The organism is Paenibacillus sp. FW101-FHT12H11 (assembly GCF_058790355.1).
The window spans coordinates 595485-651487 of sequence record NZ_JBYTCO010000005.1; the positions used below are offsets into that span (position 1 = coordinate 595485).

Genomic DNA, 56003 nt, shown 5'->3' on the forward strand with positions numbered 1-56003 from the left:
ATGAAAATCACTCAAACCGCTTACGACCGACTCAAATAATCTGTTATTAAAACCGGGAAACAAAGAACGCCTTACCGGGAGCTGCCGCTTCCCAGTATGGCGTTCTGTTTAATCAGAGATAAGGAGAATGACAAATGAATTCACCCTTAAGTTTGACGCAAGAATTCACATCCGACGGGGCATGGTGCTTTTTCGCCGACCCTCGCGCGCTCTACTATCAGGGGCAGCACCATAGAACGTATGTCGGCTGGTTGAATAGCATCGGAGATGTATGGATTGGCTATTACGATCACCTGCTGGGTGCTTATGAGACTTTCTTGATCCGTTCTGCTCTTCAGCAGGATGACCACGCCAACCCATCCCTGTACATTGACGATTCGGGACATATCACGATCTTTTATTCCGCTCATAATGGATCCAAGATGTACTATCGGACAACACGGAAGCCGGAAGATCTCTCCTCCTTCGGAGCTGAGATGCAGCTTCCTGCGAATACGGATGGGCATTTCGGCTACACCTACCCTACTCCAATCTATCTATCGGCGGAAAAAAGGCTCTATTTGTTCTGGCGTGGAGGCAATTTCAAGCCTAATTTTAGCGTGTCCACTGATTTGGTACACAGTGAATGGTCCCCTGCGCGCACGCTGATCATGGATAGCGGTCAACGACCATATATCCGGTATGCGTCCAATGGAAAAGACACGATACATTTCTCTTGTACCGATGGGCATCCAAACATTGAACCTTCTAACAGTATTTATTATGCCCGTTATCGAGAAGGAGCTATTTATCGCGCAGACGGCTCGTTAATCAAACAAACGGCAGAATTACCGCTTGAACTAACCGAAATAGACATGGTCTTCGACGGCATAAGTGCACAACGCAATGCTTGGATTTGGGATATAGCCGAAGATGAGCAAGGATATCCAGTCATCGTCTATGCCGTATTTGAATCCTTGGAGGATCATCGTTACTACTACAGCCGCTGGAATGGCGCACAATGGGTGACGAATGAGATCACATCGGCTGGCCGCTGGTTCCCTCAAACCCCTGAAGGAGCTCATGAGACCGAGCCTTATTATTCAGGCGGAATTATTTTGGATCACTCCGATCCATCCATCGTGTATGTATCCCGGGAAGTACAGGGGACGTTTGAGATCGAACGGTGGTCATCTTCGGATCTTGGAGTCACGTGGTCATCTGCACCTATTACGGCAAATTCTTCCTCCCACCAGGTACGGCCATTCCTGACTCGTGGCAGCCAGGATGGCCAAGCCCTCCTCTTCTGGATGAGTGGAGAATACATACACTATACGAATTACAAGACTTCTATACAGTTCGACATTCAGAAAAAATGAAATATTTAAAAAAGAGTTAAGCACGCTGTAAGTGCTTAACTCTTTTTCTTTGGCTATTTGTTTATAAGCCATTCCTTCAAATGCTTTGTAACAAACTCATCATCGTTTAAATGCGGATAATCCGCATACATCCGGTCAATCTCCTCATCTTGGCCTGGAGACAATACCTCATTAGGGTTCAAGCACCATGTCCCTTTTAGCAATCCTTGACGGCGCAGAACTTCATGAATGCCCGGTATGCAGCCTTCAAAATGGTTCGCCGGGTCAAAAAACGCCGCATTCGTCTCCGTTACCTCGATATTGCGAGTTAACCACGCCTTGTCAATCTGACCGGCATTTCTCGCTTGCTTGATTTCCTCCAGCAGCTCAACTGCCTTTCGCGTCCAAACCGCCCAATGTCCCAGAAGCCCACCGACAATGCTTTTTTCCACAGGAGTACCATCGACTTGAAAACGGTAGGTTGTCAACAAATCGTTAACAATGTTATCATCATTGCCCGTATACAGAGCAATCTCATCACGACGGCTTGAATAACAGACGGCCCGAGCAACATCAATCGTTTGGTAACGATTAAACGGCGCCATTTTGATTGCGACAATCCCCGGAATTTCAGCAAACTGCCGCCAAAAATCAAAGCTGAATGTACGCCCGCCTACCGACGGCTGCAGATAAAAGCCGATGACCGGCATTTGACCGGCCACCGCTCTCGTTCGCTCCAGAATATCCGCTTCCGTCCAATCCTGCAGACCGCCCATGCTAAGAAGCCCTGCATCATACCCTAGCTTAAGCGCCAACTCCGATTCTGCCAGCGCCTGCTTCGTAGGACCGCAAATCCCTGCTACTTTAATAAAAGGACGCTCTAAACCCGCTCTGTCTACCTCCTCTGAAGCCATTCGGAGCACCGGCTCCAGTAAGTTGACGTCTTTATTTCGAATTTCAAATTGGGTTGAATGTACGCCAACTGCAATCCCTCCTGCGCCCGCCGCTATATAATAACGCGTTAACGCGCGCTGATGCTGTTCATCCAGCTGACGGTTTTCATCCAATGCCAGAGGATGAGCAGGAATCACAAGCCCTTCATGCAGCGCTTGCAGCTTGATCTTAGACAAGCTTCCGCTTAAATTGGAAGGCATTAGAATTTCCCCTCTCTTTCTTGGAAATGGGTGTCCTTATTCCAGGTTGCGCCGTCGTTTGCCACCCATTCGGCAGTCCAATCCAACATTTCGAGAAGTGTCACCCGCGGATACCCGAATCGTTGAAAAGCTTTAGAGGCATTATTTAACAAAGCATCCTCCGCTTCCTGCCCAACAATGACAGGTTGAGTACCCAGCCGCTTACCAAATTCCTGAGCGATCCAGCGCATGGACATCGTTTCCGGACCTGTTATATTTACAACATTCGGAGGACTTGAACAAATGTTCAAACTCCTCAGAGCCATTTCGTTGGCGTCTCCCTGCCAAATGCAATTCGCATGCCCCATGGTCACATCGATTGGCTTACCTGTTTTTACGGCTTTGGCAACCTCCAGCAGTACACCATATCGAAGATCAATCGCATAATTCAGCCGATAGATGACCATTGGAATCTCATATTTCCGAGAAAAATACTCAAATATACGTTCACGACCAAGCGTTGATTGGCCATATTCTCCAAGCGGAGAGGGAGTTTGTGATTCTGTTGCACCACCTTGGAACACAGGGGTAAACGGATAAATATTCCCGGATGAAAAGACCACGATGCGGGAATTTTTAAACTTTTCCGCTACACGTCCCGGCAAGTACGCATTCATTGCCCATGTGAAGTGCTCGCGTCCCGTTGTCCCGAACTTATTGCCGGCCATGTAGATGATATTTTTCACATCAGGAAGTTTCTGCAGCTGCTCATCATCCAGCAGATCGCACGCAATCGTATGGATACCCTCCTGTTCCAGCTGCTCTTTCAAGCCAGGCTCCGAAAACCGGGAAACACCCCAAATTGTTTTTTCAACACCTGCTTTCTTCAACGCATTCCTAGCAAGTCTTGCTAAGCTTGGCCCCATCTTCCCGCCAATACCTAGCAGCATGATATCCCCCTCCACCGCAGCGAGATCCTGAATTAAGGATTCTGACGGCTCTGCAAGTTTGGCTTCCAATTCTTCGATTGATCGAATCATGCCTGACCTCCTCGGGTTGCTGTTTGAGGTACTTGTATCATTCCATATGAATCCCGATCCACATACAAGGTGCAATCCGGATGCGTGCGCAGGATGGATGCCGGGCAGGAGGTACTTATCGGTCCGCGAAGTGTTTGTTCAACAGCAGCACGTTTGGTTAATCCTGGAACGATGCAGAATAAGTGCGCGCCAGCCATCATCGTCGGTATGGTCAAAGTTAATGCATGGGTAGGCACGGCATCAAAGTCCGGGAAACAGCCATCATTGACCTGCTGTTGGCGGCAAGGAGTATCGAGTTCTACCGGCTTAATGATGAAGCTGTCTTCAAAATCGGCAACCGGAGGATCATTAAAAGCAATATGACCGTTTTCCCCGATACCCAAGCATATGATATCAATGGGCGCAGCCGCAATCAGATCGCTATAACGCTGACATTCCTGCTCAATTGTCGTAGAGCTCTGAATCAAATGAAGCTCCCCGGGCTTAACCAACTCGAATAGTCTGTCTCTTAAAAATTTTCCGAATTTTTGAGGTGCACCCTCGGGAAGTCCGATGTATTCATCCATATGGAATGCGGTGATCCGTGACCAATCTATACCTTGCTGATTCACGAGTTCCGCCAAAAATTCATTTTGAGAAGGGGCCGCCGCAAAAATCATCCTTACTTTGTCTTTTCGAGACAGCAGCTCTTTGATCTTCGTTGCTGCTTCTACGGCAGCTGCTGCTCCCATGATCTGACGATTCTCAAAAACTTTCACTTTAAGGTGCTCTGCCCTCTCTTCTTTCAGCGTCGGATTGCTAAACAGCTTTCTCAATCCCTCTAAGGATTGCTTGGTGCCCTCCATTTTGCTGCCGCCAGGAGGAATGAAATGAGTCTCTATGACATATAGCCCCGTGTATCCCTCTTTCTCCAAATCTTGAATTTGTTGCACGTAAGGAACTCTACCCGAACCGATCGGCACGCAGGATGGCTTACCGCCGCTTTCAATCAAGGCATCCTTCAGATGCACGTGGGCTAACAGGTCCTTCACTTCGTTATAAACTTCGGGATACGACCAATGCTCTCCTAAAGCTTCATTGCCGGGATCCCATAATGCTTTTAAGCTTGGAGAATTGACTAACCGAATTAGCTTAGCTACTTCGAATGCATAACCTCCGTTGCAGGAGCCTTCGTTCTCTAACAACAAAGTGATGTTGTGTCTTGCAGCAATTTCAGCTGCTTTTTTCAAATGGCCTGCGACTTCATCTACGAACTGATCAGGCTCTTTCTCTCTCCAAAAGGAGAATATCCGAATAAAGCTCGTGCCAAGCTTCTCTGCAATCTCAATTGTCCGAACTAGCTTTTCAAAATGAGCTTCAACGCTCTCCTCCTCCTGCCCGAACCTGTCGCCGGCTTCAACAGGACGAGATGGATCAAGTGCGCATTTAAATAAAGGTGAAGCCAATGCAGAGATGTGCAGGCTTCGCTTCTCAACCTCTTTACGAACCTGCTCTACCTGCTCATCCGTCAGGTTGGCAACATTTATTCCGTCCACCATGCGAATTTCCACGTATTTTAAGCCTTCAGCTTGTATCCAATCCAGAGCTTCCAAGAAATCATGGCTTACTTCATCGCTAATGACGCCAAGACGGTCCCAAATCATAAAATTTACACTCCTTCAATGATGCAGATTGTATGTTTAGTAAGAGATATGCTAGAGCTTAACCGTTTTTCCAGTAGCTCGGCTCTCGTTCGCAGCTTCCAGGAAGCGAATGATTTCGACCGTTTCTTGAGCATCGATAGACGGCGTTCCTGATTGGAACATGGCAACCGCCGCCTCGACTAGACCGGCATATTTCGGTTTCGGATGCTTCTCGCCATCTACGAATTCCGTTTTGTTCACGCGGTGGATGACAGCCCCGAACGTCTTATTTCCCTGCCGGTTGCCGCGAATTGTCCCGATTCGGCCATCCTCCCAAACACCGACGGCCAGTTCATGGAACTCGCTCGTGCTTGCGGTCACCTGAACACACCCTTTGCCCATTATGCGATACAACATTTCGGCAGCGTGAATCCCGTACCAGAACAGGCCGGGCTGTGTTGGCTGGAGTTCTGCAGGTCCGTAACAATCAGCGCCAATAATATCAGCTGTATTCTCTGAAAGAGCATCAACCAGCCCTTGTTCATAACGCAGCGAGGATGCACTCATCAGCGGTATGTTATACTCCGCTGCTAACCGTACGATTTCCTTGGCATCAGAGGTCGAAACGGCAAACGGTTTATCGATGAAGACGGGCCTCCTAAAGGGAGCAATTTTCCGAAACTGTTCCAAATGAACGCGTCCGTCCACAGAAGTTAGTAAGATTGCATCAGAACGTTCCGCTACTGCCTCCGGAGAATCAAGCAGCTGCACACCGTACTCGTCGCGAATCGAACTGGTGAACCGCTCCAGCCTCGAATAGCTCATTTCGAAATCAGGCGATCCGCCGGGATAAGCATAAGTGACTTTTCCCCCGGGAACGTGAAACTCATGATCTTGCTCGTTTAGCAGCTTAGTGAAAGCCGTGCAATGGGAGGTGTCAAGTCCGATCATCCCGATGATCAACGATTTTGGGGTAGTCATAACAATCAGCCCTTTCTATGCTTTTCAGCTATTTTTATGCGCGTGATACGAGATTTCCCTCTTTATATGTGCTCATAATATGTAACAAACCATCGTCCTTAAACGCAAACAACACGAGATCCGCCGGAGCATGCTGTTGAAGTCCTTTAGCTGTCTGCAGGTGCATTAACTCCGATGGCCGGATTGAGCCCATATCCCAAGCATCAGCCAAGCTGCATAAGCCTTTTTTCACCAAATGCTGAATGCCCCACACCAGCATTTGGGCGGAGCCTGCCAGCACCTTGGCATTTTCAGCCAAATGCAGCTTGCCATCCGGAGCCAGCACGACCTCGCCGCCAATATGCGTTGTGTAACGTCCTGGTTCAAGTCCGCTTAAATAGACAGCGTCACTGACGATAATCGCTTTGTCGCCTTTTACCCTCATGAATACTTTCAGCACCGACTCAGGTAAATGGAAACCATCGGCAATCATACATGCCCAGAGCTCGTCTGCTGCCAACTGCTCCCAAATATAATTCGGATGCCTTGGCAGCATCTGATGGGCTGCGTTCCCGAGATGCGTGGACACCTTTGCCCCGGCGGCTACCGCTGAACGAATTTGTTCAGGCGAAGCGTTGGTATGCCCAATTGACACTGTAACTCCACTTTCGGTACAGCGCCTGATAAACTCGTCGGATTCCGGCCATTCCGGTGACATCGTCACGAAGGTAATACGACCTCCCGCAGCTTCCTGCCACTGCTGGAACAACTCCCAATTCGGAGCTGTAACATACGGTTTCCCATGCGCTCCACGCGGTCCATCTTCGGGCGAGATAAACGGACCCTCCAGATGTATGCCGCGAATGCAGCTATCGGATAAGGGATCCGTGCGACAGGCTTCGGAAATGGAACGTAATATCTGACTAATCTTGTCAGCACTGTTCGTAATTACTGTTGGATAGTAGGTGGTGACACCCTTGTTCCAAAGATCACGCGTCAGCTCCATGACTGTTTCCTTCGCTAACGGAGCTTGATTGAAATCTCTACCTGCGTAGCCGTTGATTTGCAAATCAACCAGACCGGGTCCAATCCACGGCAGCTGGTCCTGAAGCTCAGTTTCCAACAAGCAAATATTCTCAATATGTCCATTAGCGATAGTTACTTCTATCGGCAATCCTGTACGGTAATGTCTCCCTTTAACAACGGTCTTACCCTCACGTTTTGTCTCTTCCGGCAAACCTATCCCCCCTACGTTTTCCTACGTCATGTCATCTGCAGAGGACTATTTCAACATAATTTCTTTCCCGCTCCGTGACGATTCATAGATAGCAAGAATTAAATCCACAGCTTTCCTGCCTTCTTCTCCTGATACCAAGGGATCCCTGTTTTCACGAATAGCTTGGATTAAATCATCAACGAATATAAAATGCCCGTCATTGGCGATATGGGAAGGATCATTTTTGGCGCTAACTCTTGGCTCCACCTTAGGCGCTTCTTCTTCACTATCAGCAATTTTCCACTGCTTGAACCCCGTATCGTCAAAAATGATCGTGCCTTTCTCCCCGTGAAGTTCGAAGCGCGTCTCCTGCCCCGGATACACAGAGGTAGTTCCTTGTATCACGCCGAATGCTCCGTTCTTGTATTTCACAACGGCAACTGCCGTATCTTCCACTTCAATCTCGCGAACCAGCGCGGACGAATAGGCAAAGACAGATTGAACATCGCCCATCAGCCATTGAATCAAGTCGATGCCATGCACACCTTGGTTCATCAGGGCACCGCCGCCATCGATGGACCAAGTGCCGCGCCAGCCGGCGCTTTTGTAATACTGTGGGCTGCGATAGCTTTTCTGGTAAGCATCGCCAAGCACCAGTTTACCCAGCTTGCCAGCCTCTATGGCTTTTTTCGCAACAATAGACGCCTCAGTCACACGGCGTTGAAATACGCAGCCGAGCTTCACATTTGCTTTACGGCAAGCATCGATCATAAGCGTCATGTTTTCCGAAGTGATATCAAGCGGCTTTTCACACAACACATGTTTGCCTGCCTGTGCTGCCGCAATGACGACTTCCGCATGATAGCCGCTTGGTACCGCTACCGTAACAGCATCAATATCATCACGCTTCAGCAACTGCTGGTAGTCCTGATACACATGCGGAATTGAAAAATCCGCTGCTAATTTTTCAGCCTTTTCAACCTCAACATCGGCGATGCCAACCAACTCTGCTTGCGAGTTACCCTGAATGGCCTTCGCATGAGAGGGAGCAATCACTCCGGCTCCTATGACAGCAAATCTCATTTTTTCACTCATCTCATCACTCCTCTTATATCGTTATTTCACGATCTGCTCCGTTCCTGTCTCACTTGAAGCATATATACTCTCGATGACAGAAACGACCGTTTTGGAATACGCTCCGGAACAATCCAGCCAAGTATCATTTGTAATCGCATCCATAAAATCTAATAATTGCTGGACTAAAGGCTGCTCAGCCGGTTTCAGCAAGACTGGCCCGTACAAACCGTCACGGCTTATGGACAGGCCCTTCCCCGTCTCCAGCTTGAGCATACCTTTTGTAAACATAAACTCTGTTTCATTACGTGAAACTCCTGGATACCCGGATTGCGTAATCACAGCGGAAACACCGGAGGAGGTTTCCATAAAAACAATCCCGCTGCCTTCAACGTCACCCCGTTCTTCATGGAAGCTTACGGATGCCTTCACCTTGGTGACCCTGCTTTGTGTCATCCATTGAATTTTATCAATCGAATGCGCCCCCAGATTCATCATGATGCCTCCACCTGCTTTACTCTTCTCAAAGAACCACCCGGGTCGATCTGCTCTATAGTAGTTTACGTTCCGCGTATCATTAATCATGACAAGCTTTCCAAGCTCGCCGCTCTCAATAATTCGTCTAACTTCAATATTCTCTGGAAAATAGTGTTGCGTATGACCAACCATTAGCTTAACTTCATTTCGCTCAGCTGCAGCAATAATCTCATCGCATTCCACTGTATCTAAAGCCATCGGCTTTTCAAGTAAAATATGAGATCCTTGCTCGGCACAGCGGATAGACACTTCTTTATGTAAAAAATGTGGCAGCGCAATCACAGCTATATCCGGTTTTTCTTTCTGCAGCATTTCTTGATAATCTGTATAAGCCTTAATTCCATACTTCTTAGCCGTCTCCAAGGCCAGAGATTCATTAATCTCAACAATGGCGACAGGCTTCAACCCGTCAATCTCACTTGCTGCCTCTAAATGTTTGACACCTATAGCTCCTGCGCCCAATACGGCCAGCTTCATATCTGCTATCCCTCCCTCTTGTGCTGTCTATTGTTACTGTCCACCTTAATTCTAATAATAGTTGTAATAATGAGAAAAATAAATCTGCAGTACTACGAATTATGCACATAATTACGAATCATTCGAATATTAGTGAATCTTCCGAAAAATCGACTATTCTGCGAAACGCTCCAAAAACAAAAATAGACCCACAGCAGTACGCTGAGGATCTACCTGTCATATATCGAATTAACTTTTACAGTTCCAAGCAAAACTCCTTCAAAACATCGTTTACTTTCACGGGGTTGCCGCTTTCCATGCTTCTTTCCATCGCTGTCAGAATCGAAAGAGTGTGAATCCCCTCCGCCAAATCCGGCTTCGGCGTTTCGCCTTGTTCCAGACAATCGGCAAAATATTCAATGTAATTTTGATACTCACCCGCATGATGGCTTGTTCCCTCGAAACGAAAATAGTACGGAAATTTCTCGTCGAACGTATGGGTCACAGGCTGCTCCGGCGGAAAATGCGTATGATACAACAGATTGGAGTAAACAGCTCTACTCGTCCCTTTCGTCCCCCTGAGTGTACAGCTTATACCTGGATCAACATGCTGCAGCGATGGTTTGGTGTAGGAACCGGCTACTTGGGCGATTCGCCCTTCCTTATCTTTCATCACAAATCTCATCGAATCCGGCGCCGTTAACCCGTACTCCTTGTTCGTACTGCTCGAGTGCCCGTAACCGAACACTTCTTCGATCTCAGGCAAATACCATTTGGCCAGATCAACGGCGTGAATCATAAAATTATACAACCAACTGAACCCATGCTGCCTGCTCCAATCTTTCTGCAAAAACCAGCGAGAGTCCGATATGTAAAAGGTTTCTACGGTATCCACTTCACCATGGCGGCCGGCTAAGAAATCATTGCGTTGATGAATCATCGGCTCAAAAAATCTGGAGCTCTGTCCCACAAAAACATGTTTGCCCGAGCTTTTCCATACACCAAGCAATCCGCTGGCTTCTTCCAGAGAATGAAGCATCGGTTTGGTTACAATAACATGTTTGCCTGCTTCCAACGCCATTTGGATATGCCGGCCGTGCAATTGATCCGGTGTATAGATAGCTATGACATCTATCTCAGGATCATTGAGCAGATCCGCGTAGTTAAGCGTATATCGCTCAAACCCGAATTCATCCCTACGCAGCTTGCACATCTCTTCATTAATGTCGCAAACATTGACTAGATCCCAACGTTCGCTTTGCAGCGCTGCAGAGATAATACTGCGTCCTTCCCCAAGCCCGATAACGCCTAGTTTGTATGTGGGCTTATTCATGGTGTGTCCAACTCCTTTTTATTAAAAAGTAGCTATCCTTTGACGGACCCGGATGTCATCCCGGAAATGATATATTTTTGGCCAATGAGATAGATGACGATGACCGGCAGTGTTGTAAGCACAATATCCGCCGAAACTAAGTTCCAATTCACCTGAAAACGTCCATAAAAGTTGTAAACGGCTAACGTCATCGGCCACTTCGTCGAAGAGTTCAAATAATATAAGGGAAGCACGAAATCGTTCCAAGCACCCATAAAGTTCAAAATAGCGACTGTCACGATGACTGGTACCAAAAGTGGAAGTACAATCGCGTAAAACAGCTTGAATGGAGGGCATCCGTCCACAATCCCTGCCTCGTCTAACTCTTTTGGTACAGAGGCTACGAATCCGTAGATGAGAAATACACTGAACGGGATCGAGCCGACGGCCAGCAAAATAATGATGCCAAGCTGTGTATTAATGAGATGCGTCATTTGCATGACTTTGGTTAAGGTAACAAAGTTGACTGGCATCGCGATGCCCATGATGACGAATAAATAAAGAATCCGATTCATGCGCGTTCGGTTTCTGGAAAACACATAAGCCGCAATGGAAGCAAGTGCAATACCTAACACGGTTGATACACTGGCGTAGAGCAGACTGTTAAAAAACGACTGAATTAGTTTACCTTGTTCAATAACAACGGCATAATTGCTCCACGCCAAGCTTTTCGGCAGGTTCATACTCATTGTGTTTGCTTCGAGCTGTGTTTTCAGTGAATTGATGACGATCAGCAGCAGAGGAATGAACATGAGCAGGCTAAGAACCCAAGCAAACACGTTTCGAAGCAAGGAGATAACGGGGTTCATTTTCATGCGCTAATCTCCTCTTCTTTGGCCATCAACCGAATCACGAAGTAGCCGACAATGGTCATGAACAAGAACAGAACGGTTGACAAGGCTGTCCCTACGCCATACCTTCCTTGCGAAAATTCCTTGAAAATCGTCGTATACAGCACATCCGTCGCATAGCCCGGACCCCCATTCGTCAGAACGTACACAACCTCAAAGACCTTAAGGCCATGCAATAAATTGAGCACGGTGGTAACGACGAGAGCAGGCATCAGAAGTGGGACCGTAACATATTTGAACTTTTGCCAGCTATTTGCACCATCGATCTGTGCCGCTTCATAGTAGGTTTTCGAGATCGATTGCAAGCCGGCGAGCAGGATGATCATGATGTACCCTACACCCTTCCACGTATCGACGGCGATTATTGATTTGAACGCCCAATTCACGTCAACGAGCCACTTTTGCGTCAGGACATCTAAGCCGATTGCTCGCAGTGATTCATTCAGAAGGCCTGTAGCAGGATTAAGAACGGATTTGAAAATAAGGCCGACCACGAGCATCGGAACGATCGAAGGCATGAAAATCATCACTCGGTGAAATCCTTTCATTCGAATACCCTCATTAAGAGCGATGGCAAATGCAAGTCCGAGCAACGTCTTCAGAATCACCGTCGATACCGTAAAATTGAGCGTGTTCATAATAAACTTCATGTATTTCTCATCGGCTGAGAACAGCGAGCTGAAATTATCAAAACCGATGAACTGAATGTCATTGGAATACATGTTCCAATCGGTGAATGAATAGTAGAAGCCCATCAATCCCGGTATGATAAAAAAAATCAGATATAACCCGAGTGTCGCCCAACTGAAATAAGAAGGATAAATCTTATTGTTCATAGCGGTAAACTCCCCACTCCGAATAGAATGCTAATCTCTTTTATTTGGCCCAGGCTGGGTCTTTGGCCACCCCTGCCATGTCTGCTCTTCGCTTATCAATGCTTTTCAGCACATCGATTGGCTCCATGGCCTTGCTGAACATCGCAACCATATCTTTCCCCATATCCATCCATTGCGGATTGACATAGTTGACATAATCCTGGAGGTCAGTACCTCTCTTTGGATAAGCCGCAAACAGCTTTTTCTGCTCGTCGGTATATTTATCCTTAAGTCCTGTGAAGTTCAGATTCGAGACCGTTTTGTCGTTATCGACCATATATTGCAGATTTTCCGGTTTGGCTAAAAAGGCTAGATACTGCTTCGCCTCTTCGATATGTTTCGACCCGGAATAAACGAACTTACTCGGACCACCCGGATTGATGTAATAAAATTGATTATCGGCAAGCGGAATCGGGATGAATCCGAAGTCTTCGGTTTTCAGCTCGGGATTAATTTTGGTGACATCACCTGGGGTGCTTTGTGTCGACAGGGACATGGCAAATTTACCGCTAGCCAGTTTGTTCGATGTATCCGAACCGGTGTCAGAGAACGTGTTATCACCAAAAAATCCGAGATCATACATTTCCTTCATCTGAGTCAAGGAGGTTTTCATGCTTGCATCATCAACAAATTTCTTTTTGTTTGCGTTCAGATCGTTGTACAGATTAGGCGTAACTTCGTCATACCGAGGTCCCGGTTCTGCGAACCAAAGCACATGGTGCCAACCGTCTGCAATAGGTTCATAAATCGGCGTTATGCCGGATTGCTTAATTTTCAAGGAAGCTTGCTTGAACTCTTCATACGTTTTTGGCACGCTGATCCCGAGCTTCTCATAAATCTTTTTGTTGTATACAACGACAAAACTATTGCCGGTATCCCAAATCGTAAGCGCATACACTTTTCCGTTTAGTGAAAGCTGCTCCAGTGAAAGCTTATCCTCCCGCTTGGTCCACTCTTGATCGCTCAGATCAACGGCATTTTTTTCTACGTTGTAATTTAAACTTATCTCACTTTTACCGCTTTGGCCGCCGAATAGATCCGGACCTTCCTTGGCATTCAGCTTCGTCTTCAGCACATTAAAGTATTGATCGGCTGGAATAATTTGATAGTCAATACGGATGCCGGTTTCGCTCTCGAACTTTTTGGCCAGCTGCATCTCCGTATCCTTAATCCAACCTTGGCTTGCAATATACGTTAGCGTCACGTCTTTCTTAGCGGGGGTTTTGCTCTCAGTTGCAGATGTTTCGCTTTTTCCTGCGGGCGTTGCAGCACTACTAGTCGCATTTGGCGCAGATCCACTGCTGCATCCTCCAACCAATGCCACGGTAACTACAGATACGGCCAACATCCATAACGGCTTTTTCACAACACCACTCCCCTTGGTTTATGACCCTCATAAATCCGCTTACATTTCGGATATGCCCTCATTATAGATGCCTTGCCCGTTATCTAACATGGAGAAATCCGACTCCTTTTATGCACAAATTTGACTTGCATGCGCTTACAAGAAAAGCTTTGACAAAACGGTCGACCCGATGGAAAATGAAAACAACTAAGGCACACCGACCGTTTGGAGGCAGCTTATGTGGACTAAACACCGCAACATACGCTCGATTCTTTTCTCCACCTACTCGTTCATTATCGTTATCGTGTTCACCGTTCTGGTTGCCTGGTTCTATCTATGGGCCTCCGATCTGCTGCGGAAGAATGCGACGGATACCTTGGAAAGCATGGGACAGTCCATGCAGGACAACATTGATTCCGAGTTCCATAAATTAAACGATGTTTCGTTGAATGTGATGTACTCCAACCTCGTGAAAAATCATTTTCAAAGCTATCTTTCCCTCACAACCAACTCGGAAGCGAAGCAGCAACCAGAGAACGTTAATGTCATCAGCGGCGAGAAATCTGTGCAAAATGCCAAAGAATTGACTGACATCCTCACGGCTGCAATCGGTCCATCTCGGCCTGTTGAACAGCTGTATTTGTATGATTTCAAAAGCAAAGTATACGGTAACGGCTTTGATAATGGAGAACGAAGCTATGTCCCCCAAGATAAGCCTTGGTTTAACACAGTGATGAATAACGCAGCTGGAAAATACATTGCTCTTCCTGTCCCCGACGAGGAAATGTCACGTTTCATCTCCTCCCAAGAGAAGCAATTTTCGATTTCTTTATTCCGTCTTTTCTACGATAACTACAATACGCCAATGGGGATTATCGAAGTGAAGCAGTACTTTAATCGCATTTTCAAAAGCGCTATCGATTTTACTGAACGCAATCCCTACCAAGCTAAAGTCCTCGTTTACAATGATGCTAACGAAATCATCTATCCCACGAATGCAGATAAAGAACGATACTTGCCCTATATGCAGTATAAGGGAACGGATGGTACAACCGGAGACCAATCCTTTTACAATCAGGATACGGGGGAGAAGGCGCTGTTATCGCTGCATTACTCCGACTTTACCGGGCTCAGTACGGTCATTATTGTGTCTGAAAACAAGTTGCTGTCGCCTCTTTTCACCTTTGCGAAGCGCACGGTGCTAGTAGCCCTGGTTATTTTGCTGTTGGCTATTTTACTATCCTTTCTTGCAGCAAAGCGAATTACAATGCCAATTCAAAAAATTCATCGTTCCATGCGAACCATGCGGCTGGAAGACCTCGGCACTGAACGTGTTGCCGCACCTCAGTTAAATAGCGGATTAAACGAACTGGACCAGTTGTATTGGTCGTTCATGAAGATGAGTACGCGGCTAAAGCAATCCATGGATGATTTGCTAATGTCTCAGCATCAAGAACTGCAAGCGAAACTGATTGCTCTGCAGACGCAAATGAATCCGCATTTTCTGTATAATACATTAACGACAATCCAGGTTATGGCGCAGGAAAATATGAACGCGGAAATCGTTGCCATGACCGAAAATATGTCCGACTTTCTTCGTTATTTCTCAGCAGACGGTTCCCTGGTCGCTCTCAAGGAGGAAGTTCTGCATACCCGAAAATATTTGGAAATCAATCAAATCCGTTTCGGGCGTAAGCTTCATTTCGAATTTGACATCGATGAGCAGCTCTCAGAACTGCGAATACCAAAGCTTATTATCCAACCATTAGTGGAAAATGCGCTCAAATTTGCAACCAAACATCAGCCGCCATGGACGATTCGCGTGAGAGGAACAATCTCAGGTAATCTTTGGCAAGTTGAAGTTGCCGATACGGGAGAAGGTTTCAGTGAGGAAAGTTTAGCGGTTCTTCATCGGAAAATAAGGGAAATTGACAAAACGAACGTACTTCCTTTACTCCAATTAAACGGGATGGGACTGTTAAATATTTATATCCGCATGAAACTTATGTACGGTAACGATACTATTTTCAGGATTGTAAACGACGGGCAAGGCGCGACCGTCATGATCGGCGGAACACTTTCGCAAGGAGGTATCAACGAACACCATGGTCACGGAGGAACGGCTGTTAGTTAAGATCATCGTCGTCGAAGATGAGGATTTGATTCGTAATAATCTGGTTAAGCGAATTGAGAACCTTTGCGGTACGGTAAAAGTCATCGGCGCTGCGCAAGACGGTAAAGAAGCGCTTGAACTGGTGCGCCAAGATCAGCCAGATCTTATCGTGACGGATATTCGCATGCCCGTTATGGATGGGCTGGAGCTTATCAAGTCGCTTGACAGCTACTTTCCTCGCATTCGCAAAATTATCGCCAGCGGCTATGCCGATTTCGCCTATGCCAAGGAAGCTATGCAGTATAATGTCAAAGATTATCTGCTCAAACCGGTTTCAACGGAAGAGCTTCAGCGCGTGCTGTCTCGCAATATTTCGCTTATTGAGAATGAGAGAGCTCAGTTTCAGGACCATCTAAAAGGTTTGAACATGCAAACGGCACAAAATCCAGAAGATATCGTTCAACTTGTCCGTGAGTTTATGCGTGAAAACTTTACCAAAGAGCTAAGCCTTGAGCAAATTGCACGGCATTTCAATTTCACAGCCTCATATTTAAGCAAAATTTTTATCAAATACACCTCCGAACCTCCCTCCCGCTACCTGATGACACTGCGCATTAATGAGGCCAAATATCTGTTGACGCATTATCGCAATTTAACGATTAAAGAAGTTGGCGAACGTGTCGGTTACCTCGATCAGTTTTACTTCAGCCGAATTTTTAAGCAGATCACCGGCTTCACTCCCAAGGAATATCAAAAATAAAGGCTGCCGATTTCATCAGAAGGGAACCCTTCTCGACGTGGATCGACAGCCTCGTTTGCTCCTTAATAATTGCCGGCAAAACGGCTCGGCGGCGGCACATTCCCTTCTTTATCGAAATTGTCCATGTACACGGCTCGTTTCGCCACAGTAACCTCGGCTGCATCCAAGGCTTTCACGTTGTCGCCCTGAAACAGTTCATCAATAATCCATTTCTGCCCGAACCCGGCATGAACCACCTCATCGGCCCAATCGAAGTCTTGGAATGTCGTCATTAACGGGTCCTTGACGACATCCCGGCAGAATTCCCACTCTTCTCTTTTTCCCGGTGGATATTTCATCGCAGCTTTTTCTATGGCAATGGTTAAATGCGTATATGCTTCTTCGCGATTAAACAATTGGCTGGTCATATCATACCAGCCGGTCCAATTCGGGATGGCATGGACGTCGTAGCCCTTACTCCGCAGCGCCGCTTCTCCGAACCAGCAGTGCCTGACCTCGTCCCAACAATGTCTGGCCGTATCATAGTAAAAGGACCACGGCTTCCCTTCCGTAGAAAAGTGCACATAAGCGACACCTTCGGCAGGCGACATCTCGAAGTAACGGGAAAGCATCATTTGAAGAAAACGCCCTTCATCATTGTCTTCGAATGTCATGCCCTTCATTTTGACGACGGACGTTTGAAACCGCTCATCTCTGGTGCTCGCAATAGGGAGCTGAAAGGGTTCCGTCTCCACAATCAAACTTGGATTGGCCGGTATCTGGTCCTCGCATCCATCAACGCCCCCAGCTGCTTGCAGCAGCGCTTGAATATACTGCTTCCAGCGCTCTGCGCTCTCTACCTCTTCCCCGCTGGCGGATGCCATAAAGTGAGCAATCGCCTGCTCGCCCCAAACCATTTGCCCTTTGCGGTCGCTGAGCTGATGCTGCAAAAGATGGATCGTCGGTTCATCCACGAGTGGTTGAGCTTCAGATAGATACCTGTTCACCGCATTGATTGATGCTGGCTTCAGCACCTCAAATAAAGCGACCAGCAAGTTTAGGGTATTGGACGATTCCAATATTGTCGTCATCAACAGATCTAATGCATCATCCGGGCACTTCTCAAATGCTCTCACGCCCATCCGAAGCTGCTTGCAGCGGTTGCGGAACTGGTTATAAAATTCGGCATCCTGCCAAGTGAACCGAGCTAATGCTCCTTTTACCTCATATTCAGGCCGTGCCGTCATGTGTCCCGCTTCGAGATTCATACAACGCCGATCAACGTACGCAATGCGCTGAAGACGCTTAGCCGACTCCTCAACGGACAAACCAATTCGATCCCATTGTTCGATTCCCATAAACGGATGCAGCATTGTAAAACATCTCCTTCAAATGTTTGTACTAAAGATATTTTGAATAACTTCATATTACGGATAAATCAGTGTAAAATGAATTCACTACAGGTCGAAATCTTTGTACTTTTCTACATAAAGGAGAAACTCGAACGTGGAATTCACCTCACAATTCGGCTTAAACAGCAACTTCGGCAAAGTCACATGCGAACGGACTTGGAAATGGGATACTCGGCAGCAGCCATTGGAAGATTTCGATCTCTGGTACGCTTGGAGCGGTTCGGGCACGATGCTGCGAAACAGTTTGACATCCCCCATCGGAGGCGGGACATGTTTCGTATTCAGACCGGGAGACCGCACAGCCGCAAGCCATGATCCTCAGCAGCCATTAACCGTCACTTATATTCACTTTTCTTTGGCTGATTATCAGAAATTGCTTCCTTCAATGCCATCTGGTACTCATATGGTGAAGGATCGATACCTTTTTGAAACTTATCTCAATCGTTATGTTGAAGCGATGTTGGAGAACACGTCAGATTCCGCTATTGAAGGAAAATTGTTGTTAACCTTGATGCTGATGCAGTTAAAACGCGAGGAAGAACAGCCGGCCTTGCACCCAACCGATCATACAACCTCGCTCATTCGAATGCTTGCTCACCGTATCCGTCAGACACCTGGCATTCCACATTCGATGGAATCATTGGCGGAGAATGCCAACCTATCCCCGCGCTATTTTTCTCTCAAATTCAAAGAAATTATGGGGATATCCCTGGAACAATATATCATTCAGACGCGTATTGAGCGGGCTGAACATTTGCTGCGCTATAACGGGATGAATGCCTCTGAAGTCGCCGAAGCGTTGGGATACAAGGACTTGTCTTTCTTCAGCAGGCAGTTTAAAAAAGTAAAAGGAAAAAACCCTTCCCAAATCAGGAAAGAAGGGTTTCAAAATCCAAAGTAAATCCTGCGGAGTCTTTCTTATATATTCTAAGTTCGGTACTCCCGAATTTTTGTACCCAGCAATCCTGGCTCCCGAGAAATGGCACCGCTGCCTCAAGTGCGTTTTCATCCAGGAAACTATCGACTGTCAGCCATACGCCATTTCCAAATGTACGGGAATCGCGCCATTTCTCGGAGAGCAGCCATTTCCCAATGATCACGGTTGCCCCTTCTTCCGCTTTTCTTCGGACAGCGTGGAGCGTTTCATCGGTGATTCGGGAACCCGCTACGAGAATCAGTTTCGGGTGGCCAATCTGCTCAGCTCGCACGGAACTATCAAAGACGAGAACATTATTAACCGGGTAAAAGAGTGTATGAATCGCCTGGGCAGACATAAAGTCTGCTCCTTGCTTTAGCGGAAACTGCTCAAACGGCACCCTTTGCTTTAACTCATGGCGCGGGAAATGAAAGCCAGGAATGTGCATACAGCTTCCATGCGATGGTATAGTGCCATGGCTGAGCAGATGCCACACTTCAAATATACAATTCGTCTCCTCAGGGCTCCTGCTGCTGCGGTTTCCAAATAAACGGGCGTTCTGTCCGTAATTGCTATCGTCCGAATGGATGATGACAATGTCAGGAGCAGCATCAGCATGCCGCCAAGAAAGCGGATGGTCGGGGACGAAATCCCTCACGAATTGTTCCCAGATCTCGCCAAACTCGGTTTTAGTGAACCGGGTGCCATCATAGGCAAGCAATGCGTCCACATTTTCCGTAAACAGGTGTGTCGGGGACATATAGTACCCTAACTTTAGGGCAGATTCGTACTCGGCAGGAGAATGTCCGGGAAATCCGGACGTCCGGGTAAACCAAGCTCCAATATCCGGTCCCCACAAGTCGGCACAAATCCACATGGAACGTCCATATTGCTTCGCAGCTCCAAGCGCCGTCGACAGCTGCAAGGATTGGAACGATTCCTTCATGATTTTAGGACAAAGCGTCATGCCCGCCCTTGCCATCGTATGAAACATGACGGGGAAAACATGCTCCGAAACTAAGGGAACGGAGTCCCCGTCAAAGCCGTTTTTGTTCAGTAAATCATGCACATGCTTCACCCGTTCGGAAACCGCAGCAATGACATGTTCCTCTGATTGAGCCAAGTTGAGTCCTTCGGTCTCCCCCCAATGCGGGAACCATCCATCCTTGCGATATTGTCCGGCATTGATTTGCAGATGCTCAGGCTCGTCATACAAAAGCCCGATTAATTTCCCGCTGGCTGCTGCTGCAAGGATGGCTTCATCCGGGACATCATAACGATTCGTCCCCTGAACGAACGGACCGTTAATGTTGCCATATTCATTACCCAAGATTACCTCCATCCCGGAGTTGGCCATATCATTTAACATTTCCGTTTGCCCGGACAAGTCCGGAAACATATGATGCACGTAAAACTGAGTGCCCAACTCCTGCAAAACAGCCTTATATGATGCCGGGTCCGGCAGAGGATCTTGGGATGGAGTGACCATCCCTGTTCCTGTTCGCATTAGTTGGTCGGATGCTTCCTTGGCCCATGGATCCTGCCAGGCGAGCACAGGACCTTGGAGTCCTAATTTAGGACGGTGGCCCCTATCATTTTTCACTTTTATACACCCCTTGTTGGTTGGACAATTCTCTCTGGCTGCGTATCTTCTTCCGCGCTATAGAGCCAATCCATTGTATCTGCGCTCACGCCTTCGTGGGACACATCACGTGTCATTAATCTTTGTTCACCGGAAATGATGCCTACAAGCAAATAAGCTCCTTTGCCGAACACCAGTGTATGCCTGCCGGCCTCATACGTATAAGCATGAATATTTAAACTTGGATAAAAATAGACCTTCATGCCGTTCGTCAGAACCGGCACTAATCCGCCTCGGTCATCTGCATGCGTATTTTCCTCCAAATTTGGCGCATTCAGCCACTGGGAGTCCGGTGAATTGAAATATCCAACCAAGATCATAGACTTCTCCGACAACTCAATGTCCAGATTTACGCCTTCTTTTGAGGCTTCCCGCTGGCTGAAGCGAACACCAGTCAAACCTGTCAGCTCTTCCGCGAAATTTTGAATAAAGACATCTCCATCATTGAAAATATACTGCTGCTTCTCAATCGTATACGTCTCGGCATTTTTGGAATGCAGTACGAAAGGAACGGCATGATAAGGCTCAATTTTACCACCTGTATCCTTCAGAACTGTTGGTAAACGACCTTCTTGTAAACGCTGCACCTGTTTCGTTAAATTTTCAAATTCCTGCTCATAAAGGGGCAGACAGTCTCTCCAATGACCATAGGTTTCTCCATTCGGGAATGGTACCTTGCGTTGAGGTGTTTGCATGCTGTTGGCGTACAAGTACGTTTGATTCGTCAAAGCACTAAGCTCTCGATAATTCCTAAGGCTCTCTTCTACATGTGTCTGCGCGCTTTCCAGTAAGTCAGTCCGCTCGAAATAACGTCCTCCGACCGTATGCTTGTAAGTTAGAATGTTGATCGCTGCCCTAACTTTATAGGTGTAGGAGTAAGTCATAAGCCGAATCGCTTCAATGTCATTGGCAATTCGGTCGAACTCCTCCTTATTCCGGCTTACTGAACTGCTTGCTTTACGAATCGCAACTACTGCTTTTTCCGTGTCACGTTCAACTTCCAGGATAATATCCTCAGGCGTCTCTCCGATATGTGGCATGCCTCCAATTTCCTTAACAACATATTCCTCCAGACGCTCACCTTGCGGAGCTTGACATTCCCATAACTCCTTCCAAGGCATATAGCGATCAGGGTTGGTCAATTGACTGAGTGTCATGCCCAGACTCATCGTCTGCCGATTCCCCTCGGTAATCCCAAAGCGGCGCAGAATTTTGGGTGCACATTCACCTGATTCCTCATAGGCTGTCAGGATCAACTCTCCTGCTTCTCTGCTACCGAAACGCTCGGCGAGAAGATCTATCCAATAGCGTCTCTCCTGTTTGGGATCTCTGTCCGGATTCCAAGCATAACGAAACCAGGATGCAAACCAGATCCAATCGCGATCAAACTGACGCAACCGAGGTGCAGCCTGATCCGGTGAATACGGCCAATCCCAGTAAAACAACGGGTACAAGTGAAGCCCGTTCGCGCCAAGCCGGTATTTGGCCGCCTGCATGCTTTTTTGAATAAAAGAGGGGCTGCCCCAACGGAATGGCTCCAAATTGGCCAAAATATGCACGTTGATCATGTGAATCGTCTCCAGCGAACTAAGGTGATTATGAATGCTCTGCCAGCGCCCTCTAGGTGTGAATGTGGTCAGAGACTCTCCATTAAACTTCGCTTCTGTATAGAGGTTTGGATAATGCGGGAGTGCGGCAGCCATTACGTTCTCCGCGTTGATGGCATGCGAACGGACGATGATCGGCGGTTTTTCTTTCAGCTGCAAATCCTTTAACCCCTCATTAACCCCTTCAAGAATCGTTTCCGTTAACCATTCTGCTCCATAGAGCTGTCCCTGCAGCGCCTCCCCTAGGCATACCATCAAACCTACATTGGGGAATGTGCGGACAAATGCCGAAATGCTCTTTTTATAGTAGTCGCTAATCAGTGGCGTGGGTTTCGGTTGGTGCAGCTCCAGGCCATGCTTCTGTGCAAACGGCAGCGGAATATGGATATTGTAAAATTTAAGAACGATCCAAATGCCGCGTTTATTTCCTTCCTCCGCCAGCCAATGAAAGGTTTCTACGTTCAGCTGAAACTCGTCTTCCGTCACTTCGAGCGCTTCCGGGTAATCGTCAAGCTTCACGAAGGAGGAGAACGGATGCCCCGTCCAGATGTAGACCACATTGCAGCGCTGCGCTAAGAGCATATCAAGGAAATCAAGCCAAAGGGCCTTATCGTAAAACCAAGGAAATCTCGCCGGTGTCACGGGGTATTCATAGGTGCGGCGGGGAGGCTCTACCTTTGTTTTCTGCAGCCCGAGTGCGGGTCCCCGCAGCACGAATGACGGCGCATCGCCAAAAGCCAATCGATCGGGCAGCCCCTTCTCTTCACGAAGGATAGCTGCCAGTTCTTGACACCCATATAGTGTACCAGCATCGCTGCCGCCGGAGATGACGGTCAATTGACCAGGAAGCGTAGCTAAATAAAAACCTTCTTCCTCAGGAGCCTGCGTATGATAACAGAGGATTTCCTGCTCCTCCAGAGATCGGATCAAGTCGGATTCCTGACGGTTGCCGATGTAGATTTTCGTCCCAACCTGCTCCCGATAATTGGTTGCCATCCATGGTTCAGACGTTTCAACATGATAACCTTGGTCTTCCAGAGCCTTTGTAAGAAGTGCCGCACCAAACAAAATTCTTGGCGCTGCATGATCTTGTACGGACAGATAAATCGTTTTCATATCCATTCCTCCCTGTTCTTACTGGATGATGCACGCCCAATCTCGAATCCTTTATTTGATTGATTTCTGGTAAATAGCTAACGCTTTATCTAACCCAACCTTATTCAAATTAGCCAAGTGATCGTTCCACACCTTATCATCTTCGATATTAACCAGACCCATAACCGCTTTTGTAGCGAATTGGTATACCTCATTCCAAACACCTGTCATAGTAGCATTCACCGTATTGCTGTCATCTTCGGAAAGCGTGGCATATGGCGCCAAGAACGTCGTCATCTGTTTGAAGGCAGGCGCTGCTTCCGTCGTAATGGCATAAGTCGGGTCGGATTTTTGAGCCGCATCGCTTTTTGCAATGAAGTAGTCAAAGCCAAACTGCTCCAGTACTTTTTTACGATCCAAATCATCTTTATAAACAGGAACACCGTCTTTCATGACGTATGTCAAATTTTCTACACCTAATTGGTTAAAAAGCTGACCCTCTGGCGTTGACGACCAATCCAAATATTTCAGCAAGCGGTTTAATTTGTCTGGTTCATTCGCCAGTTTGTTGCTTAGAATGGAGCCGAACAGCGAGAAATCCGGACCTTTAAACATGACGGGTTCTTTGCCGCCGGCTGTATCTGCGATATACGTGCGGGCGTATTCCCAATCGGCATTTTTGTTCTGTTTTTCCAAGCTCACAATTTGGCTCACCCATTGAAAATCGATCACATCTTTCCCGTTTAAACGATTCTGATTGAATTGATCTTCCGTGCCGGTAGCAAAATCTTTTTGAATCAAACCTGCCTTATACAGCTTCGCAAGATATTTCAGCATGTCGCGCTGTTTCGTCGTTGCCGGAGAGAAGACAACTTGATTATTCATATCCGGATCTTTCCAGAAACTGGTCCAACCTGTCGATCCGGCAAAGTCTTGTGGTACACGGAACGTGTTGGCAAAGCTGTTGAGCAATGCTTTAACGCCTGTATTGCCTGAGCCGCCACGTATGCCAATGCCGATGAAACTTGGGTTCGACTCTTTAATTTTTTGTAAAGCAGCCATCAATTCGTCGGTTGTTTTCGGGAAAGAAGTGATTCCTGCTTTATCAAAAACATCTTTACGATAAATCCAGGCCATTGGATCGTAAGTCGTCGTAATCGATGGCAGCATATAGATTTTCCCATTGACAGACGTAAAGTCTTGCAGCATTTTCCATTGTTCATCCGTGTAAAGCTTTCTGTAGTTAGGCATTTTGTCAAAATAGTCCCCGATTGGGAGTAAATAGCCGGCAGAGGCCCACTTCTTCACTGCATTCCAATTGTTCATATTCGGAATGAAATCCGGATAGTCGCCCGATGCGAACATAACATTGTATTTATCCATGCCTGCGGAAAGTGGGATCGCCTGGTAATCCCATTTCATGTTGAATTTCTGCTCGGTTTGCTTCGTATATTCGTTTGGCACCGCATTTGGCGCATACTTCGTCTGACTAACGACTTTCAGATTAATGGTTTTGTCCATGCTATTCGGATCTGAAGCGGCTTTTGCGGTTTCGGTCGAGCTTGTTGCAGCGACATCGGTTTTATTCGCATTGGTTGAACATCCTGATAAAAGCGTAGTGGAAGACATGCCGACGACAACAGCGGAAACGATCCATTTCTTTTTCAACATACTCAAAACCCCTTTTCCTCATAAAAGTAGTTACAAATGAGATGCCTTTGAAACCGCTTACGGTTTAACCATCCAGAACCCCCTCTCGCATAATTCAATGTGCTAACCTTTTAAAGAACCAATCATAATGCCCTTAACAAAATATTTCTGGATGAACGGATACACAATCAACATCGGTATGATGGAAATAACGAGAGTAGCATACTGGACGCTTTGCGGAGTAAGACTGGATTGCACATCGTTCGCTAATGCAACATTCCCGGATGCGGCAAGCTGCTCGGCCAGCGAATTTTGCAGCACAATATCCCTTAAAATGAGTTGGAGCGGATACATATTGTAGTTGTTCAAATACATCATGGCCGGGAAAAAGGAGTTCCAATGCGCTACGGCATAAAACAAGGAGATTGTAGCCACCGCAGCCGTCGATAAGGGCAGCACGATCCTAATAAGCGCTCCGAAATCGCTGCAGCCGTCAATTTTGGCAGCCTCTTCAATCTCAACGGGAAATGTCCGAAAGAAAGAAATCATTATAATTAACCACCATGGGCTCATCAGAGATGGAATAATTAAAGAGGAATAGGAGTTCACCATGCCTAGCGATTTTACAACCAGAAACAGCGGAATTATGCCACCACCGAAAAACATGGGAATAACTACGAAGGTAATGAAATAGCCACGCATGACCAAATATTTCTTGGAAAGCGAATAAGCAGTAATCGTTGTAATCATGACATTTGCGATTGTTCCCACGAGGGTAATAAAGATGGAATTTACGAATGACTTGGGAATATGAACATCTTCGAACATAATCGTCCGGTAAGCGCTCAAATTAAAACCTTTTGGGAACAGAACGACCGAACCGTTGGAAATATTCTCCGGAGAGCTGAACGAAACAGCGATAATATTTAATACCGGAAACAACGTCACAATGATGACAATCACCATTACAAGATGAACGACACTATCCAGCAACTTAGAACTTAATGTCCTGTCTTTAACCACGCCATTCCCTCCTTCCTAATTTCCTACCACAGGCTTTCACCCGAAACTTTCTTCGCCAAGTAATTGGCGCTTACCAAGAAGATGACGTTAATGACAGAATTGAACAAATCGACGGCTGCGCCGAAGCTGAAATTCATGTCAATTAACCCTTGCCTGTAAACATAAGTGGAGAAAACATCCGCTGTGTCGTAAGTTAACGGGGAATACATTAAGATAACTTTCTCAGCACCTACGCTTAGTACACCAGAGAGACTTAAAATGAGCGTTATGACAATGACAGGTTTAATCGCCGGCAGTGTGATGTGCCAAATTTGTTGAATCCGCGTTGCCCCATCGAGAACGGCCGATTCATATTGTTCCGCATCGACTTTGGATAAAGCCGCTAAATAAATGACAGCCCCCATGCCAAGATCTTTCCAAATATGCGATGAAATGAACAACGTCCTGAACCAGCTTGGCATTCCGAAGAAATAGATAGGTTCCATGCCCAGTTTTACAAGGATCAGATTCACAACCCCAGTTTCGGGAGCAAGCATTAGCTTCATCATGCCGACAATAGCTACAATGGATAAAAAATAAGGCAGATAACTGACTGTCTGCACAAAACTTTTGTAATACCGGTTGCGAAGCTCGTTCAGTAATAACGCAAAAAGGATTGGCACCGGAAATCCAAAAATAATCGAATATAATCCCAGCAAAAACGTGTTGCGAAGCAGCATCCAAAAATAAGGACCGTGTATAAACGTTTTAAAATGGTTTAATCCAAGCGATCCAGCCCACGGAGCTTTCAGAACACTGTAAAAAAAAGATTCCCCGGCCTGCATTTTAAAGTTTTTAAAAGCAATTAAAACACCGTACATGGGAATATAAGAAAAAATGAAAAAGTACAAGAGGCCCGGTACTAATAACAGCAGCAAGATTTTCTGCTGCTTTACTCTGTGCCAGAAGAAGTTGCTTGCAGGCGCCGGCTTAGTAGGTACATGCATCATGACGGTGGCATTATCACTGGTATTCATAGGTTTCGCCTCACCAACTTTCTCAAATATCGGATATCGCCGTTTGTTATGGCAGCGCTTTATAGACTCAACTGTAACTGCGATAGGCAGCACCGTAAAGGAACAGTTCATGTGGCACACACATTATCTAATTGCAATGGTGATAAATCCAAATACAGTAAGAACTCTGTGACAGCAAGGCTATTAAGCGCTTACATAAAGTGCCATTCACCACTCATCCCACGGAACAATATTTTTTGACCATACATTAAAAGTGGTAGCGCTTACAGTATAGTCGAACTTTCATCCATTCGTTGTGTGCGCCTAGTTTAATTAATCGCGCGCATGAAAAAAAGCGCATGCTCTGCGCTTTTCTCGTGTTACCGCTATGTCGTTGACTCCCGATACGATGTCGGCTGCGTCCCGAGCGTTCGTTTGAAAGCGCGCCTAAAGCTTTTGTCACTATTGTATCCGACCTCAAGCGCAATATCGTTAATGCTTTTCTCCGTGTCGCGGAGCAGGTGACAGGCTTTGTCCAAACGCATCCTCTCCACATATTCGGAGAAACTTGTTCCTGCAGACTCCTTAAACTGTACGGAGATAAAACTCTCCGAACATTTGAAATGATCGGCAAGATTGGCCAACCCGAAATTGGCATCCAAAAATTGCGCATGCACCATTTCCATCATAGCATCTGCCATTTTATGTTGTTTCTGTTTCTTATTATCGTTGATATGGTGACAAACGATCTGTAGAGCGGACCTCACCGTTGACCACTGCGGTTCAGCATGATTTTGCATAAATTCCAGCTTAGCATTCAACTCGTTGTAGGTCACATATCCGAATTGCAGCTGTTCCATCAATTTATATAAGGTACTTTGAATTTCACTGACCAATTGTTTCCTGGTCGTTGCGCTTAGCTGTCGTTCTGAGTGATTTTGTTCCTCCAATTGATAGAGGATCTGCTCTAACGACTCCACATCGCCGTTTTTAATCGTATGGACTAATTTCATTTCCAAATCCAATGGATAGTAATAATAGTTGGAGCCTTGCGCGATGTCCTCATACCAGATGACGACATTTTGACCCCCAGAAACGGCATAATCCACGGCTTGCCTGGCTTCATTATGTGATCGCCAAACCTCGTGCAATTGGCTGTATAGGCGGCCGATTCCGATAGAAAGGCGGATTTCATTATCCTCGAGCACGTCTTTTCTACCACTTTTCCAATCGTATCGAATCTGTTCTACATGGGTTTCCGCTTTATAGGCTTCAAGAGAAACAATGATGTCAGCCCTGTCTGCATTTAAGCTGATCAAGTAATCGTATCCATGGACAAGCTCATAGAGATACATCAGGATATAGTCCTGAATCGCTTTCCCACCATTCGGCGCAATCGTATAGCCCTCTCCCATTGAAATGGAAACCGCAATCGCGTAGAATCGGTCCCCCTGAAGGGAAACTTTAGCCTGAGACAGAGCTTCCCTACTATCCGCTTCGTTTTTATAATAACCTCTCATTAATCGCTCGATCATCGAAAGCTGAATCAAGGGCAGCTGCTGTTCCATTCGGGTGTTTAACATCCGGTTACTTTCCATCAGCTCGGACATCGGTTTGCTGTTACGGTAAGCCATTACAATGGCAACAACGATTCCAAGAATTAAGGTGGTAACGGTTATCATGACGATCATTCGTTTGATATAATCCGCTTTGGCAAGTACGACACTTGTCGGGAGAGCGGCGATATAATTCCAGCCATTTTGATCAGAGCGCGAGTGTGAAACAAGCATGTTAATCCCGTTCATGGTCTCAAAGGACGATCCTGAGCTTGATGCTGTGGCTTCCGCGCTTGGCTTGCCGATTTTCACATCATCGACGGAAGTTGGAGCTATCATTTGCCCCTTGGTGTCTAAAATATAAGCAAACCCTTTGTTTTTGATGACCAAACGCTGAAATAACCCGTTGATATCATTTTGATTGATGAAAACGACGATCGAGCCCTGAACTTTGCCCTGAAATCCATTTGGCAGCGGACTTACATACGCAATCAGCTTGTAGTTCATCGCACCGATTTGTACCGCATCCAAATTATAGTATTGCTTCTGATCGCCGCGCGTCGATACGGCATCCATCCATTCAGCTAGCGATTGATTGCCGATTCGGACGTTATTGTCCCTCAAATCAAATGAAGTTTTGGATGTGATCACCGACTGGCTATTCTTGAAGGATAAATAGATATCGAAGAAAAATTTATTCGTGATGGTATATTGATTCAACGTGTTACGCAGCAATGAGAAATTATAGAGCTGCTCAGGTGTCGGAGTAGCGCTTACATTTTGCATTAAATTCAATACATCGTTATTCACGGAGAGCGTCGAGACGACATCGTCTACCTCAAGAAAAAGTCGATCGACGATATCCTGGCTCATCCTTAGAATTTGCAGATTCATTTCCGCTGCATCCTCAGCGAGAACCTGCTGCGTCTTATAATATTGCTGAACTCCAATTAGAATTGGAATTAGCAAAATAAGCAGATAGGATAAGACAAACTTCACAAAAAATGATTGTTTATGCAAATGCGTGTTTTTCCAATTCCACATGTGAAGCATTCTCCTTTCAGAGACGAAACGCGGATCAAGCTTATTTCCAATACTTTTGAAAAATATTCAGCATGTCTTGCAGCCCTGCTTTATTGAGCTGATTTAAATAGTCCTGCCACACGCTATCCTTGGATGCATCTTCAAGTCCCATCACCGATTTGGTCGCAAAGCGATACACGACATCTTGGACAGTCCCCATATAAATGGAAAGCGTTTCCCAATCCTGGTCCGTAAAGGGAGTGCTCCTGGGCTCGACGTACGGCAGCTTTTGATACACCTGCCAAGCCTCATTCGCTTTCTTGGACGGTTCATCCGAAGAGAGAGCTATGGGGCTTTTACTTAAAAACCAATCGAAGCCGTACTCCGAAGCTACCCTTTTGCGATCGTTCCCCGCCGTATAACGCACAGATTCACCGTCATATTGGTAGGTCACATTTTCCATGCCCATCATGTGGAAAAGCCTGCCTTCATCGGAAGCCGCCCAATCAATATAGCTGAGTATCCGATTTCGTTTGGCTTCATCTTGTAATAACTTGCTGCTTAGCAATGGGCCATAAAGGCTTACCGAAACAGGACGGAACTCAAGTCCCGGCTTCTCATAGGCTTGTGGATGATAACGTGAATAGTCCCATACGATACCTGGATGATTCGCCGCATCTTTCTGCAGATCTGCCACTTGACTCACCCATTGGAAATCGATCAAATCCTTGTCTTTCTTCCGCTTATCGGCCCACTGTTCTTCGGATATCGTCGCAAATTCCTTCTCGATGAGCCCTTCTCTGTAAAGCTTTGCTAGGTAGATCAGCATATCCCGGTGTTTTGGCGTAGCTGGCGCATAGACCAGTCGATTCTGTGCATCCGGATCGTTCCAGAAGCCAAGCCAACCATCCACACCGCCGAAATCCGGAGGCAACCGAAAAATATGCTGAAATCCTGCCAGCAGCGATTTAATTCCCGTAGTATTTGGTCCGCCACGCACACCGATGCCGTCAAATGACGGATTAACTGCTTTCAATTTCTTCAAATCTTCATAGAAAGCAACCGTTGTTTTGGGAAACTCGGCAATACCTGCCCGCTCAAATGCATCTCGCCGATAGATCCAGGCCATAGGATCTCTAACATCTATTTTGGATGGAAGCATATACAGCTTGCCGTTAATTGCGGCATAATCTTGGATATCCTTCCACTCTTCTTCATTGAATAATTTCCGATAGTTGGGCAGACGGTCGATATAATCGCCAATTTGCAGGAGATAACCGGCTTCAGCCCAGTTTTTCACTGCAGAGAAATTGTTCATCGTTAGCACCATATCGGGGATTTGTCCGGATGCGAACATCACATTAAACTTGTCCATCCCCGATGTTACCGGAATTGACATGTAGTCCCACTTCATATGAAAGCGCTTTTCTATTTCGGTAACAAAGACATTTTCCTTACCGATTGGCGCATATTTGCTTTGATTGACGACACTTATTTGCAGATTAGCATTTCCCGTTTGATCTTTAGCAGAGTTTTCCGCCTCCTGCTGCGATAAGGTTAATCGGCTGCATCCGGCAAGAATCGTTACCACCACAAGGATGAACGGGATGAACCTACTGCGAGAATGGCTGATTAACATAAGCGCCCCCTGCATCAGAATCCATTATTTTCTTTATTATACTTTATTTCAAAAAGGGTGGGGAGTTTAAAGTTCCTACTTGTTTTCATCATTATTCCTTGGTATATAAAAAACCGATCAACCTAAGTTGACCGGTAACACAGTAGAAACTAGTTAGTCAAGATGCCCTCGACAGCTCTATCTAAGGTGATTTTCACAATCGTATCTATCGCTTCCACACAATCTTCAGGCAGTTGGATGGAAATTGCATCTGCTTGCTGCCGGTAAGGGATGGCTATACCCGAAATTGTTTCACAGGCGAGTACTTGCTGCTGAATTGCCGGAAGGAGCACATGATTGAATGCTTCAGGATTAAATATATGTAGATAGATAACATTGTCCCTGTAAGTAGCACCGTAGACATCATCCAGCGGTTGAAAAGGTCCTCCTCTGGTTCCATAAATGCTCTCCCCATGAACCTTCATCCATTCTCCGATTTGTCGAAATAACAGCACTTGATCGTCCGGAATCTTCCCGTCTTTATCCGGTGTGACGTTCAGCAGCGCATTACCTCCTCGAACAAAAACGTTAAGAATTAAATCCAGCACCTTTTCCAGAGCCATCGCTTTATTCCCCGGCTGCCAAGCCCATGAACCGCTGACGCTGAAATTTTTCTCCCACGGGAATGGAATGATGCCGCCGCGAATGTCATGCGGCCCTTCGTCACAGCTGAAATCGCCTTCCCAGCCGGATCGTTCATTAATCACAACCTTCGGATTAAACGTGCGAACCATCCGATTCAGTTTGACAGGTTCCCATAACCAGGCGCCACCAGCATCCGAACCTTTGTGGGACAGCCATGAGCCGTCATACCACAAAATATCTATTGGACCGTAACCGGTCATGAGCTCCGATACTTGATCATAGAGCTGCTGCTTCATCTGCAGCGCACTCTCGTACTGTTCCACTGGATCAAAGTACCCCGGGAAGCGCCAATCCATCGGTGAATAATAGAGACCGGCATGAATATCATGACGCTCTGCGGCCTCCGTATATTCTTGGATGAAGTCGCGTCTAGCCGCCGCCTGCATGGTTGTATAGTTTTCGTAGCTGCCCGGACTGTCCCAAAGGGCAAAACCGTCGTGATGGCGCGCTACCATCACCATGTAATTCATGCCGGCATCCTTCGCCAGCATCACCCATTGATCCGCATCAAAGGCTTCCGGATGAAAGGACATCGCGATGTTTCGGTAATCTTCCGCGGGGATCTGTTCATGATGCATGACCCATTCCCCTCTTCCAAGGATGGAATATGCTCCCCAATGGATGAACATGCCGAGCTTGGCATCGTGCCACCAAGCGCGGTCTTCTTCCGACAGCTTTAAAGTAGCATCTTTAATGCCGTCTGTGCTTTTAAATCTAACATTGCTTTTGAGCATCGAAGCAAGTTCTGCGCCACTCATTGCTGCAGGCTCACCATTCGAATATGTTAATCCTAATGTGGCAATTCTCCTGCGGTTTATTTCATTTTGCATAAGCTTTTTCACTTCTTGTAAAGAAAACCAATAGGTGTCATCAGGATTCCCCAACTGGTTCTGGTAATGGTTAATTTTCGTCCCATATGCCTCTAACTCTTCTACAGAAAGCGCATCCAAAATCTCGCGCGCAGAATCGCGTTTTTGTTCGGGGCTCTGCCCGCTTAAGATTAGCTTTTCGACAAGATCAAGCTCTAAGGAAGTTAGCACGGTTATTTCCTCCTACAAGGCTGATTACAAATCCAAAGAAAAATCATGCATAATTTGTTTTACTTTCACCGGCTGCCCCTTTTCCATGCTTCGTTCCATCGCCGTCATCAAGGCTATGGTGTGTATGCCTTCTTTCAAGTCCGGCTTTGGCGCCCTGCCATGGTCCAAACACTCGGCAAAATATTCGATATAATTTTGATACTCGCCGGCATGATGGCTTGCTCCCTCGAACCGGAAATAATAGGGGAATTTTTCTTCATACGAATATGTCAGCGGCTGTTCTGGCGGGAAATGCGTGTGATAGAGCAGCTTGGAGTATACCGCTCTACTTGTGCCTTTCGTTCCTCTGAGCGTACAACTGATCCCGGGATCCACATGCTTGATCGTCGGCTTGGTATAGGAACCGGATACTTGTGCAATACGGCCTTCCGTGTCTTTCATTACGAATCTCATCGTGTCAGGAACGGTCAGACCATAAGCCTTGTTATTACTGCTCGAATGGCCATAACCGAACACTTCCTCGATGTCAGGCAAATACCATTTGGCCAAATCAACAGCGTGAATCATAAAGTTGTACATCCAGCTAAAACCCTTCTGACGGCTCCAATCCTTTTGCAGAAACCAGCGAGAATCTGAGATGTAATAAGCCTCAACCGTATCCAATTCACCATGGCGGCCGGCCAAAAAATCGTTCCGCTGGTGAATCATCCCTTCAAAAAAGCGGGAGCTTTGCCCGACAAACACATGCTTACCCGATAATTTCCACACATGAAGCAGCTCGTTAGCTTCTTCGAGTGAAGGAAGCAGCGGCTTAGTTACAATGACATGTTTACCCGCTTCCAACGCCATCTTGATATGTTGGCCATGAAGTTGATCAGGTGTATAGATCGCTATGACTTCTATGTCAGGATCGTTCAGCAAGTCCTCGTATTGGCGTGTATACCGGGTAAGTCCGAATTCTTCACAACGCAACTTGCACATTTCTTCATTAATGTCACACACATTAATTAATTCCCAACGATGACTTTGCAAGGCAGCCGAAAGGATACTGCGGCCTTCACCTAAACCAATTACGCCTAATTTGTAAGATCGGCTTGTCTTGGGCAGTGCAACTCTTTCAACCAAATGTCCCGCTTCGCTCATTTATCGAACACCGCTCCTTTCATTCATCATCCCTCTTTCTCTGAGACGACTCCGTACAGGGTCAACTTTAGAGCACAATTGCCTCCTGCGTAAAGGAACAGTTCTTTTGGACCATACGAATGATTGTAAATGCGTCTACATTTGCTGTAATTATCACTTTAAGACCCTTTGCTGACCCAAAACGTAATACGGTCACCATTATGAATCGCAGTTCCTGGTGGGATGTCTTGCTTGAATACGGTTCCCTGGGCGGCGCTGCTCGACTCCAAGAAAAACTCGTAACGAAGACCTGCGTCCAAAGCCATCTTCTCTGCCTCCTCCCTCGTTTGATTGACCAGATCCGGAACGACGCCGTGATCATCTTGTCCTGAGCTATCGCCAGCAGGAGTCGGATGGGTTTGGCCATCTCCAGGCTCAACCAAGGGTGTGGGAGTACGATCGGGTGTTGGCGATGCAGATGATTTCGAAGAATCTGCCCCACTTGTCGATACCGCTGCGGAATCGGGCTTAGCCGTCGTCGGCTTCTTCGCATCGTTCGCATAGTCCGCGTGCGGACGCATCGATAAGAAGAAGACCAAAACAAGTACACAGACTCCGACGGACGCGATCAATGGCCATTTGAGGACAATCTTTTTCTCGCTAAAAGTAGAAGTTTTGGCATCGAATTGCGTACGAGGTTCTCGCTTCTCGCCAGAAATACCAAGGATTTCCTCCAACTCCAGCTGAAAATCTTCAAGCGTGCACAAGCCTTCATACGCCTTGCAGGCTAATGCAACGGCACGTTCCCGAGTTGCTTCTGCCATGTCGGCAAATAACAAACTCATCTCAAATGAGTAAGCACTCATTGAGGACGTTGGAATATCGCTTTTCGCAGCAAGCTGATAAAGCAACAAACCCAGACCTGGAGCACCGCGCCTCCCGTTGCTCCCCTCCATCCAACGATTCATGATCTGCAGCTGACCGTTATCAGTGATCCAAAGATTATTCACTTCAACCGAATACGCCATCTGCTGTTTTTGTTGTGCTTCTCGAATTGCGATAGCCAACTCGTGTACATACGTAAGTGCTTTGTGCCCGGTTATCTCCATATCGTTCAGCCGATCGGATAATAGATTCCCCGACTCCGCCCGAAGTACGGCATACAACGATCCTTCTTCCGAACCGAAGTCCAGCATCTGCATGAAAAACTCGTTGGAGATCTGCGACGCTTTTTTCATCCACCGTAAAACTTCCTCGTGCGCTAATGCATCACTTTCTTGAAATATATATAAAAGAACATCCCGCTCAGAGGATACATCCTTCCCTCTCACGATCTGTCCATTCGTTATTTGCTTAAGCGGTTGAACGATCCTATATCGGTTTGCAAGGTTTGTAAGGTTACTCATGGACGATTTCCTCCTTATACGTATAGTTTATTCGCCAATCAGCTGTGTTTTAAGTCACAATTGGCCGTAATTACCATATCTACAAGGCACTCAAACATAAGTTAAAAATAAAGAAAATTTTCTCATAATATCCACTTTTTTCGGGTAATGTATAGGGGACTCACATTAATCATGTACCATAAGGAGCAGATCATCATGCAAAGCCTATACACAGCAACCGTAACAGCAGTCGGTGGAAGAAGCGGGAAAGTGGTCTCTTCCGACCAAGTCATCTCCCTTGAACTCAAAACGCCAACAGGGCTCGGGGGGCCAGGCGGCCATGGCACGAACCCGGAGCAACTTTTTGCGGCAGGCTATTCCGCTTGTTTCGATGGCGCGCTGAATCTGGCGATTCGCCAAAAAGGCATCAAAGTAGAGGGCACACAAGTAACGGCCCATATTACAATTAACAAAACGGACGACGGCGGATTTCAGTTATCCGCAGAACTCGATGTGACCGTTGACGGAGTTGACCAACAAGTGGCTAGAGAGCTTGCCGAAGCGGCTCATCAAATATGCCCTTACTCCAAAGCAACGAGAGGCAACATCGAAGTGACAATCAATATTGTTGAATAAGTTTGCCTAATGAAAAGAGGCAATCCTTCGGTCATTGTAATGACCTTGGGGTCGCCTCTTTTTTTACATGCTGAGAAACCTCACTCCATCGCCCCATAAACAACAGCCCGTATCCGCGGATGAATAAAAGGCTCGCGGCTCGGAAGCAGCTGCTGCATGTAGACAATCGAGATTTCTTCTTTGGGATCAATTAGCAAATAGGATCCTGCCATCCCCGCCCAACCGAATTCACCGATTGAACCGTTGTTTCCGCCTGCTGCAGGATCCAGCAAGACACGGACGCCGAGGCCATAGCCATAGCCGCTCATTTGCGACCAGTCGAAATCACGCAGCTGTTGAGCATTCAAATGATTCGTTGCCATCAATTGAACGGTTTTCGGGCTTAAGATGCGCGTTCCATCCAGTTCGCCCCCATTCGCAAGTACTTGCGCAAATTTGCTGTAATCGCCAATTGTCGAAAGCAGCCCTGCACCTCCGCTCTCCAACTGACAATCCGGCTGATAGCAGGCATCCAATCTAGTGTTAGGCGTCATTGTGCCATCAGCAGCACAATCATACATCGTGCACAAGCGGTCAAGCTGATCCTCTCGAATTCGGAAGGTGGTATCCTTCATGCCAAGAGGCTCGAAAATTTCCTTCTCCACAAAATCCCCGAACTTTTGGCCTGACAGCACTTCAATCAATGCGGCAAGAACATCGTGGCTCATGCCGTATTTCCAACGAGTACCGGGCTCAAATGCAAGCGGCACAGAGGCTATCGCTTTGACCGCCGTTCGAGTGTCCATGGTCTCAGCAGCTTTTTCCAATTTCGCACGCGTTTGGCGCTCCGTTTCGTTGCCGTCTCCACCATATGTAATCCCGGAAGTCATCATAAACAGATCCTTGATCCGAATCGGAGCTCCCGCCGGAACCAATGTCTTCACACCGAAATCATTGTACTTGTACACCTGTGGGTTTTGAAACTCCGGCAAATAATCACCTAGCGGATCGTTTAGCAAGTAAAGGCCTTTCTCATAAAGCATGAGTGCTGCAACACAAGTCACTACTTTGGTCATGGAATAAATCCGGTAAACGGTGTTAAGATTGATCTCTTGCTTTTTGTCCAAATCCGCATACCCCAGGGTTTCCTGGTAGATCACTTCTCCCCGGTGTACGACCGTACAGGCACAGCCAACTGGCCCTTTCTCCATAAAGCTCTTCAACAGCGGAGTCAACCGCTCGCCTAATCGATCGTTTCTACCCACAGCTTCAGCCCCTCTCGGAAACGTTTTCAACTACTATTATATCGTAAGAATAGGAAGTTGTCGCATGTGGTTTCTCATAGATGCAAGACTAGTCTAACGCTCTATTTAGTGTTTTTTCTCTTACAGCAATGGTTTGTTCATATCTCGTAATTTTATCATCCAGGCGTTCCAACACATTTTTCATATCTTGCATCCTTGTTCTGAGCTGCTTACGCTGCTCAACGAGGAGGTCTTTTCTAGCTTCTTTCGTCTCATCTCCCTGTTGAAACAACGCTACGTACTCAATCAAAACTTCAACTGGAAGGCCTACACCCCGCATACATTTAATAAATTCAACCCATCTGCAATCTTCTTCCGTATAATCCCTGATTCCGCTTTTATTTCGATTCACCCTTGGAATGAGTCCAACTCGTTCATAATAACGAAGAGTATCTTGTGACAAGTCAAATTTTTCACTTGCTTCGGCTATTAACATGTTGCTCGCCCCCCTTTCTCAATCGTTCTATAAATCAAACTGCACCAATGACCCGATGAGGTACATATGGCTCTTCGAGTGAAGCAACTTCTTCACGAGTTAGCGTTATGGAAAGAGCCGCTACAGCGTCTTCAAGATTAGACATTTTCGTTGCACCAATAATAGGCGCTGTTACTGGCTCCTTCTGTAACAACCAGGCAAGCGCGATTTGCGCCCGCGGGACACCATGCTGCTCCGCGATTGCCGCAACACGCTCAACAATTTCTTTATCCGTATTTGCCGTAGCATCATATTTTGATTTCTGAACTTGATCGGTTTCGGAACGATGTGTCGCTTCCGACCAATCACGTGTCAATCGTCCTGAAGCAAGGGGACTATATGGAATGACGCCGATTTTCTCTTCCCTGCAAAGCGGGAGCATCTCCCTCTCCTCTTCACGGTATATGAGGTTCAAATGATTTTGCATCGACACAAATCGGGTCCATCCATTTTTCTCAGCCGTGTGCAATGCCTTCAGGAACTGCCAGGCGTACATCGCGGAAGCACCAATGTATCTTGCCTTCCCTGCCTTTACAATATCATGCATGGCTTCCATGGTTTCTTCAATTGGTGTGTTGTAGTCCCAGCGATGAATTTGATACAGATCTACATAATCTGTTCCTAATCGCTTAAGACTTTTATCGATCTCACTCATGATCGCTTTGCGGGAAAGACCGGCACCATTCGGACCTTGATGCATACGGAAATGAACCTTCGTTGCAAGAACAATTTCATCGCGATTGGCGTAGTCCTTCAGCGCGCGTCCAACGATTTCCTCGCTGGTTCCGTCTGAATACACATTCGCCGTATCAAAAAAGTTAATCCCATGCTCCAGCGCTTTTTTGATAATAGGACGGCTGCGCTCTTCATCAAGCACCCATGGATGAACCCACCGCTCAGCGACACCGAAGCTCATACATCCTAGACAAATTCGCGATACATCCAAACCCGTATTCCCAAGTTTCACATAGTCCATTTGATTGTTCCTCACTTTCAAATTCATATCGTCTTCTACAAAACTAGTCTACCCCTTGGAGTTAACTCCAAGTCAAGCCCCTATTTTTCCTCACATCTGGCCACAAGATGAAGTGCAAAAAAAGACCCACAACAGGGGTCTGATCATCGTTTTAAATCGTCTAAATATCCGGATTGGGATTAATAATAGCCAGAACTTGATGGTCCTCCCACACGCCATTGATCTTCACATTGCTGCGGGAGATCCCTTCCTTGTGGAACCCGGCCTTCTCTAGCACGCGAATTGAACCAGGATTCTTAGGAGAAGCTTCGCCAATTATCCGGTGAATCCTCAATTCCTCGAAAGCATAACGTACCACTTGTTTCACTGCTTCCGTCATATAACCCTTTCCGTTAGCCGCCTGGTCCAAATTGTAGCCAATCATGCAGCTCTGCAGCGGTCCTCGTACGACATACGTGAGCCCGATGGTGCCGACGATCTGATCATCTTCCGTTTGGCATATCACGAAGGAATATTTCCGATCCTCCATACGATCGATCCTGCTTTTATTCATCCATTGGAGCATGTGCTCTTCCGTGTAATAGTCATCTGAATTGCTTGGAGAAAATTGTTCAAAAAACTCCCTGTTGCGCTTGTTCATTGCAATGATCTGTGCAATGTCCGCTTCTTCAGGGAATCGAACATAGACGAGTGGTTGAGACATCTGCACCATCCTTTTACGCTTTTATTTTTTTCGCGCAGTGACAATCGGCTGGTAATACCCTGTTTCGGATGGCATCAGCCATTCGATGGAAGAGAATCCCGCTTGCGCCAAAATACGGCTATATTCCTCACGCAGCAACGCTCTGTATCTCGTTTTATTATGCTTAGTTTTCCACACGCCGTCAATTTCTTGCATAATAAAGTGATTAGTCAGATAAGTAGCCGAATCCTCTTCCCAGTCCCACACTTGAAAAACAATGCGCTTTCCCTGATCAAAAATACGCGGTTCCGTAGTTTTTGGCTTCAATTTTACCAATTCATCATAATCTCTTATTGTAATCAAGAGAAATCCATTATTTTCCAATTTATTATACATATTACTAGCAGCTTTAAGCAGATCTTCGTCCGCAAGAAGGTGAGGGATCGCGTTATCGGCCGAAAGAACGATATGAAACATTCCGGAAACGTCTTTGTCCAACGTTCGAAAATCTGCTACTCCTCCACTCAATTCTACCCCAAAAGACATAGCCTCTTTTTTCGCTCTTTCAACGGACACTGGACTTAAATCTGTCGCAGTCACTTTAAATCCGTTTAATGCCAAGCCTATTGCCTGTGTGCCAATCCCGCAAGAACAATCCAACAGTGTCATTTCTTCTGTAACCAAAGACGTGAATTTTGAACGGATGATTCTGCTTAATGTGTCCCCTTGAGAAATAACGGCTCGTGTCCATTCTTCGAAAATTAAATGGTAGTCTTCTGCAAGTTCATCATAAAAGTGTAAAGCAGACTCATTCATTATGCTCACCTCATTATTTTTTTGAATAGGGTGCTTATCGTCATGCCTATCTTTTTCTCATTGTACACGATTGAAGGCAATCCATCTGCACAAAAAAACGCCCACTCCTAGAGTGAACGTTTAACTCTGTTAACTATTAATCTTTCACGGACCCTTGCATAAGACCGGCAATAAACTGGCGGCTAAATAGCGAAAATACAATGATGAGCGGCACAGTAGCCATTAATGTAGCCGCCATCACCATGGAGTAATCCGTACTGTACACCCCGTTCATAGAGGCAATCAACATCTGGATTGTAAACTTTTCCTGCACCGAAATGACGACAAGCGGCCACAAGTAATCGTTCCATGACCCTAGAAATGTAATGATCCCAAGTGTTGCAAGTGCTGGACGCAGTACTGGAAGCGCGACTCTCCAATAAAGGTCGAACGAGTTACAGCCATCTATTCGACCTGCATTAATAAGCTCGTCATGCACGACGGAAGTCGTATACTGCCGCATCCAGAAGATACCGAACGCGCTAGCCGCTCCTGGTACAATAAGCGCTTTGAGATCATTAATCCAACCAAGCTTTTGCATAATGATAAATTGTGGAATTAGCCCTAGCTGTTGGGGTACCATCATGGTCGCTAATAAAAAGAAGAATAACGGCGCCTTCGCTGGAAACTGAAATTTCGCAAAGGCGAATCCTGCTAAAGAGCAGAAAAACAACACCAACGCCGTATGTGTACCCGCAACAAGAAGGCTATTGCCAAATGAGCGGAAAAAGCCGACATGATCAAGCACTTTTCCAATATTGACAAGCAGTTGGTCCCCAGGCAGAAGCCGAGGCGGAAACCGGAACATATCCGCCGTCGTCGCTGTTGACATGACAAGCAGCCAATAGAAAGGAAACAGGGATAGAATCGCCCCGGTGATCATGACAACATGGAGCCAGAGGGTGCCTGGGGCTCTTGTCTTTTTCACAGCAACGGCAGTGATGACGCGTCCGAAGGATACTTTGGAAGATGATGGCACCATCAGACTCCCTCCCCTCTTGAGACAAACTTCCAATTCACAAATGAAAATATACCGATAATCAGAAACAGCATCCATGCAACGGCGGAAGCATAACCGAACATTTGGTTGCCAAACGCCTGATTATACAGATATAACACCAGCGTCAGGCCGCCTTTCGTCGCTCCTCCGGTATTGCCAACCAGAATGAGCGGTTCCGTAAACAGCTGCATGCCGCCAATCGTTGAGAGAATAACGGTAAAGAGAATAATTGGCTTCAGAAGCGGCAGCGTAATGCTGAAGAACTGCTGCTTGCGGCTGGCTCCGTCAATAGTCGCAGCTTCGTATAAATCGTGCGGGATGCTCTGAAGTCCCGCCAAATAGATAATGGCGTTATAACCGGACCAACGCCAAATGACCATAAGCGAGATGGCAACTTTCACCCAAAACGGATCATTAATCCATTCAATGCGAGGAAGCCCTATGGCCTGCAGCAGGCCGTTAATGAGACCGAATTGGCTGCCAAAAAACGATCCGAAAATGATAGCAACAGCTACAATCGAAGTAATGTTAGGCAGAAAATAAACCGCCCGGTAAAAGTCCTTAAACCGCATAAAAGCTGCATTAAGCAAAAAGGCAATCACGAGCGCAGCGAACAATTGAGGCACGGTGGACAGAAACCAAATGACAAACGTGTTGCCGACCGATGTCCAGAATTCCGGATCGTCCGTCAACAAATTACGAAAATTGCGTAGCCCTACAAACTCCATGGGGCCGAGTCCATCCCAGGAATGAAACGCCAGATACAGCGAGAACAGGATCGGAAACAGGCTGAAAGCGATAAAGAGAATATAAAATGGAGAAATCATTACGTAGGGCGCCAGATGGGCTTTGAACCCTTTCATCGGCTCCACATCCTATCCTCATAAGATATACCTACAGGGAGCAATTCGCTTCCATCACCGCTATGGGCTAGTGAATCGAGATTGCCCCCTATTGGCCTTTATTTATTCTTCAATTTCGTTTTGGCTTTCTCGACGAGTGACCAGAACTCTTTATCAGGATCTTTCGTTTTATCGACCGCTACAGCTTGCATGCCGTCGCCAATAATATCCGCAACCGTTTGATAGTTCGGCCCCTTACGCTGCACTTTTACGTCCTTAGCAACTTCAGAGTACAACACACCTAGCTTCTGATTGCCCCAAAACTCATAGCCCGTTTCCGTAAAGGCCTTGTCCCCATATACGGATGGAGTTGAAGGGAAGTTGCCGGATAGTTTAAAGACTTCAAGCTGCTGCTGCGGAGAAATTAACCAACTAATAGCGGTGTAAGCTTCCTTAGCGTATTTGGACTCCTTAGGGATGGTCAGGAAAGATCCGCCCATGTTGCCAGTGCCTTCCGGAATTTTCGCTGCACGCCATTTGCCTTTCGTATCCGGAGCACGGGTTTCGACATGCCCTCGGCCCCATGCGGCTGAAATGTACGTGGCAATTTTGCCAGAGTTGAGAGCTGCTGAATATTCTTGAAGCGCATTCTTCTGATCGTAACTACCCGCAATACCCATATCACGAGCCTTTTTAAAATAGTCCAAAGCCTTTTTTACTTGCGGATTTTTTTCAATGATGAGCTGATCGTCTTTATCAAAATACAACTCATCCCCTTGATCGCGAATAGCGCCGAAAAGTTCATTTGGATTGGATAAAATATCGGCGCCCGTTTTCTCTTTAAGCGTTTTACCTGCAGCTAGGAAATCGTCCCACGTCTTGATCTTGGCTGCAACGTCGTTCGGTTCGGACGGTAATCCAGCTTGTTGGAACAAATCCTGCCGATAGTAGAGCACCATCGGACCGATATCCGTGGGAAGACCAAGCTGTTTCTCGCCAACCGTGGACTGTTTCCACTTCCATTCTAGAAAGTCTTTAGCCATATCCTTGGCGCCAAACGTATTAAGATCATTAAATTTATCTGGGTATTTCAGAAACTGATCCAACTGGGAAATATCGATCATTGCGATATCCGGAGCTCCAGATCCGGCTGACATCGCCGTTAAAAGCTTTTTGTGCGCATCTTCCCATTTGTAAATTTGCGGAATGATTTCGATGTTAGGATGGGTGCGGTTAAACTCTGGAATGATTTTCTCGAATGAAGCCCCCTGCCAAAACCACATTTGCAATTGAACTTTCTTGCCATCGCTTGCTTTCGCATCCGTTTTTACTGCTTCCGGCGCTCCTCCACCACTGCTGCAAGCACTAAGAAGGAGGACGGAAGCCATTAGTAAACCTAAGGCCTTACCCTTCGACACGTTTTTCATCGATTAACGCTCCCTTCAAATTTCGAGCCTATTAAGAAAGCCCTTACATTTAGTATAAACAGGGGTGGACAACCCGTATAGGTAACGCATCTTCGATTTCTTGGACTTAAGTTAGGAAAGTTCCGTCCACCGTCCGATAAGCCCCCGGAGCTATCCCCTCGAATGTTTTAAAGATTCGGCTGAAATAAGCTGGGTCCTTGTAGCCTACTTTTTCACACACCTCGTAAATCTTTAAATTCGTATCTCTTAACCACTTTTTAGCTTCAGTCAGTCGGTGTTGCGTTAAATAGTGCGTATAAGTCATCCCTGTTTCCTGGTGAAATAGGTTACTCAAATAATTGGGGTTGATTTGGTATTGCTGGGCAAAGTCGGATAAGTTTGCTGCACTGGCATACTCTTTGTGAATATAGCCTAGGAGCGCTCGGATAATCGGCGGGAACGATTCACCGCCACTTTCTTTACGCGTAATTTCTGTGAATCCAAGGCTGATCATGCTGCGTATGTACATCAAGCTAAGATCCCCGATTTCCTTCGTCGCTCCCCCATACCCAGTCTTTACCTCAATCCGCAGCTTAGCCGCCATCCACTTCGACGTCTCTTGTACTTCCCTCTCCCAAGCCTCTTGATCGCATTGATTGGCAAACAGCACGACCGTGACGAGTCGGTCCTCCAGACACACGGCTGCTGTGCCCAGACGGCTAAATGCTTCATAAGCGCACTCCCGTATAAAATAACGCACCGAAGCTTCCCCTAAAGACCTCAAGTCCTTGGTTGAAAAGGAAACGAGCATCACCTTCTTGTGTGTCGGAATCAAGCCTTCATCGAAGGTTGGGACCGGCACGCCTTGGAGGAGATCATGAAGGCGCTTTTCCAGAAGCGCGCGTTCTCTAATGACATTAACTTGCTGAGATTCCTGCCTGCGACGATGTTTCTCGTACGATGCGAGATATACCTCCCTGAGCTTTTCCTTGGACAATGGCTTGAGCAAATAGGCATGAACCCCGTGTTCCATTGCCTTCTGCGCATAATCGAATTCAGCATGCCCCGTGAGTACATATACATCGGTTCCAGGCGAATGCTCTCGCGCAAATTCCGCTAATTGCAGACCATCTGCTGCAGGCATACGGATATCCGTAATAAGGAGGTGGACTTTCTGCTTTTTTAACAAAGCCATTGCCTCAACTCCATTCGCTGCATCCAGCACTTCTCCAACGCCATCTAAGCGTGAAAGGGTTCTGCACACCGGGTGGCGCACATTTGCTTCATCATCGACAACAAGAATTGTAAACATCACGATCAACCTCCCGTATTTATCTGCTTGAATCGGCGGACGATATCCTCCCATGTATGTTCTGGATCCGCTCCCTCTGATTCCACTCGGCGCAGACCCTCTTTTATCATTCGTTCAATCCCTTCATATTCAAAATCATTGTAAGCCCCTTTGTAACGAAGTGCCGTGTAGGAGTAGATCTGACCGACAGGTGCGTCATGAAAAAAAGCGTCCCGCACCTCTAGAAACTCCCGAGTCGAATAAGACTCCGGTGTGGAAGGGAAATTACCGCTGCCAATGAAATTGTCCAGTTGCTGTGGCGGAGCCGTCAGCCACTGAGCGAGTTCATAGGCTGCACGAGGATTTCGGCTCGTCCGTGGAACAGCCAGACATGTCCCTGACCAGTTCGAGGGAAGTCCAGGGGCTCGGGCTAGATCCCAGACACCTGCGGTAGAGGGGGCAACTTTCTTGAAAGCTCCATGAAGCCAAGAGGGTGCAACAACAACGGCAAACTTTCCGTTTACGGCTGCTGCAGCCCAGGCGGAAGATTGCGACGGAAGGCCCGCATTTAACCCGAGCTTATGGAAGCGTATAGCTTGATCCCAAGCTTCTTTCACATGCGGATCAAGTTCGTGATCCATCGGCGTCAAGTAATAACCGTCGAACTGGTTCAAATAGCTCATAAATACGTTGGTCAAATTATCGATAAGATAAGCGCCTGTTTTCTTCTTGATTTCCAAGCCAACCTGCTCCATTTGTTCCCAATTGGTTAGAACTTCGGCCACTTCCTCGCGTTCGACCGGCAGCCCTGCCATCTGAAACAAGTCCCGGCGGTACGCTAATGCGACAGGGCCGATGTCCACTGGCATCGCAAACAGAAAGCCGCCATCTTTGCTTTCTGCTTGGCGCCATTTCCAATCCAAGTAGTGCTCCCTTTCATCGCCATAATCATAAAGATTAAAAAATTCGTTTTGAAAACGCTTTACTTGATTTAGTTGAGAAGCCTCAAGAAGAACGAGATCTGGCGTATCCGCTTTGGTAGCAAGGGACGTCATTAGCCCCGGCAAAACATCGTCAAGCTGAAAGCTGACAATCTCCACATCCACTTCGGGATGTTGGGCCATATACTTCTTAACGAGCCGTTCAAGTCCACTTCCCGGCCATAGCCAAATACGAAGTTTCACGACTTGCGACGTGTTTTCGTTCACGCTAGGTAAAGCTGCTTGAGGTTCACAAGAAGTCAAGAATAAGAAACTCACCAGGCAAACAATGAGCCATAAGGTAGATTGATTTCCTTTTCGATCATTAAGCAGCGCCGGTCCCCCCTTTCTTGGACAATAAGGGTGGAGCCGTAACCATCTCCGAAGTATGAAGCGGCAAAGACAGCATAACCTGCAGCCCGCCTAGCGGACTCTTGGAGAGCCTAATCCCGCTGCTTGGACCGAAGAATGCTTGCAACTGCTTGTGAAGGTTGCTCAGTCCGATTCCTCGTCCCTGCTTCTCAAAACTTTGTTCTTGATGGATGGATACCTCCAACATTTGCAATGCCTCTTGCGTCATCCCTACGCCGTTGTCCTCCACAGAGCACTTCACCATGCCGTCTTGCCGGTAGATCCGCACTCGGATTTGCCAATTCCCCTCCTCTTGCTGCTCCAAACCATGATGGAAAGCATTCTCGACTAGAGGTTGGAGTACGAGTCGTATTACGCGTTGTTGTTCCAGCCCATCCTCCACCTCTATGCTTACCTGAAACTTCTCCCCGTATCTTGCTCGCTGCAAAAGCAAATAACGATTCAGCTGTTCCATATCTTCACCTAATGTTACGAGATCCGTCGATGGGTGGACACTATAACGGAGGAGTTCACTTAGCGCTAGTGTCATAGCTTGCGCCTGATCCGGCCGTTCATCCTCAATGGTCCAGTAAATCAGATTGAGAGAATTGTACAAGAAGTGAGGTCTAAACTGTGCTTTAAGTGCAACCAACTGCGCCCACTGCACCGTAATTTGCTGCTCCGAGAGCCGCTCTACAACGTCCTCCAACTCTTCCACCAAGGCATTGTAATTGGCATAAAGTCTAGTGATTTCACGGCTCGCAAATGGTTTGTCAATCGGCTTGACCCCTTCCTTACGGAGTCGATTCATGCCATCGGCCAGCAGCCGGATTGGTTTGGTAAGCGTCCATGTAAAGTACGTCACAAACACTAAGGCAATGAGGATGCCTGCACCCATGGTGAGCAAGGCATGCGCCCAAATTTGAGAAGCCTCGCTGTTGACTGCCTCAGGTTTGAAATAGGCGATAGTCGTCCAACCGCTGTATGAGGATTTTGCATAAGACACCAGCACTTGTCGCTGATCCTCCCTTGTCTTCCATTCGAAGAAGGGTTGCGTATTTCTTCCAAATTTACTGAACAAGCCTACATCCGCAGCCGTACCGATTTCTCGTGGAACCGTAGAATACACGATATTGCCGATGGAATCCATTACCTGCACCTTGCGCTCGATTCGTTGGCCTGTTTCGCCAATAATCCGGTTGATTTTATCCACCGGAAAGACAATAAATTCATCCCCGAGCGGTGTCAGGCTTGAGGGGTCCTTCAGCTTACGGGCTCCGATGATCGCCGGGATTTCGCCGTCCCGCCAGGCAGGCCCGTATACCCACAGCATGTGTCCGTCAAGCGTTTGCATTTTGCTGTACCAGCTTACAGCAGCTACATCGTCCGCCATCCGCCAGAATAACTGCAGAGATTCATTGGAAGCGTACGCATGTCCATTGCGGTCAAATAAATGAAGCAGCATATCCCCGGCAATGTAGCGTATTTTTTCCGCCAAATACCGATTTAGGTCCATGGAAACTTGAGGTTCAGCAGCTTGCGGGGGAACATCCGCTTTTAAAGCAGCCAGCACTTTCTCATCGAAAGCAACCATTTGTGTAGCCTGATCGTATTGGCGAAGCAACACGTCGATTTTGGCTGACAGCTGTTCCACGGATTCTTGGGTATAGCTTGCGGTGCGGTTGAGCACAATCTGTGACGTCATGCGGTAATTCAGCAAATTTGTAAGCGCGATCGCCAGTGCGGCAATCAAGAACATCCCCGCGAGCAACTGGACAAAAATGGGTACAGGGCGTCGCAGCACCGTGCTTCACCTCCATCATTAGGTGTAAAAAAGGTTGTCAATTACCTTTTTCTACCTATGAGACCTTTCCCCTCTATACGCCGCTCAAAATATGTCTAATGAACTAGTTCCCTGCCGAATATCGGCATAATTCGATTCGTTTTGTCGAATAAAAAAAGACACCGGTAGGTGTCTCCTGGTTAAGTTTTGCATCCCAATTAATACTTAACAGAATTAACGTTTACTTAATCTCTTAAAAATTCTTTTAATAAAATTCGGCTTGATGATTTTATGTTACTCACCGGGACATTTCCAGTGATGTTAACAAGGCCTTGTCTTAGATTATCCTATTATATACTTCTCACTTAACTCCTTCTCCTTCGTATTTCTCCCGCAATCATTTAAATGCTGAATTAAGAAATCATCTAAGATTTGGATTCCGCCATCCCTAATCAAGCGTTCACCAATTAAATGAAAACTTCTGTTAACACACCATGCTTGTTTGGCCAATAAAGACTCAGCTAAATAGATGTCCCTAGTAAGTTCAAGTGGTACAAAAAGCTGATCGTTCGCAATTATAAACTCAATTATCGCCCTTCTGAACTGTTGATTTCTGTCCTGAAACTCATCCGCATGTTTTCCATTCCAATCAAAATCAATTTGTACTTTCAAGTTGCTATCATAACTTGAAACAAACGTTAAAGGGGTCATATCTAACTTAATGCTAGGCAACAGTCAGTGTTATGTTTGATATTCCCTTATTTCCTTAGAAATAATATTTTCTTCTATTTTCCGAACAACTCGCTCGTTATTAGACGCATCTTGTCATTCAATGTATGTTCGGAGCAGCCTTTCAGCAAATGCTTCTCATATTCGCTCTTTTCCAACCTAATTCCTCAACAAAAAAAGGAGCTGCTTTGCAGCAGACTCCTTGATCCATTCCTAACTCAAATTAAAGCGGACATGATTGGATTATCCAAAACCATCATCATATCATTAACAATGTGAGCCGCTGCATGATGGCGCTGCAACGAGGCCATGCGAGCTCTCATTTCATCGCTTTTAGTGGGATGCCGTATGAATTGCTCAATATTTATGTAAAAGTCCTCCATCTTATAGGCGATTGAAGCTACACCGAGCCTGGATAAATATAAGGCATTTTCTTTCTCCTGACCGCCGTTTGGCTTATATACAAAAACCGGCAGTCGCAAAGCTATAGCCTCTGTCAATGTTAAGCCGCCTGCTTTCGTTACAATACACATGGCTCTTGACATCCACTCATGAACATTATCAACAAAACCAAGAATGGTGATCCCCGGGTGCGCAGCAAAATCTGCCTCAAGTCGATCTTTCAATTTCTCGTTATGACCACAGATGACAACTAATTGACAGTCTTCAAGAAGCAGCAGCGAATCCAACATTTCATCCAGATAACTGGTTACTCCGCTTTCCGTAGCCATGATAAGGATAATTTTCTTTTGCAGAGATTGCGATTGTGCACGAATGCTCGCTGCTGCGAACTCTTGTTTCAGCGGAATGCCGCTGACTTCTATACAATCCTTGTTATATCCTTTAAAAATAATTTGTTGCTTCAAATCTTCCGTTGCCACATAATACCGATCGACTTTTGGATGCAGCCAAGTTGCATGTAACGCGTAATCCGTGAGTACTGTAAAATTTTTGACCCCCATTGCACTACAAACGATTGGAGCCGCGCCGAAAGGAAACGTGTTGACCACAACATCCGGACGTTCTTTTTGAATGAGTTCTCTCAGTTTCTTTTGACCCAAATATGTCATTGATTTCTGAAATAGCGCGGTCTCTTTCGTTTCACGTGTTAAATAATAGCTCCAACCATAGTAGTCGAGCCCTAATTTAGAGCTTTTCGTACTTTTACTGATTAACGAAGAAGTTATGGAGTAGATCCAAGGATGGCCTTCCTTCATGAGATTAACAATTTTCACTTGCTCTATCCCCTGTTTGAAGAACTGCTGCTGCAGCGCTTTAGAAGCTTGAATATGTCCATTACCATAACTAGCCGTAAGAATTAAGATACGAGGATTAAAAGGCATCGTTGAAATACCACCTTTCATCACAAACTTTTATAAACGGATATAAATAACTGTTCCTACAGTTTCAATGTATTGCGAGTTGCATGGATCTATTTCAATTTTCTTTAACCATAACATATGCCAATGGGGATATGAAGTAGGTGATCTTCCGTGATGTAAATATTCAGAAACAATTCAAAATTCCATACTAATCTATTAAATGAGCCCTCACAGACAAGTCATTCGAGCATATCCTAAAGTATCCTCGCTAGAAAGGAATGATAGAAATGGCTTTATTAATCAACCACTTTTATGGTATTGTTTACCGCAGTGCCAATGGGTTCATTACCGTTTTTAACGGTCGTGTGGTCTCCAGAAATCGTAACTCCATTGTTCTTCGATTTATGAATAATCGTGGTATCGTCGTTCTCAGAAGACTTTTCCTTCTTCAAATTCTTAGATTTGTCGCTATTTAATGGCTAACTAATGTTCAAAAAAGAGGCGCTCCCACGGTCATTAAATGACTTAAGGGAGGGCCTCTTCTTAATTAATTCATGTTATGAATGATATGCAGCATGAAATTCGATGATATTGTTGTCCACAGTTCTAGCTTCATAAAGCACACCAATGTGTTCGAGCCCGTGGATCAAGTTCAGTTAATTATTCAAAAAACAAGCATCTATTTCCGTGTATACGGTTCCTAATAGGGCGACTAGCAGCACAACGATTATAAAGTTTACCATTAATTTAGATTTGTTCACAAGAATCGTTTCCCTTCCTGATGAGTCATCTTCGGAGTTCTCACGGTATGATGATGGTTACTGTTGTTCCTTCTCCCAAACGGGATTGGATATGAACCCCATATTCTCTGCCATAGTAAAGTTTTAAGCGTTCATCTACGTTATTGATGCCAACACCGCCTAACTTGGGCTGAACACTTGATGGTTCGTCGTCTATATTTAAGCGATGAGCAAGCGGGTCGAAGCCCACGCCATCATCCCTCACAATGAACTGCACATGTCCATCATCCGTATAGTTGCAGGTAATTTCCACGAATCCGGATCCTTCTTTTTCCCGGATGCCGTGATAAATCGCATTTTCCACAATAGGTTGCAAAATGATTTTAGGAATGACTTTGACCGCTAACGCTGGGTCGAAATCCAGCTGATAATGAAGTTTATCTCCATATCGCTCCTTCTGAATAAATAAATATTGAGCGACATGGTTCATTTCATTTTCAATCGTCGTCATCTCGCTTCCTCCGCTTAGTGACAATTGAAAAAACTTGGCCAACGCTTTGGTTGTAGATATGACCCGTTCGCTTTCATTAAATTCGGCCATCCAGACGATCGTATCCAACGTATTATATAGAAAATGCGGATTGATTTGGCTATGCAGCACTTTTAGTTCATAGGTGTGCAGCGCTTTTTCCTTCGTTTCAATTTCCTCGAGCAATCTACGAACTTCGGAAACCATCAGGTTAAAATGTTGAGCAAGCCCCTGTACTTCCGTCACGCCGGATTCAGGCACACTTACTTCCAACGTACCCTCTCTTACTTTTTGCATAGCTTCCTCTAATCGATGAACCGGCCGCGTGATGCTTCTGGCAATGATTAATGACAACGTAACAAGAATGATTAACAGCCCTAAACCAACAATAACAAAAGATCGAATCATTTGAGTGCGAATTTGCAGTAAACCATCCAGCGAACTAACGCCGACCAATGTCCAATCGGAGTTTGCTATTTGTGTTTTTTGAATAAGGGCATTTTGCGTTCGATCGTAACCGCTAGCTGACATGCTAATGTTCCTTAATTGCTCTTTCTTCGCTGGATCAACAAAAAATGTCGGGTCTTTGTGATAAACAATCCCGCCTTGGCTATTAATGATAAATGCAAAACCTTTACTCCCCAGATCCAGATCCTTCAAATAATCATCGATGCCATTGTATTCGATATCCAATAGGATAACGCCAAGGTTCCGATTGTTCTCATCTCTCACTTCTTGGCTCATCGAAATGACCCATTTGTCCTTGTCCATCGCAAATTCCTGCATGCGGGCAGAAGAGAGGGCCGGTGCTTTCCCTTTAATTGCTTCTACATACCATGGCTCTGTCATCATATTGGATGATCGTTGCATGTTCAGCTTCGTTTCATTTGACAACATATAGCCGTCTTTTCCGATAACCACAACAGACTTAATATAGGAATCGGACATCAGCACAGTACGGATGAGCTGCATCTCATCCTTCTCCCCTTCTTTAGTTGGAGAGGCTAAGGTCTTGATGGTCTGGGGATTGTTAGCAAGCACATTGGACAAAACCAACAACCGATCTATATACGCTCCAACGAAAGCCCCGCTTTTTGAAATGGCCATTTGCGAAGACTGAATGGAGTCATTCATGACTACTCTAGAAATGCCCACATATAAGGCAGTGCCGATAATTCCTATGGTTACGAGACTGATTAGCATATAAACGAATGAAATACGAGATTGCAGCGACCGGGGAAATCTCATCACGAATATTTAATCCTTTCCCTGTATTGCAGGGGGGAGACCCCAAATTTCTTTTTGAAAGCAGCGCTGAAATAATTCGGATTATCAAATCCGACCGCTGTTGAAATTTCATATATTTTCAAATCCGAGACCAGAAGCTGAAGCTTTGATCGTTCCAGCCGGACAGCAATTAAGTAATCCTGAAAAGAGACGTTAAATAGTCTTTTGAAAAGAACGCTCATGTACCCGCTGCTGAACCCTTTCTGATCCGCCAAAATGGCTAAGGAGAAATCAGGGTTAGCAATATTCTCATCGATAATTTTGGCAATAGAGGCCTTGTTATCGGATTCATCTTTTGCTTGCAGCGTCGTTTTATAATCGCTTACAAGGCTTTGCAGCTCGGATTGCTGCTGTTCACTTTGAAGCTTACTCACTAACTTTTGCAGGACCTCATACACGTCTTCCTTAGAAACCGGCTTAAGCACGTAATCATCAATCCCGATTTTCAAAGAAGTAACCGCGTAATCGTAATAATCATACCCAGTTATTACCGCAATTTTGACATTTTGCTTCATCTCTTTGGCTTTTCTGGCAAAATCAAGCCCGTTCATTTTTGGAATATTAATATCCAACAGGACGATATCGGGACGATGAGCAAGGAATAGCTGATACGCCTCCTCACCGTTCCCCGCCTCTATAATTTCTGTGATGTGAAATTTCTCAAAAGGAACCAGCCGCCTGATCCCATTTCGGATCAGCTCTTCATCCTCCACGAGCAATAATTTGTACATTGTTTTACCTCCTGATTTATTCAACACTTGTACGCAAATATCCGTAGCCTTCCTTTTGCATGTCGTCCAGTGGAATAAACCGGATGGAGGCGCTATCGATACAGAATCTTTTCCCTGTCGATTCGGCAGGTCCATCATCAAATACATGACCAAGATGAATGCCGCCTACGCGGCTTTTGACCGCCGTACGAACCATATTGTACCTAGTGTCCTTCTCATAAGTTACCACATCAGGGTCAATCGGTCTCGTAAAACTTGGCCAGCCACAGCCGGAATCATATTTGTCACGACTGGAGAAAAGGGGTTCGCCTGTGGTGATATCAACATAAATACCTGGATCATACGTATCCCAGTATTCATTGGAATAAGCTCTCTCCTCGCCTCCGAGTACCGTTACGTTATATTGAAGATCGGTTAACTTCGCCTTCAGCTCTTCATTGCTGGGTCTAGTGTACTTCGTAGGGTCAACTTGAACTGGCTCATCCAAAATCGTTAAATCAACATGACAGTAACCATCCGGGTGTTTCTCCAAGTAATCCTGATGCTCTTCCTCAGCTACATAAAAGTTCGTCAGAGGCAGTACTTCCGTCACGATCTTTTTATCATATTTCGTTTGCTCTTTTGCAACTACTTCGTTGATCACAGCAACATCACTCTCATTGACATAATAAATGCCTGATCGATAGCTGATGCCTACATCATTTCCCTGCTTATTCACGCTTGTCGGATTGATGATTTTAAAGAATCGGGTCAACAGATCGGACAATTCGATTCGTGCCGGATCATATTTAACCTCTACCGTCTCCGCAAATTTGCGGTCTTCCCGTACAACGTCCTTATACGTCGGATTTTCCCCAATGCCATTAGCATAACCGGAAATTACATCCTGTACGCCTGGAATTCGGGATATGAAAGCCTCCACACCCCAGAAACAGCCACCTGCCAAATAAATGGTCTGCAATTTGCTATTGGAATAATCAATCTTATCATTAGGATTTGCGGATCTGGTGGTTGTAGGTTCATTTTTCGCTAACATCGCTGATGATGACCCCGCGGCTTTCGAACTACCGTTAACCCCAATCGAGTTGGCACAAGCCGTAACAAATAATAGCAGCAGCAGAGAACTCACATACAGAATTCTTTTCATGTCTTTTCCTCCTATTTAACAAATGAAAAATCAAGAGATTTTCTTGAAATTATCAATAATGGCGTCATTAAAGTTATGGCCTGGCGCTGACTTTGCCAGAATACCGTCAGAACCAATGTAATAAGAAGACGGATACCCTCTTACCCCAAATTTTTGCGCCCATTTGCCGTCTTCATCGAGCAGCACCGTTAAGTTGCTTTTTTGCTCCTTTTGCAGTCCGTTAAACCACTCTGTAAATGCTTTGGTCGATTGTTCTCCTTTATAATTTGGGCTGACAATTGTAATCACTTTAAAGCCGTTATCTTGACCGGCCAATTCGTTTACTTCATCAAGCCCAGCCAAGCAAATCGAACACCAAGAAGCCCAGTACTTGACGTACACTTTTTCTCCTGCATAACTAGCCAAATCAACTTGATTCCCCTTCAGATCCTTCAACTCAAACATGGGGGCGGGCTGCCCTGAATTTAATGAGGATTGAGCTGCCTTCGTTGCGTTTTTATCCCCACAAGCCGCAAGAACGAATAGTGAAAGCACAATCACACTGACTAGTAACCATTTTACTTTCTTCATAATAAAACTCCTCCTGTCCACCATTAAAATATAGACGCAATCACATTTAGATTATTCGTCATAAGCAGCACGCCCATCACGATGAGCAGAATGCCGGAAATCACTTTTACTTTAGGCAAATATTTGTTAAGTGCTCTTATACGTCCTGCCAGCAAATCCGAAAAGAAGGAAAGAATAAGGAAAGGAATAGCCAAACCTAGCGCATAAATGAGCATATAACCGCCGCCTTGCAGGGAAGATCCTTCACTTGCAGACAAGCTGAGCACCGCCGCTAATATCGGGCCAATGCATGGCGACCAACCGAAGCTGAAAGTAAAGCCGAGTATAAAGGCCGCTGTGAAACCCTTTTTCCCATTCATTTCGATGGATAATCTTTTTTCACGCTGCATAAATAGCACATGAAATACACCTGTTTGAAAGATTCCGAATAAGATAACGATGGCTCCGCAAATGATAATAAACCAAGAGGTATTAATGATATTTCCGATAGCACCTGCTCCAAAACCAAGTAAAACAAAAACGAATGAAATGCCTAGGATAAAAAACAACGTATTCCCAATAAGATGAGGACGAAGCTGCATCCTACCTATTTTGACGGCTTGCGCGTCTCTGCCTGGCGTAGCGCCACTGAGTTGAGCCATAAAGACGGGCAGCAGCGGCAAAATACACGGCGAGAAAAAAGAAAGCAATCCTGCAAGGAACACACTTCCCGCAAAAACCTGATCCGTCAACATCATAACCGCCTCCTTTCTTAGGAATAGCTTACGACTTTCTCGCCTAAATTGGCATACACGCAGATAATGACTTTCTATGAAATGATCATGTCTTTTTGTAGATGTAACATAAAAATAAAAGAGGCTGTCCCAAAAGTAACTACTAAATAATTACCGTGACAGACTCAAGCATTGGAAAAAGTGAAAATTTGGATA

46 protein-coding genes (1 of these 46 only partly in view) are annotated in these 56003 nt (G+C 46.1%); 6 read left to right on the forward strand and 40 right to left on the reverse strand.

Going from position 1 to position 56003, the window contains the following annotated elements; all coding sequences use genetic code 11:
- Both AC3WTJ_RS19510 and AC3WTJ_RS19515 read left to right on the forward strand, forming a co-directional pair.
- Window positions 1-39 carry the end of an extracellular solute-binding protein gene (locus tag AC3WTJ_RS19510; RefSeq protein WP_492523226.1) on the forward strand. The gene continues 1488 nt to the left of window position 1, outside the view, so only the last 39 of its 1527 coding nucleotides appear in the window; its start codon lies off the left edge, out of view; its stop codon occupies window positions 37-39.
- Window positions 40-134: 95 nt separating this feature from the next.
- Window positions 135-1358: a BNR-4 repeat-containing protein gene (locus tag AC3WTJ_RS19515; protein ID WP_492523227.1), complete on the forward strand. Its 1224-nt coding sequence runs from the start codon at window positions 135-137 to the stop codon at window positions 1356-1358.
- 53 nt (window positions 1359-1411) lie between these two features.
- Here AC3WTJ_RS19515 and AC3WTJ_RS19520 read toward each other — a convergent pair whose 3' ends face one another.
- The 11 genes from AC3WTJ_RS19520 to AC3WTJ_RS19570 form a co-directional block, all read right to left on the reverse strand.
- Complete coding sequence (locus tag AC3WTJ_RS19520; protein ID WP_492523228.1) at window positions 1412-2491, reverse strand: dihydrodipicolinate synthase family protein; 1080 nt, start codon at window positions 2489-2491, stop codon at window positions 1412-1414.
- Window positions 2491-3507, reverse strand: coding sequence for an NAD-dependent epimerase/dehydratase family protein (locus tag AC3WTJ_RS19525; RefSeq protein WP_492523290.1), 1017 nt, complete (start codon window positions 3505-3507; stop codon window positions 2491-2493). The genes AC3WTJ_RS19520 and AC3WTJ_RS19525 overlap by 1 nt, the downstream gene beginning before the upstream one ends.
- A complete protein-coding gene (locus AC3WTJ_RS19530) occupies window positions 3507-5153 on the reverse strand; it encodes a TIM barrel protein (RefSeq protein WP_492523229.1) in 1647 nt (548 codons plus the stop codon). Before AC3WTJ_RS19530 ends, AC3WTJ_RS19525 begins: the two co-directional genes overlap by 1 nt.
- A gap of 51 nt (window positions 5154-5204) precedes the next feature.
- Window positions 5205-6113, reverse strand: coding sequence for a Gfo/Idh/MocA family protein (locus AC3WTJ_RS19535; RefSeq protein WP_492523230.1), 909 nt, complete (start codon window positions 6111-6113; stop codon window positions 5205-5207).
- A gap of 34 nt (window positions 6114-6147) precedes the next feature.
- Complete coding sequence (locus AC3WTJ_RS19540) at window positions 6148-7329, reverse strand: N-acetylglucosamine-6-phosphate deacetylase (RefSeq protein WP_492523231.1); 1182 nt, start codon at window positions 7327-7329, stop codon at window positions 6148-6150.
- A 45-nt stretch (window positions 7330-7374) separates the two neighbouring features.
- On the reverse strand, window positions 7375-8403 hold the full coding sequence (locus AC3WTJ_RS19545; RefSeq protein ID WP_492523232.1) for a Gfo/Idh/MocA family protein: 1029 nt from the start codon (window positions 8401-8403) through the stop codon (window positions 7375-7377).
- Between the two features lie 21 nt (window positions 8404-8424).
- The gene (locus AC3WTJ_RS19550; RefSeq protein ID WP_492523233.1) at window positions 8425-9396 is read right to left on the reverse strand and encodes a Gfo/Idh/MocA family protein; all 972 of its coding nucleotides are present in this window, start codon (window positions 9394-9396) and stop codon (window positions 8425-8427) included.
- Window positions 9397-9631: 235 nt separating this feature from the next.
- Complete coding sequence (locus AC3WTJ_RS19555) at window positions 9632-10708, reverse strand: Gfo/Idh/MocA family protein (RefSeq protein ID WP_492523234.1); 1077 nt, start codon at window positions 10706-10708, stop codon at window positions 9632-9634.
- A 32-nt stretch (window positions 10709-10740) separates the two neighbouring features.
- Window positions 10741-11562 carry a carbohydrate ABC transporter permease gene (locus AC3WTJ_RS19560; RefSeq protein ID WP_492523235.1) on the reverse strand — a complete coding sequence of 274 codons (822 nt, stop codon included), beginning with the start codon at window positions 11560-11562 and terminating at the stop codon, window positions 10741-10743.
- The gene (locus tag AC3WTJ_RS19565; RefSeq protein WP_492523236.1) at window positions 11559-12434 is read right to left on the reverse strand and encodes a carbohydrate ABC transporter permease; all 876 of its coding nucleotides are present in this window, start codon (window positions 12432-12434) and stop codon (window positions 11559-11561) included. Before AC3WTJ_RS19565 ends, AC3WTJ_RS19560 begins: the two co-directional genes overlap by 4 nt.
- A gap of 40 nt (window positions 12435-12474) precedes the next feature.
- Window positions 12475-13839, reverse strand: coding sequence for an ABC transporter substrate-binding protein (locus AC3WTJ_RS19570; protein ID WP_492523237.1), 1365 nt, complete (start codon window positions 13837-13839; stop codon window positions 12475-12477).
- Between the two features lie 217 nt (window positions 13840-14056).
- On the opposite strand from AC3WTJ_RS19570, the gene AC3WTJ_RS19575 reads away from it, so the two are divergent.
- Together AC3WTJ_RS19575 and AC3WTJ_RS19580 are read left to right on the forward strand one after the other, a co-directional pair.
- Complete coding sequence (locus AC3WTJ_RS19575; RefSeq protein ID WP_492523238.1) at window positions 14057-15952, forward strand: sensor histidine kinase; 1896 nt, start codon at window positions 14057-14059, stop codon at window positions 15950-15952.
- Window positions 15924-16691 carry a response regulator transcription factor gene (locus tag AC3WTJ_RS19580; protein WP_492523239.1) on the forward strand — a complete coding sequence of 256 codons (768 nt, stop codon included), beginning with the start codon at window positions 15924-15926 and terminating at the stop codon, window positions 16689-16691. The genes AC3WTJ_RS19575 and AC3WTJ_RS19580 overlap by 29 nt, the downstream gene beginning before the upstream one ends.
- A gap of 62 nt (window positions 16692-16753) precedes the next feature.
- Here the strand turns inward: AC3WTJ_RS19580 and AC3WTJ_RS19585 are convergent, their stop codons facing one another.
- On the reverse strand, window positions 16754-18043 hold the full coding sequence (locus AC3WTJ_RS19585) for a hypothetical protein (protein ID WP_492523240.1): 1290 nt from the start codon (window positions 18041-18043) through the stop codon (window positions 16754-16756).
- A 133-nt stretch (window positions 18044-18176) separates the two neighbouring features.
- Here AC3WTJ_RS19585 and AC3WTJ_RS19590 point away from each other — a divergent pair, with 133 nt between their 5' ends.
- Window positions 18177-18983, forward strand: coding sequence for a helix-turn-helix domain-containing protein (locus tag AC3WTJ_RS19590; RefSeq protein ID WP_492523241.1), 807 nt, complete (start codon window positions 18177-18179; stop codon window positions 18981-18983).
- Here the strand turns inward: AC3WTJ_RS19590 and AC3WTJ_RS19595 are convergent.
- The 10 genes from AC3WTJ_RS19595 to AC3WTJ_RS19640 form a co-directional block, all read right to left on the reverse strand.
- Window positions 18952-20601 carry a hypothetical protein gene (locus AC3WTJ_RS19595; protein ID WP_492523242.1) on the reverse strand — a complete coding sequence of 550 codons (1650 nt, stop codon included), beginning with the start codon at window positions 20599-20601 and terminating at the stop codon, window positions 18952-18954. The two genes, AC3WTJ_RS19590 and AC3WTJ_RS19595, sit on opposite strands and share 32 nt — an antisense overlap.
- 2 nt (window positions 20602-20603) lie before the next feature.
- Window positions 20604-23363, reverse strand: coding sequence for a beta-N-acetylhexosaminidase family protein (locus tag AC3WTJ_RS19600; RefSeq protein WP_492523243.1), 2760 nt, complete (start codon window positions 23361-23363; stop codon window positions 20604-20606).
- A 51-nt stretch (window positions 23364-23414) separates the two neighbouring features.
- The gene (locus AC3WTJ_RS19605) at window positions 23415-25013 is read right to left on the reverse strand and encodes an extracellular solute-binding protein (protein WP_492523244.1); all 1599 of its coding nucleotides are present in this window, start codon (window positions 25011-25013) and stop codon (window positions 23415-23417) included.
- A gap of 102 nt (window positions 25014-25115) precedes the next feature.
- Window positions 25116-26015, reverse strand: a complete 900-nt coding sequence (locus tag AC3WTJ_RS19610) for a carbohydrate ABC transporter permease (RefSeq protein WP_492523245.1) — start codon at window positions 26013-26015, stop codon at window positions 25116-25118.
- Window positions 26016-26038: 23 nt separating this feature from the next.
- Window positions 26039-27031: an ABC transporter permease gene (locus AC3WTJ_RS19615; RefSeq protein ID WP_492523246.1), complete on the reverse strand. Its 993-nt coding sequence runs from the start codon at window positions 27029-27031 to the stop codon at window positions 26039-26041.
- 365 nt (window positions 27032-27396) lie between these two features.
- The gene (locus AC3WTJ_RS19620) at window positions 27397-29610 is read right to left on the reverse strand and encodes a helix-turn-helix domain-containing protein (protein WP_492523247.1); all 2214 of its coding nucleotides are present in this window, start codon (window positions 29608-29610) and stop codon (window positions 27397-27399) included.
- A gap of 40 nt (window positions 29611-29650) precedes the next feature.
- The gene (locus AC3WTJ_RS19625) at window positions 29651-31228 is read right to left on the reverse strand and encodes an extracellular solute-binding protein (protein ID WP_492523248.1); all 1578 of its coding nucleotides are present in this window, start codon (window positions 31226-31228) and stop codon (window positions 29651-29653) included.
- 149 nt (window positions 31229-31377) lie between these two features.
- Complete coding sequence (locus tag AC3WTJ_RS19630; RefSeq protein ID WP_492523249.1) at window positions 31378-32952, reverse strand: alpha-L-fucosidase; 1575 nt, start codon at window positions 32950-32952, stop codon at window positions 31378-31380.
- 24 nt (window positions 32953-32976) lie between these two features.
- Window positions 32977-34095 carry a Gfo/Idh/MocA family protein gene (locus AC3WTJ_RS19635; RefSeq protein ID WP_492523250.1) on the reverse strand — a complete coding sequence of 373 codons (1119 nt, stop codon included), beginning with the start codon at window positions 34093-34095 and terminating at the stop codon, window positions 32977-32979.
- A gap of 158 nt (window positions 34096-34253) precedes the next feature.
- Complete coding sequence (locus tag AC3WTJ_RS19640; RefSeq protein WP_492523251.1) at window positions 34254-35480, reverse strand: PASTA domain-containing protein; 1227 nt, start codon at window positions 35478-35480, stop codon at window positions 34254-34256.
- A gap of 195 nt (window positions 35481-35675) precedes the next feature.
- Here AC3WTJ_RS19640 and AC3WTJ_RS19645 point away from each other — a divergent pair, with 195 nt between their 5' ends.
- On the forward strand, window positions 35676-36095 hold the full coding sequence (locus tag AC3WTJ_RS19645) for an organic hydroperoxide resistance protein (RefSeq protein WP_157326349.1): 420 nt from the start codon (window positions 35676-35678) through the stop codon (window positions 36093-36095).
- 80 nt (window positions 36096-36175) lie between these two features.
- Here the strand turns inward: AC3WTJ_RS19645 and AC3WTJ_RS19650 are convergent, their stop codons facing one another.
- The 18 genes from AC3WTJ_RS19650 to AC3WTJ_RS19735 all read right to left on the reverse strand — a co-directional run bounded on the left by AC3WTJ_RS19650 (window position 36176) and on the right by AC3WTJ_RS19735 (window position 55811).
- Window positions 36176-37339 (reverse strand): serine hydrolase domain-containing protein, encoded by a 1164-nt coding sequence (locus AC3WTJ_RS19650; RefSeq protein WP_492523252.1) that lies wholly within the window; start codon window positions 37337-37339, stop codon window positions 36176-36178.
- Window positions 37340-37427: 88 nt separating this feature from the next.
- Window positions 37428-37814, reverse strand: coding sequence for a MerR family transcriptional regulator (locus tag AC3WTJ_RS19655; RefSeq protein WP_492523253.1), 387 nt, complete (start codon window positions 37812-37814; stop codon window positions 37428-37430).
- Window positions 37815-37848: 34 nt separating this feature from the next.
- A complete protein-coding gene (locus tag AC3WTJ_RS19660) occupies window positions 37849-38829 on the reverse strand; it encodes an aldo/keto reductase (protein ID WP_492523254.1) in 981 nt (326 codons plus the stop codon).
- Window positions 38830-38989: 160 nt separating this feature from the next.
- Window positions 38990-39532 carry a GNAT family N-acetyltransferase gene (locus tag AC3WTJ_RS19665; protein WP_492523255.1) on the reverse strand — a complete coding sequence of 181 codons (543 nt, stop codon included), beginning with the start codon at window positions 39530-39532 and terminating at the stop codon, window positions 38990-38992.
- Between the two features lie 21 nt (window positions 39533-39553).
- On the reverse strand, window positions 39554-40327 hold the full coding sequence (locus tag AC3WTJ_RS19670; RefSeq protein WP_492523256.1) for a class I SAM-dependent methyltransferase: 774 nt from the start codon (window positions 40325-40327) through the stop codon (window positions 39554-39556).
- A 136-nt stretch (window positions 40328-40463) separates the two neighbouring features.
- On the reverse strand, window positions 40464-41249 hold the full coding sequence (locus tag AC3WTJ_RS19675) for a carbohydrate ABC transporter permease (protein ID WP_407873061.1): 786 nt from the start codon (window positions 41247-41249) through the stop codon (window positions 40464-40466).
- A 98-nt stretch (window positions 41250-41347) separates the two neighbouring features.
- The gene (locus AC3WTJ_RS19680) at window positions 41348-42229 is read right to left on the reverse strand and encodes a carbohydrate ABC transporter permease (RefSeq protein WP_127454326.1); all 882 of its coding nucleotides are present in this window, start codon (window positions 42227-42229) and stop codon (window positions 41348-41350) included.
- Window positions 42230-42327: 98 nt separating this feature from the next.
- On the reverse strand, window positions 42328-43635 hold the full coding sequence (locus AC3WTJ_RS19685; RefSeq protein WP_127454324.1) for an ABC transporter substrate-binding protein: 1308 nt from the start codon (window positions 43633-43635) through the stop codon (window positions 42328-42330).
- A 106-nt stretch (window positions 43636-43741) separates the two neighbouring features.
- Entirely contained in the window at window positions 43742-44926 is a 1185-nt protein-coding gene (locus AC3WTJ_RS19690; RefSeq protein WP_492523291.1) for a response regulator transcription factor, read from the reverse strand.
- Between the two features lie 5 nt (window positions 44927-44931).
- Window positions 44932-46113 (reverse strand): ABC transporter substrate-binding protein, encoded by a 1182-nt coding sequence (locus AC3WTJ_RS19695; protein ID WP_492523257.1) that lies wholly within the window; start codon window positions 46111-46113, stop codon window positions 44932-44934.
- Window positions 46114-46210: 97 nt separating this feature from the next.
- Window positions 46211-48040 (reverse strand): cache domain-containing sensor histidine kinase, encoded by a 1830-nt coding sequence (locus tag AC3WTJ_RS19700; protein WP_492523258.1) that lies wholly within the window; start codon window positions 48038-48040, stop codon window positions 46211-46213.
- Between the two features lie 321 nt (window positions 48041-48361).
- Complete coding sequence (locus AC3WTJ_RS19705; protein WP_492523259.1) at window positions 48362-48691, reverse strand: hypothetical protein; 330 nt, start codon at window positions 48689-48691, stop codon at window positions 48362-48364.
- A 275-nt stretch (window positions 48692-48966) separates the two neighbouring features.
- The gene (locus AC3WTJ_RS19710; RefSeq protein ID WP_492523260.1) at window positions 48967-50091 is read right to left on the reverse strand and encodes an MGDG synthase family glycosyltransferase; all 1125 of its coding nucleotides are present in this window, start codon (window positions 50089-50091) and stop codon (window positions 48967-48969) included.
- Window positions 50092-50871: 780 nt separating this feature from the next.
- Window positions 50872-52587, reverse strand: a complete 1716-nt coding sequence (locus AC3WTJ_RS19715; protein ID WP_492523292.1) for a cache domain-containing sensor histidine kinase — start codon at window positions 52585-52587, stop codon at window positions 50872-50874.
- On the reverse strand, window positions 52587-53357 hold the full coding sequence (locus AC3WTJ_RS19720; RefSeq protein WP_492523261.1) for a response regulator transcription factor: 771 nt from the start codon (window positions 53355-53357) through the stop codon (window positions 52587-52589). The genes AC3WTJ_RS19715 and AC3WTJ_RS19720 overlap by 1 nt, the downstream gene beginning before the upstream one ends.
- 16 nt (window positions 53358-53373) lie before the next feature.
- The gene (gene msrB / locus AC3WTJ_RS19725; RefSeq protein WP_492523262.1) at window positions 53374-54504 is read right to left on the reverse strand and encodes a peptide-methionine (R)-S-oxide reductase MsrB; all 1131 of its coding nucleotides are present in this window, start codon (window positions 54502-54504) and stop codon (window positions 53374-53376) included.
- Window positions 54505-54534: 30 nt separating this feature from the next.
- The gene (locus AC3WTJ_RS19730) at window positions 54535-55074 is read right to left on the reverse strand and encodes a redoxin family protein (RefSeq protein ID WP_492523263.1); all 540 of its coding nucleotides are present in this window, start codon (window positions 55072-55074) and stop codon (window positions 54535-54537) included.
- A gap of 23 nt (window positions 55075-55097) precedes the next feature.
- The gene (locus AC3WTJ_RS19735; protein WP_492523264.1) at window positions 55098-55811 is read right to left on the reverse strand and encodes a cytochrome c biogenesis protein CcdA; all 714 of its coding nucleotides are present in this window, start codon (window positions 55809-55811) and stop codon (window positions 55098-55100) included.
- Window positions 55812-56003: the final 192 nt, after the last annotated feature.

Bases quoted from the DNA above. Each gene is read 5' to 3' on its own strand.
- AC3WTJ_RS19515 (WP_492523227.1), top strand. From the start codon at position 135: ATGAATTCACCCTTAAGTTTGACGCAAGAATTCACATCCGACGGGGCA.
- AC3WTJ_RS19520 (WP_492523228.1), bottom strand. From the start codon at position 2,491: ATGCCTTCCAATTTAAGCGGAAGCTTGTCTAAGATCAAGCTGCAAGCG.
- AC3WTJ_RS19530 (WP_492523229.1), bottom strand. From the start codon at position 5,153: ATGATTTGGGACCGTCTTGGCGTCATTAGCGATGAAGTAAGCCATGAT.
- AC3WTJ_RS19535 (WP_492523230.1), bottom strand. From the start codon at position 6,113: ATGACTACCCCAAAATCGTTGATCATCGGGATGATCGGACTTGACACC.
- AC3WTJ_RS19545 (WP_492523232.1), bottom strand. From the start codon at position 8,403: ATGAGTGAAAAAATGAGATTTGCTGTCATAGGAGCCGGAGTGATTGCT.
- AC3WTJ_RS19550 (WP_492523233.1), bottom strand. From the start codon at position 9,396: ATGAAGCTGGCCGTATTGGGCGCAGGAGCTATAGGTGTCAAACATTTA.
- AC3WTJ_RS19555 (WP_492523234.1), bottom strand. From the start codon at position 10,708: ATGAATAAGCCCACATACAAACTAGGCGTTATCGGGCTTGGGGAAGGA.
- AC3WTJ_RS19560 (WP_492523235.1), bottom strand. From the start codon at position 11,562: ATGAAAATGAACCCCGTTATCTCCTTGCTTCGAAACGTGTTTGCTTGG.
- AC3WTJ_RS19565 (WP_492523236.1), bottom strand. From the start codon at position 12,434: ATGAACAATAAGATTTATCCTTCTTATTTCAGTTGGGCGACACTCGGG.
- AC3WTJ_RS19575 (WP_492523238.1), top strand. From the start codon at position 14,057: ATGTGGACTAAACACCGCAACATACGCTCGATTCTTTTCTCCACCTAC.
- AC3WTJ_RS19580 (WP_492523239.1), top strand. From the start codon at position 15,924: ATGGTCACGGAGGAACGGCTGTTAGTTAAGATCATCGTCGTCGAAGAT.
- AC3WTJ_RS19585 (WP_492523240.1), bottom strand. From the start codon at position 18,043: ATGCTGCATCCGTTTATGGGAATCGAACAATGGGATCGAATTGGTTTG.
- AC3WTJ_RS19600 (WP_492523243.1), bottom strand. From the start codon at position 23,363: ATGAAAACGATTTATCTGTCCGTACAAGATCATGCAGCGCCAAGAATT.
- AC3WTJ_RS19605 (WP_492523244.1), bottom strand. From the start codon at position 25,013: ATGTTGAAAAAGAAATGGATCGTTTCCGCTGTTGTCGTCGGCATGTCT.
- AC3WTJ_RS19615 (WP_492523246.1), bottom strand. From the start codon at position 27,031: ATGAATACCAGTGATAATGCCACCGTCATGATGCATGTACCTACTAAG.
- AC3WTJ_RS19620 (WP_492523247.1), bottom strand. From the start codon at position 29,610: ATGTGGAATTGGAAAAACACGCATTTGCATAAACAATCATTTTTTGTG.
- AC3WTJ_RS19625 (WP_492523248.1), bottom strand. From the start codon at position 31,228: ATGTTAATCAGCCATTCTCGCAGTAGGTTCATCCCGTTCATCCTTGTG.
- AC3WTJ_RS19635 (WP_492523250.1), bottom strand. From the start codon at position 34,095: ATGAGCGAAGCGGGACATTTGGTTGAAAGAGTTGCACTGCCCAAGACA.
- AC3WTJ_RS19640 (WP_492523251.1), bottom strand. From the start codon at position 35,480: ATGAGTAACCTTACAAACCTTGCAAACCGATATAGGATCGTTCAACCG.
- AC3WTJ_RS19645 (WP_157326349.1), top strand. From the start codon at position 35,676: ATGCAAAGCCTATACACAGCAACCGTAACAGCAGTCGGTGGAAGAAGC.
- AC3WTJ_RS19655 (WP_492523253.1), bottom strand. From the start codon at position 37,814: ATGTTAATAGCCGAAGCAAGTGAAAAATTTGACTTGTCACAAGATACT.
- AC3WTJ_RS19660 (WP_492523254.1), bottom strand. From the start codon at position 38,829: ATGGACTATGTGAAACTTGGGAATACGGGTTTGGATGTATCGCGAATT.
- AC3WTJ_RS19665 (WP_492523255.1), bottom strand. From the start codon at position 39,532: ATGTCTCAACCACTCGTCTATGTTCGATTCCCTGAAGAAGCGGACATT.
- AC3WTJ_RS19670 (WP_492523256.1), bottom strand. From the start codon at position 40,327: ATGAATGAGTCTGCTTTACACTTTTATGATGAACTTGCAGAAGACTAC.
- AC3WTJ_RS19675 (WP_407873061.1), bottom strand. From the start codon at position 41,249: ATGATCACCGGGGCGATTCTATCCCTGTTTCCTTTCTATTGGCTGCTT.
- AC3WTJ_RS19680 (WP_127454326.1), bottom strand. From the start codon at position 42,229: ATGAAAGGGTTCAAAGCCCATCTGGCGCCCTACGTAATGATTTCTCCA.
- AC3WTJ_RS19685 (WP_127454324.1), bottom strand. From the start codon at position 43,635: ATGAAAAACGTGTCGAAGGGTAAGGCCTTAGGTTTACTAATGGCTTCC.
- AC3WTJ_RS19690 (WP_492523291.1), bottom strand. From the start codon at position 44,926: ATGTTTACAATTCTTGTTGTCGATGATGAAGCAAATGTGCGCCACCCG.
- AC3WTJ_RS19710 (WP_492523260.1), bottom strand. From the start codon at position 50,091: ATGCCTTTTAATCCTCGTATCTTAATTCTTACGGCTAGTTATGGTAAT.
- AC3WTJ_RS19715 (WP_492523292.1), bottom strand. From the start codon at position 52,587: ATGAGATTTCCCCGGTCGCTGCAATCTCGTATTTCATTCGTTTATATG.
- AC3WTJ_RS19720 (WP_492523261.1), bottom strand. From the start codon at position 53,357: ATGTACAAATTATTGCTCGTGGAGGATGAAGAGCTGATCCGAAATGGG.
- msrB (WP_492523262.1), bottom strand. From the start codon at position 54,504: ATGAAAAGAATTCTGTATGTGAGTTCTCTGCTGCTGCTATTATTTGTT.
- AC3WTJ_RS19730 (WP_492523263.1), bottom strand. From the start codon at position 55,074: ATGAAGAAAGTAAAATGGTTACTAGTCAGTGTGATTGTGCTTTCACTA.
- AC3WTJ_RS19735 (WP_492523264.1), bottom strand. From the start codon at position 55,811: ATGATGTTGACGGATCAGGTTTTTGCGGGAAGTGTGTTCCTTGCAGGA.